Consider the following 56977-nt stretch of genomic DNA (forward strand, 5'->3'; position numbering starts at 1 on the left):
TAAGTTCTCACTGGGATTTAATCCCCTAAAGGGCCGTGGAAGACTACCACGTTGATAGGCTGGGTGTGGAAGTGCAGTAATGTATGGAGCTAACCAGTACTAATTGCCCGTGAGGCTTGACCATATAACCCCAAGGGAACTTGGGGTGTTGCGAAGACACTTTACAAGAAAGACTTGTTACCGATTTCCGAGCGTCAGTAAGCACTGACGACACCAGTTATGCCTGGCGGCCATAGCGAGTTGGCACCACCTGATCCCATCCCGAACTCAGAAGTGAAACGACTTAGCGCCGATGATAGTGTGGGAGTTCCCATGTGAAAGTAGGTCACTGCCAGGCTTTAATATAATAGAAAAGCCCGATTCGAATGAGTCGGGCTTTTTTATTGCCTGTCAGGTTGGCAGGGACCTTACCCATGAGCATAGAGAATATGACTTTTATTATCTTGTATTCAACTTTCGCTATGTAAACTAAGACGGAAAATATTTTTTGCTACAAAAAATTCCGCTGATTAACCTACCCGTGACTTATATCTAGTAAAATAGCCTGAATTATCATATTAAAATTCTTGCGGGCGATTAATGTTTTTAAAATTTATTTATTTTTTTATTGCCTGCTTTTTAGTTGCTTGTTCAGATGATAGCCAACAGATAACCCTTAAAAACACCCTACCTTTGCCTAAAGCCGTTCATGTTGACTATGCTGCTGATATCAAACCGATTATCGAAGAAAAATGCGTTGCCTGCCATGGCTGTTTTGATGCTCCATGTCAGTTAAAGATGGAATCAACAGCAGGATTGTTACGGGGGGCAACTAAATTAAACGCTTATGATGGTACTCGACAAGATCCGATAGCACCAACCAGGCTTTTTATTGATGCCCATAATAAGGAAGAATGGGAGCAAGCCGGGTTTCAATCAATTCTTAATGGTGATGATGCTCAAGCTAGTTTGTTATATCGAATGCTGGCTCTTGGTAAATCTCACCAATTCAAAGCGAATAATAAATTACCAGATGACCTAGATATTAGTATCCGACGTGAAAATCAATGTCCAACGCCAGATACGATTGCTGAATACGAAACTAAACATCCTTTAACAGGCATGCCATTTGCCGTGACGGGGCTTACCGATGATGAGTTTTCAACTATTAGTGGTTGACTTTACCAAGGTGCTAAAGTCACTGAAGAACAAGTTGATTTAACTCAGAGAGAACTAACTGCAATAGAAAAATGGGAATCCTATCTTAATCAAACATCAAATCAACGCCGGCTGGTTAGCAGATGGATATATGAACATTTATTTTTAGCTCATCTTTATTTTGCTGATGAAGGTAAAAATACACGCTTTTTCGAACTCGTCAGATCATATACACCTTCGGGAAAACCGATTTCTATTGTAAAAACGCGTTTACCTAACTCTGATCCTGAACATCCTATTTATTATCGCCTAAGATTAGTAAAAGGTATTACCGTTCATAAACGTCATATCACGCTACTGTTTGATGAGCAGTTACAAAATCATATAGAAAAGCTCTTTTTTACAGAGACATGGAATGTAAACACATTACCTGGATACGACTATGAAGCCCGAGCGAACCCCTTTGTCACATTTTCTGCGATACCAGCAAAAGCACGTTATCAATTCTTATTAGAAAATGCTGAATATTTCACTCGGACGTTTATCAGAGGGCCAGTGTGCCGTGGGCAAATTGCAACTGATGTGATTCGTGATCAGTTTTGGGTGATGTACCAAGATCCCGCCATGGATCTATTTATAACGGACTCTAAGTATAGAAAGCAGGTTGAGCCACTTTTAGGCTTACCTGGGCAAAATGATAACCTTATAGAAACAAAAGAGAACTGGGATAAATATAAAGATAAACGCAATAGCTATTTATCTTTAAGAGGCCAGCATTATCAACATGCGCCACTAAACTGGACTTCTACGAAAGCGATTTGGAATGGTGATGGCAATAATACAAATGCTTTTCTAACTGTGTTCAGACACTTTGATAATGCCAGCGTTGTAAGAGGTATGGTAGGGCAAGTCCCTCAAACGATTTGGTGGATGGATTTTCCATTGTTTGAGCGAACCTATTATGAGTTAGTTGTTAATTTTGATTTGTTTGGTAATGTCGCTCACCAACTTCAAACACGACTTTATTTTGATTTAATCCGTAATGGTGCAGAGCATAATTTTTTACGATTACTGCCCAGAGATAAGCGTAAGTCCGTGCTGGATGATTGGTATCAAGGTATGGGCGTGGTTAAAACCTATTTCACATATGCACCACTTGATCTTGATATTAAAACGGCTGAAAAATTTTCAACTGATGATACAAAAAGTGAATTGTTAAATCGCATCTTGCAGCAATTCAAGCAAGTAAACGCTGACGCAGATGATTCAATTAACCGCTGTCAGAATCAGTCTTGTTTCAGAAATCCACAATCAACGTGGGTGCAAACAGCAGATTCAGTATTGAGTCAGCTGACTAGGACTACTTTCGAGCAAAAATCCGGTCTTAACTATCTACCTGAACTGACATTCATACGGGTTAAAAATGGCATGAAAGAACGGTTTATTCGCTTATCAGAAATCGTTACCACAGCAATGTGGCTTTTCTTTTTGGAGAGTCATTAAGTTACAAGCCTGAAAAAGATAGCCTAACGGTTTATCCTGAGATCGCCGGAAGTTATCCTAATTTTATCTTTGATATTAATTCAGACGAACTGGAATTGTTTGAGAAAACTTTGTTGACGGCGAGCTCAGAAGAAAAATTTGATGAGGTGGTGCTGAAGTGGGGTGTTCGCAGAACGCATCCACAGTTCTGGCAAATTTTTCATGACTTCACTCAGTGGCAACGTGAGCAAAATCCGATTGATGCGGGAGTGTTTGATGCAAACCGTTATGAGAATCTATAAATTTGTTTCTAGCTGCGTTTTAAATGTGTTTTCGATAGGCTGACAAGTAAAATTCTTAAATGTGTTCTACGCGTTAATCTTGGCCGGCTTAAAATATTTTCATCATTTTGAGCCATCAATTTGTTTAATGTCTCTATTCCACCCAAAGTCATCGCTCTGATTTCCCAGCCTAAACGTCCCTGAATACCATTACCAAGCTCCACTCCTTCATTCATTATCCCCATCGTTTGTTGAAATAACTGACGAAGCAGAGGAGCTAATTTCCGGCTATTTGTGGAAGTAATGTCATCCTCAGTCAGTCCTGCTTGTGCAAGCATCTGTTGAGGGATATAAATCCGATCGTTTTCTTGTTTGTCCTGCAGAACATCCTGATAAAAGTTAATCAACTGTAAAGAGGTACAGATTGCATCAGATTGTATTAGCTGCTGTTGAGTCGGCTGACTATTTAAATGCAGTAATAAACGACCAACGGGATTAGCAGAACGCTGACAGTAATCTAAAACTTCTTCCATCGTTTGATAGCGATTTTTGACAACATCCTGCATAAAAGCGGATAACAAGTCATCAAATAAATGGATAGGTAAGCGGAACTGTGTGATTACATCATCAAGCGCAATAAAAATCGGATCATTGCCGCTGTATGTACCATGGCTGATCTCGGTGAGTGATGAGCGATAGGCTTGCAGGTTCGCTATCCGTTCAGCTTCAGTAAGCTGACCTTCGTCAGCATAATCATCGGCAGTACGTGCAAAAGCATAGATAACAGCAATGGGCTTTCTTAGTCGTTTGGGAAGCAAAACTGAGGCGACAGGGAAGTTCTCGTAGTGTGACTGTGCAAGTTTTAGACAGAAATCATATGCCGCAGCCAAGTGTTTATTTGATGCCATAAAGTGAGAGTTAAATCCAATTCAGGATTTCTTCTGGCTTATATATTGTGGCTTTGGCCTGCCAGGTTTCAGGTTGGTCAGTACTTTTTAAATAACCATAATGAGCGATGAGTGTATCCATATTCACTATATTCCCTGCCTCAATATCGCGTTGGGCATCGCCAATATATAAGCAGTTTTCAGGGCTAACATTAGAGGCGGTACAGGCGAATAACATCGGATCTGGATGAGGTTTGCTATTGGCTGTAGTATCTCCACTGACAATACAACTAGCCCGCTGACTCAGGTTTAAGGCTTGCATCAAAGGGTCGGTTAAAAATGCAGGTTTGTTAGTAATCACTCCCCATTTTGAACCTGACTTCTCGATTGTTTGCAGTACATTTTCTATACCGTCAAAGAGCCTGGATTCCCGGTTAATATGGAGACGATAAAGCTCAATAAAACGTGCCTGTATTGCCGGATATTCAGGAGCGTCTGGGCTTATGCCAAAAGCGAGATTGATTAACCCCGGACTACCATCACTGGCGACTGGACGAATGGTTTCAAGTGATAGCATGGGAGCATGATGTTCAGCTAGCACTTGATTAAGGGCATAGGCTAAATCAGGGGCGGTATCGACCAGTGTGCCGTCTAGGTCAAAAAACACAGCATCATATTTTGGCATATCAGATTTTTTTGCAATGGATGAGGTAATTGACCTTTACATCGTTGCCAAGACTAAATTGACGAGTCAGCGGATTGTAATTCATACCCGTGATGTCTTTAACCTTGAGACCGGCATGTCGGCACCATGCAGATAATTCAGCTGGGCGAATAAAGCGTTTGTAATCATGTGTGCCTTTCGGCAACATTTTCATAACGTATTCAGCACCCAGTACAGCTAGAAGATAGGCTTTAGGGTGACGATTTAATGTTGAAAAGAAAACATCACCACCGGGTTTAACCATATCTGCACAGGCTTGAATAATGGATGCGGGATCCGGCACATGTTCCAGCATTTCAAGACAAGTTACGGCATCATATTGTTCAGGATGTTGGCCAGCCATCTCTTCAGCTGTGATCTGTTGATAATTGATGGTCAGACCAGCTTCCAAGGCATGTAGTTTAGCAATATTCAACGGCATCTCACCCATGTCGATACCGGTCACATTGGCTCCACTTTTTGCCAGTGCTTCAGAAAGGATGCCGCCACCGCAACCTACATCAATCACATTGGCGTTATCTAAAGAGGTTCGATCTGCAATATAAGCTAAACGAATCGGATTCAGATCATGCAAGGGTTTCGATTGACCTTCCAGATCCCACCAACTCGATGCTAAAGCATCAAATTTTGCTACTTCATTTAAGTCGACGTTTGCTTGTGATTGGCTCATTGATCTTGTGATCCTATTTTGATTGCCCATTGTTGGGCGTCTTGAATGACCTTTGTTTCATTTAATGTCAGAAGTTGGCGTGAGTTCAATAGCTGTTTACCGGCTACCCAGACATCGCTGACTTTATCACGACTGCTGGCATATACCAGCTGAGACACCACATCATAAACTGGCTGAGTTTCGATATCCGATAATTTAACAGCAACAATATCAGCTTGTTTGCCTATTTCAAGTGAGCCAATTTCCTTGTCTATTCCTAATGATTTCGCTGCGTTGATGGTCGCCATTTCTAATGCAGTATGTGCCGGCACGGCTGCCGCATCACCTGCCACGGCTTTTGCCAGCAAAGCAGTTTGTCGCATCTCAGCAAACATATCGAGATCATTATTAGATGCTGCGCCATCAGTTCCAATTGTGACATTGATGTCATTTTTATGCAGCTCAGCTACCGGGCAAAATCCACTGGCCAGCTTTAAATTTGATTCAGGGCAATGAGCGATGTGAACACCCGCTTGGCTACACCAGTTTATTTCATCAGGTGTTAGCTGTGTCATATGAACAGCAAGCAGCCTTGGAGAAAGCAAACCAATTTGTTTCAAACGTTCAAGCGGCCTTACTCCATACTCTTTCAGACTCTGGGCAACTTCATCGGCGGTTTCATGAATATGCATGCTGATGGGCATATCCATTTCTTCGGCATTGGTAATGATCTGTTCCAGGGTTTTGTCTGCCACAGTGTAAGGCGCATGAGGTGAATAAATGGTGTTGATACGAGGATGGTGACGATAGTGATCGTGTAATTGATGGCCCTTATGTAAATATTCTTCTACCGAGCTGGCCCAATTTGTTGGAAACTCAATCACCACAATGCCCAGACTGGCACGAATGCCTGATTTATCAACTATTCTGGCTGTGGCCTCAGGGAAAAAATACATATCATTAAAATAAGTGGTACCACCACGTATCATCTCAGCGATGGCAAGTGCACTACCTGCTTCAACAAAAGCATCGCTGACAAAGGCATTTTCTGCTGGCCAGATATGCTCATTAAGCCAGGTCATCAACGGTAAATCGTCAGCTAAGCCTCTAAATAATGACATTGGCGTATGCGCATGGTTATTGATTAAACCGGGAATCAAACAATGCTCATTGAGATCATGGATAACATTTGCAGAATAAAGCTGTTTTGCCTGTTCTTGTGGCAGAAGCGCTACAATACGTGCATCCTTGACCATGATGGCGTGGTTTTCTAACACGGTTTGGTCTTTCGTTACCGGAACTAACCAGCGTGCATTAATTATCAGATCGACATTTTCCATAGAATTTGATTATACCGTTGAGCTGAATGAAAACCTATTCTAAACATTTATCATGACAAACCAATCACAACAAAGATTCACCAAGCATGACAGGAGCTTGTTTTGACCAGATTATTACAGACAATTGAACCCATTTTATGGCGTGATGAACAACTCCATTTACTTGATCAACGTGTATTACCACATACTGAAAACTGGTTGGCATTTTATGACTCAGATGCCGTGGCAGAAGCCATTAAATTAATGGTGGTGCGTGGTGCCCCTGCTATTGGTGTGACAGCGGCTTATGGTGTGGTGTTAGCAGCAAGAGAAGCCTGGTTCAGTGCGGGCGAAAATTGGCAAGAAGCATTGATACCGGCATTAAAAAGATTAGCTGCATCCAGACCGACGGCGGTAAATTTGTTTTGGGCGATTGAGCGAATGCAACAAACCTGCAATACCTTGTCGAAATATGAATCCCCCGAACCTGCCTTGTTAGAGCAGGCTAAGCGCATACATCAGGAAGATGTAAAAGCGAATAGAACCATGGGGCAATATGGTGCTGACTTGTTAGATAATGACAGTATCGTGTTAACACACTGTAATGCTGGTGCTCTTGCCACTGCCGGCTTTGGCACAGCATTAGGCGTTATACGTCAGGGATTTATTGATGGCAAAATTGAGCATGTGTATGTTGATGAGACACGACCATGGCTACAAGGCAGTCGATTAACAGCCTGGGAGCTTATGCAAGAAGGTATACCGATGACCTTACAAGCTGATGTGGCTGCAGGTGCCTTGATGGCCGGTGGGCGATTAGACTGGGTGATTGTTGGTGCTGACAGGATTGCCTCAAATGGTGATACTGCCAATAAAATCGGCACATATTCATTAGCCGTTTTAGCAAAATATCATGGGGTGAAAGTCATGGTGGTAGCACCAACGACAACGATCGATTGGTCCATTGAAAACGGTAGTCAGATTCCTATTGAACAACGTGCACATTCTGAAGTCTCAGAAATAGAAGGACATGCCATTGCACCAGCAAAAGTCCATGTTTCGAACCCGGCTTTTGACGTGACACCAGCAGCGTTAATTGATGCCATTGTGACGGAAGAGGGTGTGGTCAGTTCACCATCAAAAGAAAAAATGCAGCAATTGAAAAAGGAGGAAAAAAATGACACAAACAGCATTAGTGACCGGATGTAATCGTGGGATTGGATTAGAACTCTGCCGTCAGCTTACTGCAAAAGGCATGCATGTCATTGCAACCTGTCGGAAAGCATCATCTGAATTAAACGCCTTAAATGTAGAAATCATTGAGGATGTAGAAGTCAGTGATCCGAAAAGTTTAGCCAAACTGAGTGAGTCATTAGGAGACAGAAAAATCGATTGGCTCATCAATAATGCTGGTATTGCCGGTGGCATTGGACTTGGACAAATTGATGATGATGCAATTGACGACTTTGTCAGAATGTATCGCGTAAATAGTCTAGGACCGTTGCTGACGACACAAGCACTTCTCAAGCATATGGGGCAGGGCAGTAAAGTCGGCATTATTACCAGCCGTATGGGCTCGATTGAAGATAATGATTCTGGCGGTAGTTATGCTTATCGCATGTCTAAATCAGCCGTGAACGCTGCTGGGAAATCACTGTCGATTGATCTGAAACCCAAAGGCATTGCCGTGGCTATTTTACATCCAGGCTGGGTGCGTACAGATATGACCGGCCATGGCGGTTTAATTGATACTGATGAGTCAGCAGCAGGTCTTATTCAACGTATGGAAGAATTGACACTGGATACCACCGGTACATTCTGGCATACCAATGGTGAAAAATTACCTTGGTAAAATTACGACAATAGATGTATTCCTATCCTGAACTGAGTCAACAACAGCAAGCAAGTCTGCCGGTGTTACATGCACCGGCATTACCCTTGGAAGCACAATTTCCTGATAGTACACATCAGCTGTGGCAGTGTGATACAGCTGACGGCATGATGATCTTAAAGGTCTGCCACCAAAAGCGGGTACAAGGCTCCACGTTTTGGCTGGGAATAAACCATCTGTTTCAGCTCGACTTTCCAAACTCTTTAGGGCGCACGCAATCTATCAGTCAGTTTCTGCAACGCGGAGGTGGCTTTGTGGTTCCCGAGGTGATAGCTGAACAGGCTGGGTATTATGTCTTGGTTCGTTATCTTGAAGGCGTTGATCTGAGTGCAGATCAGATCTCTAACACTATTGTGACTCAGCTTGCCCATCACTGGGGCAAATTGCATCTACAAATATCTACAAAATGGGGCAGCATCGATAATCCTATCTTCAGTGCAAATGATTGGCCTGTACGTCTGGAACAGACCATTCAGTTATTATCTGACCACGCTGATATCACGATCCCTAATGAGATACTAAAACTGAGCTATGAACAATGTAGAACACTGTCAGCCGAGCAGTTTGTGCCGATTATGCCTGACTTTCGCTGGGATCAACTGCGTCAGTGTGACGATGGGACTTTAGCCGTCGTGGATCTGGATGCCTTTGTCAGAGCCCCACGTGAATTAGAGTGGGTCTTACTGGAATATTTACTCAGTCCACAACAAGCTATACTTTTTGCCGACGTTTATACTCAGTATCAGCCAATCCCTGACCTTTCCGCTTGTCGCTTAAGTTACCGTTTATTATTATTTTTGATGAATGTACTGGGTGAAACTAAGCTGCAGGACTGGCTGGATCAGCCCGTGTTGTTTGATTGATTAACGATAACGTTAGCTAAATAAATCGTGCAGCTCTTTGAGTGCCAGACCATTCAGGCTTTCCAGCTTTAATACGGCGGCATCATAGTGCGGTAAGTGATAATTGGCTGCTGAAGGTACCACAACAGTTCGAATGCCAGCGCCAATTGCGGCTCTCATGCCAGTGACGGAGTCTTCAAATGCAAGGGTGTAATCAGCGTTTGCGTTGATGCGCTGTAGAGCTAGTTGATAGATGGCGGGGTGGGGTTTGCCTTGTTCAACATCATCATCGGCGACATAATTATCAAAAAATGCAGTAATCTCCAAGCGTTCCAGCACTACAGGAACAAGACGGGCCGGGGCATTAGTTGCCAGACCAATTTTCAGGTCATGTCGTTTGAGTTGTTCTAGCAGATTATGTACACCGGGTAGTGCCTGACCTTGGGTCGCGGTTAATAAGGCGACTTCATCTATTACATCATTTTCAACTTTTTCCATGGCTTCCTGGTTGAGTGACAGGCCTGCATGTTTGAGCCAGAATTCAGTCGCTTCGCGCGTAGTCATGCCCATAGTTTTGGCTGACAGTGCATCGGTGATTTCAACGCCAATAGCTGAAAATACACGTTTCTCCGCTTGTTTCCAGAAGGGCTCTGAGTCAATCAGCAGCCCGTCCATGTCAAAAATAACAGCTTGCATTTAGTGAGTCTGAGCTAGTGGATGTTGACGGTATAACTTGATCCAGTTGGCGAAACCAACAGTGGCAAGCACGGTGTAGATGGAGAACAAGACGACCGTCGCGTAATAGCCCGTTTGGTAATACAACACGACGGAAGCGGCATCAATAATGATCCAATAAAACCAGTTCTGCAGCACTTTTCTGGCCATCAACCAGGTATTCATCACTGAAAATACAGTTATGCCAGCATCGAGATAGGGGCGTTGTGATGCTTGATTCTTGTCCAGATAATAAGCCACCAAAAAGCTAATGACGACACCTGCCACCACGAATAGTAAATTGGCATTCAATGACCAGCTATGAATGACTAATTCATCATTATTTTGTTTATGCTGTCGCCATAAAACGAAGCCATAAATCGCCATACCCATATAGTAAAAGTTGAGTAGGGCTTGCATAGGAAGTTGGCCTTCCCAAAATAAAGCGGTGTAGATGAGTGTACTGATAAACGCTATCGGCCAGCACCATTGTGATTCACGCGCAGCCAGAATGACATAAGCCATACCGAGTAATGCGGCGGTCACTTCCCATGCGGATAAGGCCAGCAGGCCGTTAATTGCGGCATCTATCATTAGATAACTCGATTAATCTTCTACGTGGTAACGATCGTTTCCGATCATTTTTAGCACAAACACACTGTGCGGTAACTGTTCAAAAACAGCTTCGATTTCGGCATCCATCGCATCCATTACATCACGATATTCACCAAAGATTTGTGTACTCAGATTATTCCGTGAGATGTTCAGCTTAGGGTTGTCTTCCAACTTTTTAATGAAAGCCAGAATAGGTTCTACAAATTGTTCAGTAAGAGGATAAAGACTGATATCAACTGAAACACGCATAAATAAAATTCCTTAAGAAGTTAAGAAGAGGGCCTAAAAAGCCCTCTAGTGTCATTAATAGTCGTAACTCAATGTTAAGCCAACAACGCGTGGATCACCGTATTGGGTGTAGGTTTCTTCAGCGTAAGATTTTGATGGATCAATACCAAACGAAAAGCCGCGAGTATAATAGTCTTTATCGAATAAGTTACGTCCCCATAGGGTGACCTTCCACTCATCTTTTTTGTATTCGACGCTGGCATTGTATAAGACAAAAGAGTGTGATTTAGCATTGTGGCTGTTTGAGTAATAAAACTCATCTTTACCTTCCATATTGGCTTTAAATGTCCAGCCTGGTGCAAAGTAATACTCACCGCCCAGATTAAATTGGTAGGCAGGCGCATGGGCAATTCTGCGACCACTTAGTTTAATGCCTTTTTCTAGTAACTTGGGGTTTTCATAGTCTTCAAGCTTTGCATCCAAAAGACCAAGGGAGGCAATGACACGATATTTTTCGTTGATAGACCAGTCTAATTCAGCCTCAAGACCAATATTTCTGACTCGGTCAGCATTAACAAAATAATCAATAAAATCTGTACCTCCTGATGTCTTAGGTACGGGAAATGAGCTTTTGATTTGAGCATTACTTCTGCGTGTATAGAAAGCCGTTACAGACGTTATTAAATCACCGTCTAGCCAGAATGACTTTAAGCCAGCTTCAAGATTCCATAATGACTCAGTATTAAAAGATCGCAAATCATCACTGATTTCGGGATTAACATTTATACCTCCCGCTTTGTAACCACGAGATAAGGTTGTAAAAGCCATATGATCATCGTTGATATGATATTCAAGCCCTAGCTTTCCTCCATACATCCAATCATCTGGATCGTCTGAAAGTCCTGCCGAATCCTTATAATCGGCTTCCCAATATTCTGCTCTGAGGCCACTTATCAATGTAAGTTTATCTGTTAATGCTGTATCTAACTGTCCATAGAGTGCTGTGTTGACAGTTTCATAGCTATTTTTAGTCACAGTGGTAGTGACAGCATCGCTGGTGATGTCATTGCCATAATAGGTACGATCCAAATTTTGACGCTGTTTTGATACATACAGACCTAATGTCCAGTCGGTAGTGTTAGCAAAGATACGTCCGTTTTCATTAGATAATGCTCTGAACTCCAATGCTGTGTTTTCACGTTTACGTTTGTATTGATCAAAGCCACTATAAGGACAGGTATATGGATCGTTAGAGTCATCAGCATCTATACAGGTAGGATCAACAGGAAACTGTGATTTATAAGACCAGTCGTCATCGTAGCTATATTCAAGGTTAGATTTTGAATAACTGAGGCTAGATTGGAGCTGTACTTTATCATTTGCTCGATAATCAGTCTTTAGAGAAAAGGCATTAGTATTTTGGGCATCTTTACCTGGTTGGTCTGACAAAGTGTGACGACTGTTATCAAGCGTGAACGCGTCATAACCATTATCAATATTCAGGTGTAAAACATTAAGGTCGATAGTAAGGTTATCCGTAGCAAGCCATTTCAGGTGACCTCTAGCAGTTACTTCATCGCGATTTTGAGTGTTATCTCTACCTAAAAAGTCATTATCCATAAAGCCATCTGACTTATAGCTGTGAACTGAAAAACGACCGAGTAAGGTATTATCAATTAATGGTCCGCCTACAGCGATGCCTTCTGCATGAGTGTTATATGTCGCTAAAGTCGACTCAAACTTCATAGCAAGTTCATTCGTCGGTTCAGTGCTTTTTAGGTTGATAGTGCCAGCCATACCATTTGCACCATAGCGTGTGCCCTGTGGTCCCCGTAATATCTCGACAGACTCAATATCAAACAAGGTAGCAGCACCGCCACTGCGACTAAAATCTATACCATCTATATATAAACCTACAGAAGGATTAAGTGGGGCTTGGAATTCGCTACGCTCACCAATACCACGAATTTGGAAATATTGGCCTCGCGAGGCGCCGCTGGAAACATTGACATTGGGGGCTAGATTGAGCACATCTTCAATATGCTGGGCACCACGAGACTCAATAGTGTCTTCATCAATCGTGGTTAAACTTATCGGGGTGTCATGGGCATCGTTAGGACGAAAGTCAGCACTCACGATCATGGATGGCAAGTCAGCAGGTGTAACTTCAGCCAATATCATTGGAGATGTCATAGCCGTTGTAATGGCTACAGCAAGTGTTTTTACTTTCATGGTTATCCTTTTTTGAATCAAAAAGGACAGGGGAATAAATCGAGAGACACCAATGCGGTGTGGATGAAGATCTATTTCAGCCTGTCCCTACGCCAGTATTAACTGGATCAGGTTCATCGGGTCCGCTCTTTAACTTGAGCATCTCAGGCTTTCGCCACCCCGAGGCATCATTCCTTATATCACTACAATCACATCCTGTGCTTATGTTGTCATTTTATTGTAATCAGGCTCTTTTTTCTAGCTAAAAGCGCAGATAAGGTATTTATTTTGCAGGTTTTATACTGCTTCGACATTGAGGACAAACGCGAAGACGACTATTGATACGTTGAGTCGCAATTAAGTCTTGTTGTGATTCATAACAATGGGGACAATAGAATATCGATTCCTGGCCTCGACGATAACAACCTGAAGAGTTATCAAATTCAGGTTTAGCAAGATATTCACCGGTTAGTGATGCTTGGGGTAAAAAAGTCACTAACTGTTCAATTTCAGCACTCAGTTCAGATAGTAGATGTTGATGAGTGGCTGGAAGAAGTGGCTCAATCTGATCTAATAGCTGTTTTATTTTTGTGTGGTGAGTACTGTTATTCATTCAAAATCTCTATAAATAAAATGACTTTGCCAAGTTTATATATTGATGGCTTTATCGACTGTTTTTTTATCAAGATGAGCAGCAAAGAACTCGATGAAGGCATACATATAATTTCGTAGATAACTGCCTTTTCGAATGCCCATATGCGTAACGCTGGATGGAAATAGATGCCTGGCATCCAGTGCCTGGAGAGGGGCATCTTTATCGGGGTCAAATGCCATGCTGGCAATGATGCCGATGCCCATCTCTAACTCAACATATGTTTTTATTACATCGGCATCCGTGGCGGTAAAAATCACATTCGGATGCAAACCCTTTTCAATAAAGGCCTGATCTTGTTTTGCCCGGCCAGTAAAACCCATGACATAAGTCAGAATTTCGTATTGGGCGATATCTTCCAAACGTAATTTTTTTACAGACATTAAGGGATGTTCAGGCGGAACAATCACACAACGGTTCCATTCGTAACAAGGCAAAATGGCCAATGATTCGAATTGGGCAAGTCCCTCTGTCGCTATGGCCAGATCAATTTTTCCGGTTGCTGCCATTTCACCGACTTCGGTAGGCGTTCCCTGCACCATATTCAGATGGATATTTGGGTAATGTTCAGAAAATCTTTTTATCGCGCTGGGTAAAGCATAGCGGGCTTGAGTATGTGTGGTGCCGATGGATAAAGTGCCGGATTGTTCGGTTTTATTGTCAGCAATCAGCTGGCGGATATTATCGACATCCTGCAACACCCTTTCTGCCATATCGATAATGGATTGACCGATAGGTGTAATGCCTGTCAGTCGTTTGCCATGGCGTTCAAAAATTTGTAAGCCAAGTTCATCTTCTAATTGCTGTACCTGACTACTGACTCCCGGTTGGGAAGCATGCAGTGCATTTGCAGCCGCCGATATACTTAAACCTCGTCTGGCAATCTCTCGGACATATTTTAATTGCTGTAGCTTCATCTATATACTTTTTAGTTATAAAGATAGTCAATAATATTCATTGATAGAATATTATGCTTTGGTAAACTTGTCAGCTCTTTTGTAATACACAAGGCGTAACATCAGATGGAATGGGGCTTTCTTTTAGCTGGATTGTTTGTCGGCATCATGGTCGGCATGACCGGTGTTGGAGGCGGGTCTTTAATGACACCCATACTCATTTTCATCTTTCATGTGCAACCAGCTATTGCCGTTGGCACAGATTTATTATTTGCTGCTATCACTAAAGCTGGCGGTATCTGGTCTTATTGGCACCATGGTGTGGTGAAGTGGCATGTGGTATGGCGTCTTGCTGCTGGTAGTATTCCGGCGACACTGATCACGCTATGGGTTATGAATGCAACGGGAATGCATGATGGCAATCACACCGAAGTGATTACCAAAGCGCTTGGGATAGCGCTAATTCTGACATCCAGTGCTTTACTGTTAAAAGCACCACTTGGCAAGTTACTGCGCTCACAGGAGAGTCATCCAGTTGTCAGTGCCATTTATGATATTCGTGAAAATGAAGTAAACAAAGCGTTGATTACTGTTGTGACTGGTGCTTTGTTAGGTGTGATGGTGACACTCTCATCGGTTGGTGCTGGTGCGCTTGGTGCGGTTATTCTGCTGTTTTTGTATCCACGTCTTAAAGGGGTGGAAATTGTGGCGACAGATATTGCTCATGCCGTACCACTCACTTTTGTGGCCGGTCTCGGGCATTCAGCTGTAGGAACCGTAGACTGGTCATTGTTAATGTATTTAGTTGCAGGATCATTACCCGGCATCTTTATTGGGACACATTTAGGCGTTCGTATTTCAGACCGGATGATGCGTCCATTACTAGCAATTATCCTCGTATTGGTGGGCATAAAATGTCTGATATAAAACAAGTTGATTTAACCCTGTTTGGCTGCCCTATGCACTACATCAAAGCAAGGGAAGCAGTGCAGAAACTGGCATTAGAGCAATCCATTGAGCTTTTAGTAAATACTGGCGATGCCGTGGATGAAGTATTCAATAGCTTAAGCAAGGATGGGCAGCAGTGTGAGATCACCTCAACAGAGGGATTAAGCACAATAATTCATGTGAGAAGAAAACAATGAGTGAAATAAAACCGGCTTTAGCCACCAAAATTGATGCTGTGATTGCAGTATTAAAAGACATCGAGCAGAACTATTTGCCAGCGACGCTGGCGACCAGCTTTGGTGCTGAAGATATGGTGCTGATGGATTTGATTTGTAAGCATGCGCCAGGCATCGATATTTTCACTCTGGATACCGGACGTTTGCCGAAAGAAACCTATGAGCTCATGCAAACCTTAAATAACCACTACTATAAAAAGGTAGAGGTTTTTTTCCCCAACACGGCAGATGTTGAACTGTTTGTTACTAACAACGGACCGAATGCGTTCTACGACAGTGTTGAGTTAAGAAAACAGTGTTGTGGCTTAAGAAAAGTAGTGCCACTGAACCGAGCTTTATCTGGCAAAAAAGCCTGGATAACGGGTATGCGTCGTTCGCAGTCTGTGACGCGTTCAGAGCTCCCTGTTTCAGAGTGGGATGGCGATCATGGCTTACAGAAGTTCAGTCCTTTGACCGATTGGTCAAATGGCAATGTCTGGGCTTATCTGCGAGCGAATGATGTGCCATATAACAAATTACATGATGAAGGCTATGCCAGCATTGGCTGTGCACCTTGTACACGAGCTATCACCATGGGCGAGGACATTCGTGCCGGACGCTGGTGGTGGGAAGATCCTGAAAATAAAGAATGCGGCTTGCATGTCAAATCTAACTAATGAGAAAGATAATGACTGAAAAACAATTAACACACTTAAAGCAGCTGGAGGCAGAAAGTATCCACATTATGCGTGAGGTGGCTGCAGAGTTTGAGAATCCGGTAATGCTGTATTCGATTGGTAAAGACTCTGCCGTTATGTTGCACTTAGCTATGAAAGCTTTTGCACCTGGTAAACCGCCATTTCCATTGATGCATATTGATACTACATGGAAGTTTCAGGAAATGATCAAATTCCGTGATGAACGTGCTAAGGAGCTAGGTCTAGAACTGCTTGTTCATACCAATCAAGAGGGTAAAGAAGCAGGTATCAACCCGTTTGATCATCCTCGCTACACTGACATCATGAAAACTGACGCATTGAAACAGGCGTTGAGCAAATACGGTTTTGATGCCGCTTTTGGTGGTGCCCGTCGTGACGAAGAAAAATCACGTGCGAAAGAACGTGTTTACTCTTTCCGCGATAAAAATCATCGCTGGGATCCGAAAGCACAGCGACCAGAACTCTGGAACATCTACAACAGTAAAGTGAATAAAGGTGAAAGCATCCGTGTTTTCCCTTTATCTAACTGGACGGAGCTGGATATCTGGCAATACATTTATTTGGAACAGATTCCGATTGTGCCGCTTTATTACGCAGCAGAACGTCCGGTTGTTGACTATAACGGCCTGACGATTATGGTTGATGACGATCGTATGCGTATTCCTGAAGGACAGGAGCCACGCATGGAAAAAGTGCGTTTCCGTACCCTGGGATGTTATCCATTAACAGGTGCTGTGAAGTCCTCGGCTGATACCTTGCCTGAAATCATTCAGGAAATGTTGCTGACCACCACCTCTGAACGTCAAGGCCGTGCTATTGACCATGATCAAGCCGGTTCTATGGAGAAGAAAAAACAAGAGGGTTACTTCTAGATGACTACTGAATCAAGTTCATATCAATCAGATAGCCTGATTGCCACAGACATCGAAGCGTATCTGAAACAGCATGAAAATAAAGAAATGCTGCGCTTTTTAACCTGCGGTAATGTTGATGATGGTAAAAGTACCCTGATTGGCCGTCTGCTACATGACTCTAAGATGATCTATGAAGATCAGCTGGAAGCTGTAACGCGTGACAGTGCCAAGTCTGGTACTACTGGCGAACAGGTTGATTTAGCCCTGTTAGTTGACGGTTTGCAGGCCGAGCGTGAGCAGGGCATTACCATTGATGTTGCTTACCGTTACTTTTCTACAACAAAACGTAAGTTCATCATTGCCGATACACCAGGGCATGAGCAGTACACTCGTAATATGGCAACAGGTGCATCCAGTTGTCAGTTAGCTGTTATCTTGATTGATGCCCGCTATGGCGTACAAACACAGACTCGCAGACATAGTTTCATTGCGTCCTTGTTAGGCATTAAACACGTTGTTGTTGCCATCAATAAAATGGACCTGATGGATTACAGTCAGCAAGTGTTTGATAAGATTCGCCATGATTACACTGAGTTCTCACGTGAGCTAGAGCTGGAAGATATTCACTTTGTGCCCATGTCTGCCCTGGTTGGGGATAACGTGGTTAACCGTAGTGAAAATATGGATTGGTATCAAGGCCAAACCCTGATGGAAATTCTGGAAACCGTCGATGTGGATAAAGATCCGAACTTCGATGATGTGCGTTTCCCTGTTCAGTTTGTGAATCGTCCTAATCTGAACTTCCGTGGTTATTGCGGCACTCTGGCATCGGGGATTTTGAAACCAGGTGATGACGTCACTGTGTTGCCATCAGGTAAAGAAAGTAAAGTGAAAGCACTTGTCACCTATGATGGTGATTTAGATCATGCCGTGCCAGGTGAAGCGATTACTGTCACCTTAGAAACTGAAATTGATGTCAGTCGCGGCGATATGATTGTTCATAGCAATCATCACCAGCCACATGTCTCAAGCCAGTTTAAGGCTATGGTGGTGTGGATGACCGAGCAGCCTCTGGTTTCAAATAAACAGTACAGTATTAAAGTAGGCGTTAGTGATGCTGGTGGTTCATTAACAGGGATTGATTATCAAATTGATGTCAACACGCTTGAGCATAATAAAGTCAGTGAACTTAAACTGAATGAAATTGGCCTGTGCGAGTTTTCATTAAATAAGCCAGTGGTGTTTGACTCATATAAGCGTAACCGGACTACCGGGGCTTTCATTATTATTGACCGTCTGACTAATGTAACAATCGGTGCTGGCATGATTACCGATGCTGTATCGGGTAGTCATGAAGTTGTCGCAGAGGGCGAGTTTTCTGCCTTTGAGATAGAACTGAACGCTCTCATTCGTAAGCATTTCCCTCACTGGGATGCTAAAGATTTGAGTCAACTTCTCAAATAAATTCACGGAAAAATAGTCAAAAAAAGCCAGTCAACATTTTGTTGACTGGCTTTTTTTATGCCTGTTGAACAAAGAGCTGTGTTAAAGATTTAATGTCATTAAATTATATAAATCGTTTTTGTCGATTATTTTTACAATAATAAACAATTATACAAATCAATTGCGGGTGAATAGAATCTGTTGTGTGCAATGAATTTGCCCAACATAATTTGCAATAGCAAGGATAAAACGATGACAAAAACAATTTTAACAACATCTGCCGGCGCCCCAGTCGCTGACGATAATAATAGTATCAGTGTCGGACCACGAGGACCTTTGACTTATGACAACCACTACACCTTCGAAAAATTGGCTCACTTCAACCGTGAAAGAATTCCTGAGCGTGTGGTCCATGCACGTGGTACCGGGGCTTACGGAACCTTTACCCTTACAAAAAGTTTAAAAGACGTCACTATTGCTGATTTCTTGCAAAACGAAGGTAAAAGAACAGACGTTTTCATTCGTTTCTCAACCGTAGGTGGTGGTCAGGATTCACATGATTTTGCCCGGGACCCACGTGGTTTTGCTGTGAAGTTTTATACTAAACAAGGTAACTACGATATGGTCGGCAATAATACGCCGGTCTTTTTCCTTCGTGATCCGAGTAAGTTTCCAGACTTTATTCATTCACAGAAAAAGAATCCACGGACGAATGTACCGGATCCACGAATGGCTTATGAGTTCTGGGCAAACTACCCTCAGGCCTTACATCAAGTGACTATCTTGATGTCTGATCGTGGTATCCCAGCCTCATATAGAAATATGAATGGTTACAGCTCACATACCTATAGCTTCTGGAATGAGAAAGGTGAACGGTTTTGGTTTAAGTGGCACTTTAAAACCAATCAGGGCATCAAAACACTGAGAGCAGAAGAAGCGGCAGTGGCTGATCCATTCGGAGCTCAGATGGATTTAGTGGAAGCTATCGATCGTGGCGACTTCCCAAGCTGGACGGCTAAAGTACAAATCATGACGGAACAGCAAGCACGTGATGCAGAATTCAATCCGTTTGATTTGACCAAAGTATGGCCACATGATGAGTTTCCACTGATCGAGGTGGGGCAGTTAGAGTTGAACCGTAATGTGGACAATTATTTCGCTGAAACGGAGCAGGCGGCATTTGCACCGAGTAACTTTGTGCCCGGTATCAGTTCATCACCGGATAAAATGTTACAGGGACGTTTGTTAGCATATCAGGATGCTCATCGTTATCGTGTTGGTGTGAACTATAACCAGTTACCTGTTAATGCGGCAAAATGTCCGGTTAATCATTATCAGCGTGATGGAGCGATGGCTGGTTTAAGTCCAGCTGGTGGTAATCATCATCAGACGAGCGAGGCTAACTATTTCCCGAATGACCGTGATAATGCGCCCAAGCCGGATACAAGTGTAGCGGAACCTGCTATGCCAATAGAGGCTGGTGCTTGGTTAGATCGGTTCGACACAGGTGAAGATGATCATTACACACAGGCGGGCAATTTGTTCCGTATTATGACTGACGATCAAAAGCAGCAATTAGCAGACAATATTGCTGGTGGCCTTGGACAATGTGATGCATCCGTACAACAGCGTATGTTGGCTCAGTTTGAAAAAGCGGATCCAGATTATGCTGCCAGGGTAGCGGCTGCACTTATGGCTTAAATAGTCTGAAATTAAAGGGGCGTTTACTACGCCCCTTTTTTTATTGATCGCTATTTTTTACGCTGCTTAGCTGTTCTTGCCAGATGGCTTGTTTTTTTTCTAATGGCATAGCCGCGTTAGCTGGGCTGGTTGATGGCAATCGAGATGTCTGTATCTTCTGCCATGATGTATCTAATATCTGCTGAACATATTTCATATAAATTTGCTCTGCTTTTGCACCATTGAAAAATACGGCCTGTATCTTCTGATGCTGCTGAAAAAAGGTATTAAAGTCGTTAGCTTCGATTGAGTCGGGTGCAATATTACTGTCCAGACTGCCTGGTCTTTCACAGGCTTTTAATACATCCCATACAGCTATGTAATGTTGGGTCAGTTGTTCACACCGTTGTTGATATGGCAATGTCGTTTCGATAGCAAACATACCCTGCATAATCGGCCAGAAGGCGTTGCGTGGATGTGCATAATATTGCTGTTGCCGAAGAGATTCTAATCCTGGCATCGATCCCAAAATGAGAATTTCAGCAGATGGTTTGGCTATTGGAGCAAAGCTGTAACAGCGGGATTGTTTCTCTGACATTACTGGTATAACTGGCCTTTGTAGCGTATCCATCCATGGGGGTGTTTATTCGCAGGGTCATGATGAGTCCAATGTATCACGCCGCCTTTGTTATTCCACTCGTACTCACCGGAAACCTGTACTTCATCGCCGACTTTCAAAGAATCTATACGAGGAGCCAGATCAATATTATGAGCAATAAGCACTGTGAGTTTATCCGGCAGAGTGATAATAAACCGTTGATGACGGCTTCCTTTAGTATCATCTGGAAGAATACGACTAACAACACCACTGACTTCTACCAGAACATCACTTTTCTGCTGTTGATAAAGTGATGAAATAGAAGTCTTGTCAACGCTGTTAGCAGATTGATTGTGCGGCTGATACTGACTTGCCCCCCAAATCAAAAAACCAAAAGCGATCACCAGCCATAAGCGTTGTTTTTGTCGACTTGCTTTAGACATGCAAGATTTCCTGAGCAAAAAAATATATTCAGTATAACCAGTTTTACTGTTTATACGAGATAGCACAAAGCTCAACACTATCGATTGAACCAGGATTTATTCAACTCAGCTTATTCCCTTAAATGATCCGCATAATAAAACTGATAGTTATTGTTAGTTGTAAAACGCTATTTTGCGGTCGAAATATGTTTCAGAGATGATGCGTCATTAGTCAATTAACTAATATAGATATTGGTATTTATAATTTCCAGTTATATATCGCCAACGTTATAATAGTGGGTCCGGTATTAAAAGTTTAGAGAGCTTAAATGTATCAATACGATAAGTATGATCAAACGATGGTTGAGCAGCGGGTTGAACAGTTCCGTGATCAAACACGTCGATTCTTGGCGGGTGAACTGACTGAAGAGCAGTTCCGTCCTTTACGACTGATGAATGGTTTATACATTCAGATACATGCACCTATGTTGCGTGTTGCCATTCCTTATGGACTGATGTCATCCAAACAAGTTCGTAAAATTGCGGAAGTCGCACGCCGTTACGATAAAGGGTTTGTGCACTTCACTACACGTCAGAATTTCCAAATGAACTGGCCAAAGCTTGAAGATGTGCCAGATATTCTTGCCGAACTGGCTACAGTACAGATGCACGCTATCCAAAGTAGTGGTAATTGCATTCGTAATACTACGTCTGATCAGTTTGCTGGTATCAATGCCAATGAAATTGAAGATCCCCGTCCATGGGCTGAAATCATTCGTCAATGGTCAACATTTCATCCAGAATTTGCTTATCTACCACGTAAATTCAAAATTGCAGTCATTGGTTCTGAAGAAGACCGTGCTGCGACTAAATTGCATGATATTGGTTTACACCTGGTGAAAAATCATGAAGGTGAAGTAGGCTTTGAAGTGCTTGTCGGTGGTGGTTTAGGGCGTACGCCTATTATTGGTCAACAAATCAGACCTTTCCTTGAGAAAAAGGATCTGCTGTCTTATCTTGAAGCGATTCTACGTGTTTATAACCGGCTGGGTCGTCGTGATAACAAATATAAAGCACGTATTAAAATCACTGTGCGTGAGCATGGCATTAATCATATTCGTGAATTAGTTGAAGCGGAATGGGTACAAATCCGTGACCAGCTTGAGTTGAATCAGAAAGAAATTGACCGTGTTAAGGCTTTTTTCACTGAGCCTGAATATGAAGCGGATGCGGCTGCAGATGAAAGTTACGAAAAAGCACTGACTGAAGATAAGGCATTTGCACGCTGGGCCAAACAAAATACATTTGCTCATAAACAAGCCGGTTATCGTGCCGTTTATGTTTCATTGAAAGCCCCGGGTATTGCACCTGGTGATGTGACATCTGAGCAACTTGAAGTGATTGCGGAGCTGGCAGAAGAATTCAGCTTAGGTGAAGTTCGTTCAACGCATACTCAGAATCTGGTTTTTGCTGATGTGAAACAAGCTGATTTATATGCTTTATGGTTAAGGCTTGAAGCAGACAATCTGGCGACACCAAACATTAATACATTAACTGATATTATTTGCTGCCCAGGTTTGGATTATTGTGGTCTGGCCAATGCTAAATCTATTCCGCTGTCAAAACAAATTGCGGAACGGTTTGGTGATCTGGATTATCTTTATGATCTGGGTGATATTAAGATTAAGTTCTCAGGTTGCATGAATGGTTGTGCGCATCAAAGTGTTGGCCATATCGGTATCTTGGGGGTCGATAAAAAAGGCGAAGAGTGGTATCAATTTACACTGGGTGGTAGTTCTGAAGCAGACGCATCATTGGGTGAACGTTTGGGTAAGGCTATTCCTAAAGAAGAGGTTGTTGATACTGTGGGTCATTTACTGGATGCTTATGTCGATTTACGTCATGATGATGAATCATTCTTGGCCACCGTTCGTCGTTTAGGTATTGATCCATTCAAGGAGCGTGTATATGCAGATAATTAAAGATCGTGAAATCGTCGAAGATAATTGGACACATCTGGATGATGATGCGGATCTGGTTGCTGGCAATATTACCGTCTCCTTAGCGCGCTGGCAGGAACGACATGAAACCTTGGTTAAGCATGAAGGCGAACTGGGTTTACGTTTAAGTGGTGATGATCCTCTGGAAGAAGTGGTTCCGGATTTGATTCATTTCTCGTTGATTGTATTGGTGTTTCCTGCGTTCACAGACGGCCGCTGTTATTCCTTCGCTCGCTTGTTACGCGAACGCTATAGTTTTAATGCTGAAATTCGTGCACAAGGTGATGTATTACATGATCAATTGTTTTATATGTCACAGTGCGGAATTAACAGTTTTGAACTGGCGAACCCAAATCGTATCGACAAGGCATTAACGGCTTTTGATGATTTTAGTGAAAGTTATCAAGCAACGGTACTTCGCCCCGAACCACTTTATCGTCGTCGTTAATAGATAAGTTATAATCGACGCCATGGCGATATATGCAATTGGTGATGTTCAAGGCTGTTATGACGAGTTAGCAAAAATGCTGGATCGGATTCAATTCGATCCAGCAGATGACCAGATATGGCTCGCCGGTGATCTGGTCAATCGAGGACCAAAATCCGCTGAAGTCTTAAGATTGGCAAAACAGCTAGGCAATAGCTGTGTAGCCGTTTTAGGAAATCATGACCTGCATTTACTGGCTAATGCTGCAGGGGTTGTTGACTATCAACACCATCTCGACACAATTGAGCAAATTCTGTCAGCACCTGACAGGGAAGAGCTTATCGGCTGGTTAAGACAACAGCCGTTGTTTTATCACGATCCCACTATTGATTTTAGTATGGTACATGCCGGTATTCCGGCTGAATGGTCTGTACAGGAATGCCTGACGCGCGCGGCGGAAGTTGAAGCTGTTCTAAAAAGTGATAACTGGCGTGATTTTTTTCAGCATATGTATGGCAATAAACCTAAACGCTGGACACCTGAGCTGAGGGGCTGGGATCGCTTACGATTCATCACAAATTGTTTTACCCGCTTGCGTTATTGTCATGAAGATGGTCGAATCGCTTTAAAATTTAAAGGGGCGCCGGAGGATAAACCGCTGCATCAACGTCCCTGGTTTGAAATGCCAAACCGGTTAACGGCTAATGACCGTATTGTGTTTGGACATTGGTCAACCCTGGGTGTTGGTCGTTATGGCAATGTATTTTCATTAGACAGTGGCGCAGTCTGGGGGGAAACACTAACGGCTGTCCGCATAGATCAAGAACCGTATGAATGGATAACGGTTGAAGCGGATGTCGCCAATTTACCTTTTCCTAAAAAGAAGTCTGATAAAAAACGTAAACGCTGGCTGTAGGTATTGGTTCGCCACGGCTTAGTGAAAATGAGTACAATATATCCATATTGATTAAATTCTGGATTAAAAATAATGCGTGATGTCATGACTTATTCCGCTGACGTGTTTGCGAAAGCCGAGGGAATGGGGAGTGTCACTCACCTTTTCAGCGTTGCTAAGGCGACCGCAGGAGTGATGGAAATGGTTAATGGTTTAAAACAAATTGAGGCTGGCAAATAAATGGCCACGGGATTACCCAGAACAAAAGCACGCCGAGCTGCTGTACAAGCACTCTATCAGGCTCAAGTAAATGGTGAAGCACCACAAAAAGATACACTTGAGTTTGTCACTGCCGAATACGCTGACAAGATTGATAAGAAATATTTTGTGACGTTAATCGATGGTACGCTCAAGTATCAGAGTGAAATTGACGCTGAACTGACGAAAGTGATTGATCGTGACTTAGATAAAATTGATCCTGTTGAAGTGTCAGTTTTACGTTTAGCTGTTTTTGAATTTATACATTTACCGGAAATACCTTACCGTGTCGTGCTCAATGAAGCTGTTGAGTTAGCCAAATCATTTGGTGGTGAACAAGGTCATAAATACGTCAACGGTGTATTAGATAAAATGGGCGCCCGCTTGCGCTCGCACGAGCATCAGGCAGCGAAAGCTGCACGTCAGAAGAAATAATTTAGGTCAGGGCATGTATCTGATGGATTCCTGCCCTGATGATGATAAGGTTTCTTTGTGGCTTTAACTGAGTTTTCTCTGATAAAACAGTTCTTTGCTGATGCAACGCAAAAACGTCAGGATGTCATTGTCGATATTGGCGATGATTGTGCTGTCTTGTCATGTCCTGAAGATAGCAATATTGCTATTTCCATCGATACCTTAGTTTCCGGTATTCATTTCTTTGCCGATGTTGACCCATACACGCTTGGTCATAAATCACTAGCTGTTGGCTTAAGTGATTTAGCTGCAATGGGAGCCACACCTGCCTGGTTTACCCTCGCGTTAACACTACCTGAGCTGAATGAAAACTGGTTATCCGCCTTTGCTGAGGGTATGGCTACCTTAGCTGCTGAGCATGATATTCAACTGGTGGGGGGCGATACCACAAAAGGTCCACTGAGTATCAGTATTCAGGTGCATGGTCTGGTGAGAAAGGGCGCTCAGCTACAACGCAGTCAAGCAAAGTCATCAGATAAGATCTACATTACCGGAACCCTTGGTGACGCTGGTGCTGCTTTACAGAAACGCTTAGCATCATGGCAGCCAGAGATATTATCTGAAGCAGACTGGTCATTTTTGACTAAGCGCTTGCAACAGCCCACGCCTCGGCTAGCGATTTCTCAGAAAGTCTTACCCTATGTGAATGCAGCAATTGATATTTCAGACGGGTTATTAGCTGACCTCGGTCATATTTTGACGGCGAGTGGTAAGGGAGCCAAAATTAATCTGGATGCCATTCCCTTATCTCCCAGTTTAAAAAAAATCGATAGGAAGCGGGCATTAGAGTTAGCGTTGAGTTCAGGGGATGATTATGAGCTCTGCTTTACGGTTCCTGCAGAACACGTTCCAGCGATTAAAGCATTAAACTTAGATATTCAGCAAATTGGTGAAATTACCGACGAACAACAGATTGTTCTGCTTAATGAAAATGGACAGCCATCGCTGCTAGATATCACCACCAAAGGGTATGATCATTTTGCCTAAAGTCACCTTTACACAATTATTAAAAAGACCGACTGCGTTTTTGGCTTATGGGTTTGGTTCTGGTCTGGCGCCAAAAGCACCGGGGACGTTTGGTACTTTAGCCGCTATTCCGGTTTTTTACCTGATGCAGCCATTAGGTTTGATTAGTTATCTTTTACTAACTGTGTTGTTTTTTATTGTTGGTATCTGGTTTTGTCAAAAAACGGTCGATTGGTTACAGCAGGATGATCCCTCCGCCATTGTCTGGGATGAGATCGTAGGTTATTTAATTACAATGATTGCCGCGCCGACCGGTTGGTTATGGATTGTATTGGGATTTGTGCTGTTCCGGATCTTCGATATTTGGAAACCCTGGCCAGTGAGTCTGGCTGACAAACAACTACATGGTGGTTTTGGCGTGATGTTAGATGATGTTATCGCCGGGTTATACGCTTTACTGATACTTCAGCTTATAGCGTATTTTTTCTAACCCGACGATAATCAATACTGCTGCTTTAGAGGATAGAAGCTGCGTCAATCTGGTGGTTTTGCGTACCATGATGAGCAATTTTTAAAGCACCTAGGGTTGAGGCGATTCTGCCTGTTTCTTCCCAGTCTTTACCATGCAAAATACCGTGTAATAGACCAGCACGGTATGCATCACCACAACCAGTCGGATCAACAACCTGAGCGGCTTTCTGACAGGCAATTTCAATGCGTTTACCTTCGGTATAGATATACGAACCTTCGGCACCACGGGTGATAATCAAGGCATCAACATGACGAGCGATTTCTTCTTCTGGCAGTCCAGTACGATCCATAAACAATTGTGCCTCGTAATCGTTGAGAGCGATGTAACTGGCTTGTTCAGCAAAGGCCATTAATTCGTCACCATTAAACATCGGCAAACCCTGACCTGGATCGAAGATAAACGGGATACCAGCGGCTTTTAATTGTTCAGCGTGTTGAATCATGCCGTCACGACCATCTGGGGCAATGATAGCCAGTTTGATATCTTTAGCTTCACTGATAGGTGTTTCATGAGCCAGGTTCATCGCACCGGGATGGAATGCGGTAATCTGATTATCATCCTGATCGGTGGTAATAAAGGCCTGAGCAGTGTAATGACCTTGTTTGACGTGAACATGGTCACGGCTAATATTTTTGGCATCCATCCACTCTGCATACGGCGTGAAGTCGGTACCCACCGTACCCATTGGCATAGGATTATCACCAAGTAATTTCAGGTTATAGGCAATATTACCTGCACAGCCACCAAATTCACGCCGTAATTCTGGTACCAGAAAGGCGACATTTAACATGTGAACCTTATCCGGCAGGATATGGTTTTTGAATTTATCAGGGAAAACCATAATATTGTCAAAAGCGAAGGAGCCACAAATGAGCACTGACATAACTTAACTTTCCTTTATTTCTAAATGTGTAGGGTGGGCCTGGATACTGATTTTTCCTTGCATAAAGGCTTGCAAGGTATGCCCAATAATTTTATAGCGCCAGCCGTGTAATAAAGCACAGTCGTGGCCTCGAACCAATGATTCAATATCTTTACGGGTGGCGACAGCAGAAGGGGTGATTGACTGTTCATCACAACTTTTTCTCAACAGAGCCATCAATGCATCAATCAAGGCTTCTTGCTGATTGCTTAGAGCAGAAGGTCGTTTTAACACTGGCCATTGTTCTTTTGGAATTTCTTTCGCCGCGCTAATGACATTAATTAATGTCTTGCCGTAACGATCAATATCCCGAGATTCTAAACCTCGGATTTTTTTCATTGCGTCGACAGATGTGGGAGCAAATCGGGCTAAATCCAGCATCACATCATCTTTCAATATCCAGCGGCGGGGTAAATCAACTTCAATAGCACGTTTTTCACGCCAGGCCCCAAGTTCTTGCAAAATGACTAACTGCTGACTTTTTAATCTGCCGGCACCTTTCACTCTTAGCCAGCTTTGTTGTGGATCTTCCTGATAGGTTTCTGTAGCGGTTAATGCGGCAAGGTCATCACTTAACCATTCCACACGACCTGTTCTGTTGAGTTCATCAACAAGTTGTAGATAGAGTTGGCGAAGATATCTGACATCATCAGCGGCATAGTCGACTTGTGCTTCTGACAGAGGTCGTTGACGCCAGTCTGTTCTTGCCTGACCTTTATCAAGTTCAACACCGAGACATTGTTTAACCAAATTGCCATAACCAATTTGATCACCGTAGCCAAGCACGGTTGCGGCTAATTGCGTGTCAAAGACTTTTGGCGGGAGTGCATTTTTCATCAAGAAAAATAATTCTAAATCTTGTCTGGCAGCATGAAACACAACTGTGATGTTTTCAGAGTAAAACAATGACAGTAATGGTGATAAGTCACTGATTGCCAATGGGTCAACACAGGCGATGACATCATTATTGGCTACCTGGATCAGACATAATTGAGGGAAGTAAGTCTTTTCGCGATGAAATTCGGTATCCACTGCCAGCCACTCGCTGTTTGCTAGCTGTTGGCAAAGTGTATTAAGACCGGCTTCTGTATTTACAAACTGAATAGTCATGCTGTGTCTTTAGAAAAGGAACACAGTATAGCCAGTTTCTTGATCAATGCATAACCTGAGCCCGACGTGATGAGACCATATCTAAAACAGCACTCACAATAATGTCAGGTTGATGGAGATGAATGTCGTGGCCACTGTGGAAAGCAAATAGATGCTGACTATGTGGTGTGAGTTTCCATAAGTCTTGTTGTAGATGAACCCAGATCTTTTCACGATTTTCAGCATCCTTTTGGCCTTGCCATTCACTCTGACCACGACTGATTACAACTAATGGTACATTTGGCAGATGCCTGAGATGTTTAACTTGTAAGGCACTTTGATAGAGTGAAGAGATTTCAGATCGAGCAGCATTAATGGCCCGTTCTTTCAGCATAGACTGTTCGGTGGTCATTGGATCGCCCGATGGTTTAGGAAAGATGATGATATTTCGTTTGCGATTGTAATTTTGCGGCAGCTTAATATTTAACATTTCGTACTGATTCTCATGCGACGCATCGACAAGCACGATACCCATTACTTCCTCTGGGTGATTAGCAGCGAAGACACGCATGTTATAACCACCAAATGAATGTCCAACTAAAATGAAAGGGCCTACTAATTTGGCTTTATGAACCAGGGCTTCTAGCTCATTGGCAATTCGGACGCTGGTACGAGGTTGTGGTCCGGCATCACTCCAGCCATAACCCGCTCTGTCATACACACAAGTGTGAGTGTTTTTGGCAATTTTATTTTGGATATCAAACCAGGCTGTGGAGTCATCACCAAGACCAGTATCAATGATAACGGTAGGCTGTCCTTGACCCTTGCATAGCATATGAAGTTTGTATCCACCCACATCATAACGAACACCGGGCGCCTTTGGATATTCTTCGGCAAAGGCAGAACTGAAAAACACACACAATATAATAGCAATGGATATGGAATTTATAGACATCACATGCTCCGGGATCACTGTTACTGGAGCATAAATTTCGCGATGTGAAGTTTACGTGTAAGAAACTGTTTGTTCTTGGATTTTTTGCTGAAGTTGGGTCAGATCAAACGGCCAGTATAGTCGTTGTTTATCTGGAAATTCGACAACAGGAATATGTACGCCAAATTCTTCAACAAGTTTATCGTCATCACCAATTTCGATAAGCTCGATACTGATTTTATAACTCTGTGACGATGCGTGTAAAAGTTCCTGGGCTTGTTCGCATAAGTGGCAACCTGCTGTTGTATAGAGCTTAATGAGCATTATTTTTCTAATAAGCGTGGAATCAAGTCAATAAAATTGCAGGGTTTGTGAGTGGCATTCAACTGGTCATGAAGTATTTCATCCCATCCAGTAATACAAGCACCTTTAGAACCTGGTAGACAGAAAATAAATTTACCATTCGCTAGGCCTGCGATAGCACGACTTTGAACCGTCGATGTTTTAATAACATCATAAGAGCGGGCACGAAATAATTCGCCGAAGCCTTCAATTTCTTTATCGAATAATACTTTGACGGCTTCTGGCGTGCCATCCCGACCGGTCAGGCCCGTGCCGCCAGTGGTAATGATGACATCAATATCATCTTTGATTAACCATTGTGAAATCACCGCTCTAATTCGATAAGTATCATCAGCCACAATGTCACGATGACTGACGCTATGACCATCTGCGATAGCTTTATCTTGCAGCACATCTCCTGAGGCGTCGTTGTCTTTAGTGCGTGTATCAGATATTGTCAAAATAGCAATGTTGACAGGAATAAATTCTGAGCCCATTTGGTACCTGTTTTAAAATGATATTTTCGGAACCAGTATAATGAGCATCCAGTCTACGGTCTAGAATCCATTAAAAATCCTAGGAGAAAATTAGATGAAGAAAATTGTCTTGGTGTCACTTATTGCAGCGGCCTTAAGCGGCTGTGCAGCCGATGATCCTAATCAAAAAACAAAAACAGGTGCAGCAATAGGTGCAGCGGCTGGTGCTTTGCTGGGATATGCGGTGGATGATGGCGCCGGGGGCGTGTTAGCTGGTGCAGCTGTAGGTGCACTTGCTGGTGGTGGTGTCGGTCACTATATGGACAAACAGAAACAGGAAATGGATGCGGCATTGGCTGATGAACGTGCTCGTAATGAATTAAAAATCCAACAATTGGAAAATGAAACACTGAAAATTGATATCGCCAGTGAAGTATCATTCGATTTTGACAGCGCTGGGTTAAAGCCAGCATTTATGCCGACATTGAATAAAGTGGCTGATATTTTACAAAGATACCCCAACACAATCATTCACGTGGTTGGCTATACAGACAGCGTAGGGTCAGAAAGTTACAATATGAAGCTATCTGAGCGCAGAGCACAGTCCGTTGTTGATTATTTATCATCCAGAGGTGTGTCTTCCAGTCGTTTATACGCTATTGGTAAAGGCGAGAGTGATCCGCGTGCTAGCAATGATACTGAAGCCGGACGACAATTAAATCGTCGTGTCGAACTGTTTGTTAAACCTGTTATTGAAGGACAAGAGTCTGAAGCCTACCAAACGCCGTAAAACTAAAACGGCCCACCACGCTCCGATCGATCCGGATATCATCTTCGGCCTGCATGCTGTGCAGGCCGCTTTGGAAGTGCCTGTTAGCCGAGTGAAAGAAATCTGGCTTGCGGCTGAGCGTCAAGATAGTCGAGTCGAGAATGTTCTGAATGCTGCTCAGGAGCAAGGTGTGGTTATTCACTTTTCTGAACGTGAAACCCTCGATAAGATTGCACCAGAAGTTCAGCATCAAGGCTGTGTGGCTAAGTGTCGACCGTTGGATAGTCTGGATGAAAAAGGCTTATTCGATCTGCTCGATTCACTTGATGAACCACCCTTGTTATTAATTCTGGACGGGGTGCAGGATCCACATAATCTCGGGGCCTGTTTACGAACGGCCGAGGCCTCTGGCGCGCATGCTGTTATCGCTCCCAAGGATCGTGCATCTGGTTTAACGGCAACAGCGATTAAAATATCCAGTGGTTCGGCAGAACGCTTACCTTTTGTTCAAGTGACCAATATTGCGCGATTGATGCGTGAACTTCAGCAAAGAGGTGTTTGGCTCATCGGTACCTCTGGTGATAGCGAAACCACACTGTATCAAACAAAACTGACCGGTCCGATGGCCATTGTGCTTGGCGCTGAAGGCAAAGGTATTCGCCACCTAACACGTGAGAACTGTGATGAAGTGGTTTTTATTCCTATGCAAGGACAAGCTGAAAGCCTGAATGTATCAGTCGCCGCTGGTGTCTGCTTATTTGAAGCATTTCGTCAACGCAGCTTGTGATAAGTACCTGAATTCAAGTAAAATGTTTGATTGCTTTAGATTCTGATTCGTCAGTTAAGCAAAACTCCTTGCTTTGTGGCTAAGACCATAAAGCTGTTTAAACCGTGAGGAGCTCAAATGAGACATTACGAAATCGTGTTTCTGGTCCACCCTGATCAGAGTGAACAAGTGCCTGGCATGATCGAGCGCTATACCCAAACACTGACAAGCGAAGGTGGTCAAGTCCATCGTTTAGAAGATTGGGGCCGTCGTCAACTTGCATACCCAATCAATAAAGTACACAAAGCACATTATGTTCTTATGAACGTTGAATGTGGTGTTGAACAGTTGAATGAAGTCACTACTGCATTCCGTTTCAACGATGCTGTTATTCGTCATCTGGTTGTTAACATGGAAGAAGCTGTTACCGAAGCTTCACCTATGATGCAAAAAGAAGACGAGAAAAAATCAGCTTAATACTGCTGCAGACTTTTAGGAGAATTCATAATGGCACGTTTTTTTAGACGTAGAAAATTTTGTCGCTTTACTGCCGAAGGCATTAAACAAATCGATTATAAAGATGTAAATTTGTTAAAAAATTACGTCACTGAAACAGGAAAAATCGTACCGAGCCGTATCACAGGTACTAAAGCACGCTACCAGCGTCAGCTTTCAACTTGTGTGAAGCGTGCGCGTTTCCTGGCATTGTTGCCATACTGCGACATGCACAAATAATTTGTCTTGATCTAAGCACTTAAACATATCAGTTATGCTGTTTAAAGTTATTGCCTCTTATGCCATGCAAGGCCGTTGGAAAGCGGCTGCAACAACAGCCCTGTTGTCAGTGTTAGCGATCATCTTTCCACCACTGAATTATTTATCAAGTGGAGTGATTTCGTTAACGACATTAAGAATGGGCCCACGTGAAGGCGTGAGCGTTATTCTGTCAACACTAGTTGTGTTTGCTTTACTTGCTGCGTTTTTAGTAGGGCAATTGTGGGTTGCAGGTTTGGTGTTACTAACCAGTTGGTTACCGGTTTATCTGGTGACGCTGGTACTTGGTTATACACGTTCATTTGCATTGTCTTTATTAACGGCGAGTGGTTTAGGTATTCTGGTTGTACTAATGCTGCATCTGTTTATCCCAGATACAACAGCCTGGTGGCAACAGATGTTAAAGCCATTCATCGATAATCTTAGTCAACAGCCTAGCTGGCAATTAAATGCAACGCAGACCGAGCAAGTGGCGATTAGACTCTCTGGTTTAATGACAGGGTTGGTTGCTGCTGGTGTGTGTCTGAATGCGATTTTAGGCATCATTATTGGTCGTGCCTGGCAGTCTGAACTCTATAATCCAGGTGCATTTGGTGCAGAGTTTAAGCAGTTAAAATTAGGCAAAGCACCAGCTGTATTGACAGCAATTTTAATGATTATGGCATTGACACCGGTTGGCGGCTATGTGCCATGGCTAATAGATTGTTTACCAGTGATGCTGGTAGTGTTTGGTGTTCAAGGTTTAGCTATCGTGCATGCTATTGTGGCGATAAAACAAAAAAGTAAAGCATGGTTAGTTACTATCTATGTTTTACTCGTCATTATGCTGCCGCAAATAGTAATGATACTAGCTAGCCTGGGTGTATTAGATCAGTGGTTTAATTTACGTGATCGCTCTAAAAAGAGTGGTACGGGTATTTGAATAAGCAATCGATTTGATTGCGAATGAGGGTAGAACGATGCAAGTTATATTGCTAGAAAAAGTTCAAAAGCTTGGTAATCTGGGCGATGAAGTAAGTGTTAAGTCTGGTTTTGGACGTAACTTCTTAGTACCTAAAGGTAAAGCATTACCTGCAACTAAGCTTAACAGAGAAAAGTTTGAAGCACGTCGTGCTGATCTGGAAGCTGCAGCCGCGAAAGTATTAGCTGAAGCTGAAGCGCGTAAAGCGAAACTGGTTGCTGCCGGTTCTCTTGATATTATGGCTAACGCTGGTGTTGAGGGTAAATTATTCGGTTCAATTACAGCTGCAGATATTGCTGATGCATTAAATGCTGCTGGTGCTGATATTGATCGCAATGAAGTTCGCTTGCCAACAGGTCCATTACGTCACACAGGCGAATACAACATTGATATTCAATTGCATGCAGATGTTGTTGAAGTAGTTAAAGTCAATGTAAGCTCAGAAGCTGAACTGCAAGCAAAAGCTGAAGCAGAAGAAGCTAAAAAAGCAAGAGAAGCAGCTTTGGAAGAAGCTGAAGCCATTGCTAAAGCACAAGAAGAAGCGTAATAAGAATATGGAGGCTGGGCTCACTGTCTGGCCTCCATTTTTTTATTTTCATCATCTCATGTATGAGAATTGTTTCTTAGTTAAATAGAGGCTATAAACACTGTGGAAGACTTAAATTATTTTGATTCATTTAAGGATTCTGCCACTGAAGCACTGAAAGTGCCGCCTCATTCAATCGAAGCTGAGCAGTCAGTGCTTGGCGGATTAATGCTCGACAATGCTGCCTGGGAACAAGTGGCAGATCTTCTGGTTGAGCAAGATTTCTATCGTCATGACCATCAGTTAATCTACCGTGCAATTGCTCAACTAATGGAGCGGTCAGAACCGGTTGATGTGATTACACTCGCTGAGTGGCATGATAAGCGTGGTGAGCTGGATCAGGTGGGGGAACTCGCTTATCTGGGCATGCTTGCACGTAATACACCGAGCGCCGCCAATATTGCAGCCTATGCTGAAATTGTGCGCGAACGGGCTATCCTTCGCCAATTAATCAAAGTCGGTAATAGTATTGCCAATATGGCCTTTAAGCCTGAAGGCATGAGCAAAGAGGATATGCTCGATATTGCTGAGCGTCATGTTTTTGAAATAGCCGAAAAAGGCGCAAAACGTGGCGGTGGCTTTATTCAGGTAAAAGATGTCTTAAGTAAAGTTATTGATAAAATCGACAGCTTATTTGAGCAAGATAGTGCTATTACAGGTCTCCCGACCGGATTCATAGACTTTGATGAACAAACCTCTGGTCTGCAGCCGGCCGATCTGGTTATCGTGGCAGGACGTCCTTCTATGGGTAAAACCACCTTTGCTATGAATATTGCCGAAAATGGTGCCATACATAGCAAACAACCGGTGGCCGTTTTTAGTATGGAGATGCCTGCCGACGCTTTGGCCATGCGTATGTTGTCTTCTCTTGGCAGAATTGACCAGCATCGCTTACGTACCGGTAAGTTAAATGACGATGATTGGCCTCGCTTAACATCAGCGATAGCTTTACTTAATGAAGCGCCGTTATTTATAGATGACACACCGGCATTGAGCCCGACGGAGCTTCGTGCCCGTGCCAGACGACTCAAACGTGAGCATGGCTTAAGCTTGATCGTGATTGATTATCTGCAATTAATGCAGGGTAATGCCGGAAAAGCGACTGAAAACAGAGCAACAGAGATTTCTGAAATATCCAGATCTTTGAAAGCCTTAGGTAAAGAGCTTGAAGTGCCAGTCATCGCTTTATCACAGTTGAACCGAAGTCTGGAACAACGTCCGAATAAACGTCCGGTAATGTCTGATTTACGTGAGTCGGGAGCGATTGAGCAGGACGCCGATCTTATTGTATTTATTTACCGTGATGAAGTTTACAATTCTGACTCCCCTGATAAAGGTAAAGCCGAAATTATTATTGGTAAACAGCGTAATGGCCCAATTGGCACCGTGGCGTTGACATTCCAGGGCAAGTACACGCGCTTTGAGAATTTTGCCCCAAGTTATTACGAAGATCAGGATAATTATCCGAGCTACGGCGAGGAGTAACATTGACTTTCCCCACTGCGACTATTTCTGTTACGGCCTTACAGTACAACTTTAAACGCGTAAAACAAACGGCTTCCAATAGTAAGGTGATGTCGGTTATCAAAGCTGATGCCTATGGTCATGGCATGGCAACTGTAGCGGAAGCTTTAAAGCACAGTGATGCATTTGCTGTTGCTCGACTGTCAGAGGCCGTATCACTTCGACAACATGGGGTGACACATCCCATCGTTATTCTGGAAGGCATTAATTCAGCTGATGATTTCCAGCTTGCGGCAGAGTTACGTCTATCGCCAGTGATACATTTAAGTTCTCAAGTCGATTTATTGAGTTCAATAACACTTGATCAGTCTTTAAGTTTTAACTGGATTATGGTTGATAGTGGCATGCACCGTCTCGGTATTCGACCCGATGATGTTGAAACTGCCATTAGTCGATTAAAAGCGTCAGGCAATATGCTGGATGAGTTCGGGCTGATGAGTCATTTTGCTAACTCCGATCTTGTTGGTGATAGCCGTAATCAACATCAACTTGAGCATATGCTGAACCTGAAACATAAAACCGGTTTGCCAGTATGTTTGTCTAATTCTGCTGCAGTATTAGCGTATCCCGAATCACACCTGGACTGGGTTCGTCCTGGATTAATGCTTTATGGCATTTCCCCATTTGGCGGTAAAGCGGGTACAGACCATGATTTACAACCTGCTATGCAGTTAACGACACAATTAATTTCGACTTACGACCTCAACATAGGTGAACAGGTTGGCTATGGTGGTGACTGGACAGCTACGCAACAGTCACGCATTGGTGTGGCGAGTATTGGCTATGGCGATGGATATAGCCGACATTTATCTAACTGTTCTGAAGTGGTCATTCAAGGACAACGCTGCCCAGTTATTGGCCGTATTTCCATGGATACAATTTGTATTAATCTGACTGATTGTTCTCAGGCAATGGTCGGTGATGAAGTGTTGTTATGGGGGCGTTCAGAATTGATGGTGGAAGAGGTGGCTGAATATGCTAGCACCATTCCTTACGAACTGGTCACTGTTTTGAGTAAACGTGTTAACAGGGATGTGATTGATGGCTAAAGTCAAAAAGGTCTATGTTTGTAAAGAGTGTGGCGCGCAAACACCGCAATGGGCAGGGCGTTGCTCTGATTGCGGTGCATGGAACAGTCTTGAGGAAGAGATTTACTCCAGTGCTTCATCAACTGCACAAGCCACAATCAGTAAGCATACCGGGTACGCTGGCGAACAAAAAAGTGAAGTTCAGGCATTGGGACAAGTCACTTCTGAGCAAGCTGTACGCTGGACCACAGGGTTGCCAGAACTTGACCGTGTTCTCGGCGGCGGTTTAGTCACAGGCTCGGTGGTATTAATTGGTGGTGATCCTGGTATTGGTAAATCAACACTGTTATTACAAGCGATGGCGACAATGGCTGATAGCAGTGGTATCAGCCCTCTGTATGTCAGTGGTGAAGAATCCCTACAGCAAATCAGGTTGCGTGCTGAACGCTTACAGTTGGAGCAGGCACCAGTAGATCTATTAGCTGAAACCCATGCCGAGCAGATGATCCAGGTCGCTAAAAATCGCAAACCACAAGTGATGGTGATTGATTCTATACAAACGGTATTCACTGAGTTATTACAATCGGCACCCGGAACCGTGGCCCAAGTACGTGAAAGTGCTGCACAGTTAGTACGTTTTGCTAAATCGAGTGGCACGACAATGATTCTTGTCGGTCATGTCACTAAACAAGGCGCATTAGCCGGACCACGGGTGCTTGAACACATGGTCGACACTGTACTGTATTTTGAAGGGGATACCTCAACACGCTTCAGGATTTTGCGTGCCGTCAAAAACCGCTTTGGCGCAGTCAATGAGCTGGGCGTATTTGGCATGACGGAATTGGGACTGAAAGAAGTCAGTAATCCATCGGCTATTTTCTTATCGCGTGGTGAGGAGTCAGTGCCGGGTAGTATTGTGACCGTTATACGTGAAGGTAGTCGGCCCATGCTGGTTGAGGTACAAGCCTTGGTGGATAGTAGTCCTCTGGGAAATCCAAGACGTGTCACGGTCGGACTTGAGCAAAATCGCTTAGCCATGCTGCTGGCTATATTGCATCGGCATGGCGGCATTACCTGTCATGATCAGGATGTATTTATCAATGTTGTTGGTGGTGTAAAGCTCAGTGAAACCGGAGCAGATTTAGCTGTATTAGCTGCGATTATTTCCAGCCTGCGTAATAAACCATTACCCAGAGACTGGGTGTTATTTGGTGAGGTTGGTCTGACCGGTGAAATTCGTCCAGTGCAAGCAGGTGAAGAACGAATTAAAGATGCCAATAAACATGGTTTCACTCATGCGATTGTGCCAGCGGCGAATGCACCACGTAAAGACTTGAAGGGAATGAAAGTGCATGCGGTGAAACATCTATCAGAAGTGATTACTGTACTGCGGGACATCACCGCTTAGTGCTGATCTATTAATGCTGATAGTTCACGGTGGAGAATGGCTTCATCACCTAGATTAAGTTCAATTAGCCGTTTTAAATGCGTGATGCTGTCCAAACTGATATTTTCGCAATCAAAACCAATCTGTTCATCATCGATATGGGCAATAACAGTTTCCATCTCAATAATTACTTGTGCATTATCCAGTAATAAATCGAGACGGCATTTATCTCCGATCTCTGATTGCCACTGTCCAGGTTTGTGAACAAGCAATCCTTTTAATGAAATATCAATGATTTGGCAGTTGAGAAACAAATCACCATTTTCAGTGTTTATATGTGCAACAGCATCAAATGGTATTCGGCTGAAACGACGTCTATCCTGAGCGGTTGAATCTGACATAACTACCCCCTTATGGCTAAACTGATACTATCACTGTTTTTGTTAGAGGAATACACCATGCTGTGGGTTAAGGCATTTCATATCATTTTTGTCGTGACGTGGTTTTCGGCGATGTTCTATCTGCCAAGATTATTTGTATATCACGCGATGACAGAGGATGAAGCAGGAAAAGAGCGTTTTAAGATTATGGAGCGCAAACTTTACCGCGGCATTATGACGCCCAGTGCCTTACTGACGCTTATTTTTGGGGTGTGGTTATTAAGTTATTATTCTCTGGAACAGATTGCATCAATGGGCTGGCTACATGCAAAACTTACGCTGGTGTTATTGCTGTTTGCTTATCATGGTATGTGCGGATCTATGGTAAGAAAATTTGCTGCAGATAAAAATGAGCGATGTCATACGTATTATCGTTGGTTTAATGAGTTGCCAGTACTGGCGCTTATTGCGATTGTTATTTTGGTTGTGGTTAAACCCTTCTGATACAAAAAAGGGCTCGTAACGAGCCCTTTTTTTTCACTAATAGAAAGTATTAATCCGTGTATTCAAAAACTTTCACTACACGCTGAACACCGGCAGAATTTCTGACAATATTGACGGCTTGTTCCGCTTCAGCATGACTTACCATCCCCATTAGATAAACAACCCCACGTTCTGTTACCACTTTGACATGGAAAGGATCGGTATTTTCATCTGTTGTCATTTTCGCTTTGATTTTTGATGTAATCCAGGCATCACTGCTACGTGAAGGCAAAGCGCTTGGGGCGGCAATCGCTAACTCGTTATAGATACGTCTGACTTTAGGAATCGCTTTTACTTCTGCAGTCACTTTTTGTTTTAGTGACTCGCTTGGAGTTTCTCCGGTCAGTAAAACAACACCGTTATAGCTGGTGACATTGATATGACTCTGGTTATAAATTTCTTTATTGTTGTAGATGGCGTAAGACGCTTTAAATTCGATACCTTGATCATCAATCACACTACCTGTCGTACGACGATCGTAGGCAACAGATGCGCCTGTAGCTGCTCCTGTTGCCACAACAGGCACACATGCTTGGAGAAACAATGTGGCGGCAGGGATAACTAAGCCTAACCAAGCTGCTTTTTTGATGTTGAGCATAATGATTTTCCTTGTAATAACGCTATGTACTAATATTTTTTAGCTAACTAAGCTGGAAAGCGTTTTTTATCCATTCAATCTGTATGGATGAGTCAGCAGGTGTTACCGCCACAACATCAAATCGATAGTGCTCATAGGGAGGTGATGTTGTTTGGATGTAGTGCTGCGCTGTATGAATAATTTTAGTCTGTTTTTGACTATTTACGCTTTCCAGTGCTGAACCAAATCGTGCATTTTTCCGAAACCGTACCTCGACAAATACCAAGGTATCTTTTTCTTTCATAATTAAATCGATTTCACCTCCACGGCAATGATAGTTCTGTTGTATCAGACGCATACCATGCTTTTGTAGATAGCTGGAAACCTGTTTTTCTATCTGCTGGCCTTTTTCCCTGGCAAACATAATTATTTAATGAGCTTTAGCTCTCCTTGTTCAAATTGTGCCCAAAGCATTTTACGAATGACATGTCCTTGTGAGTCGATCGATAAGGTGCCGGTAGCGCCTTCCATTGAGCTGGTTGGATCTCGGCTTAGTGTATTAAGTTGTGGAATCAACTTATAAGCATCTGCACCTAGAGCATAGAGTCGGATTGCACTGGCAAAGTTCTCCGAAGACTGGTTTTTCAGTGCTTGATATACCGGATCTTCAGCGGCGAGTTGTTCGAACACCCATGGAATATCACAAATAATCAGATCATTCAGATCAATATTTTGCTGAGGATCTGGCTGGCCACTATAGACATGAGAGGTCGCCAATAAGGGCAATTGACCGGAACGATGATATTTCAGCTGTGGTACGAGCTGACGCGCTTTAAGTGGACGCGCCACTAAAAATAAGAAATCTACGCCTCCACGACGACGTGGTTCGAAGTCGAGCGAGCGCCCTAATGTTCCCTGCAACGATTTATAACGTTGCTCACTTTGATCTAATCCCATTAATGGAATGAGCGTATCGCGGAAGTCATTTTCAGTTTCATTATAATTTGAGACTAATAATGTGGTGCCACCATCTTTTCGCCATTGATTTGTGAAAGCGGAAGCGATGCGTTGACCCCAGTCATTATAAGGCGCAAGCACAATGCTGCGTTTGTAACCCAATTGTTTGGCGTAATCAGCGACAGCGACAGCTTCGTCTTCCGGTGCTAAGCCAAATTGATAAAGATTTTTGTAATTCTGATCATCATCAGTACGGTTCAGAGCCAGTACCGGCACACTTAAGTCAGAATGTGTTGCCAATATTTCAACAGATGATTTTTGTAGTGGACCTATCACCACACCGGCGCCATTGGCAACCGCAGCATCATATTGTGATATCACATTACTCTGACCACTTACCGCATCAGTTTGTATATCGTAAAAGTGTAGCTGAGCCGATGAACCACTCACATATTGCGCAGCAATAATGGCATCTTTAATCGCTTTAGCTGCTTCCACAAATGGCCCTGAGTTTGGCAGTAAGACGGCAATATTTTCGATGTCTTTTGGTATATGAGTGCCGGCTGCCAAAGTTTTTTGATAGAGCGCTGGATCAGCAGGATGATTTGGGTAGCTTCGCTTCCAGTCTTCAAGTGCGACAGCGAGCACTTCCGGGTTATCTTGATAAGCTTTAATATTATAGGCAAGTGCAAACCAACCACTGTCTTCAGCGGGTGGATAGCCTGGATTAAATAGATCTAAGGCTTGTGGCGTCATTTGCATTAATGCCTGCCACAGAGCTTCACGGTTGTTTTTCAATGACTCAGGATCTGTCAGAATTTTTTCTAGTTTCAGGTGAGTATTAGCTTTTTCCAGCCAATTACCAGTCAAGGTATAAGCATCAGCCTTGAGCTTTAGAACATTTTTCAGATTCTGAGCGGATAAGTCTTTTTCCTGAATAGCGCTAAGTGCTTTTAAGGCATTCTCACCATCACTGTTAAAAAGCGCGATATTGGCACCCAGGATCGCTGCGTCATAGCGTCGACTTTTATCCAGTAAACTGAGTTTGATTTGAGCAAGTTGTTGTTGGCTTTGTTCAACTTGGCCTGACTGCCAATACATTTGAGCTGCCTTCAACTGATATGCCGCTTTTTCAGCACCCTCATTTGTCAGTGCCAGTTGGGCATATTCATCCGCTGCCTGCTGGTATTGTCCGGATAACTCTGAGGCTACCGTTTCAATTTGAGCTGGCTTTGTCATACTGATTGGCGATTGAACAGGCTGACAAGCCGTCAAGCTCAAGAGGATAATGGCGGATAACCAGAAGCTGTGTTTCAGGAACATAAGGTCATTCTATCTATTAGTCATAGGAGGCATCATCTTACCTGTTCGCGTATATTACGACCACACTGTATTCAAGATTTAAGGAAAGACTGTGAACGAAAGTCAGGCAGGTCAATTATTCATTGTCGCCACACCCATTGGTAATTTAGCTGATTTTTCAGCCAGAGCGGTTGAGGTTTTAAAAAGCGTTGATGTGATTGCTGCTGAAGATACCCGGCACAGTAAGTATTTATTACAACATTACGCTATCCAGACATCGACGATTTCTCTGCATGAGCATAATGAACAACAACGCAGCGATGCGCTTTGCCAACGCTTACTTGCAGGAGAGTCTGTGGCATTAATCAGCGACGCCGGCACGCCACTAATCAGTGATCCGGGATACCGGCTGGTAACAACAGTCAGGGAAGCAGGGATTCGCGTTACACCGGTTCCAGGAAGTTGTGCCTTAATTACCGCCTTATCTGCTTCCGGTCTCGCTTCTGATAGATTTAGTTTTGAAGGTTTTTTACCTGCCAAATCATCAGCTCGCAAACAAGTGATGGAATCCCTGAAGTCAGATGCCAGAACATTGATTTTTTATGAAAGTCCGCGTCGATTGTTGGCGGCACTGGAAGATGCGGTTTTGATTTTCGGTGAACAGCGACAAGCCTGCCTGGCACGTGAGTTAACCAAACTCCATGAAACCATTGAAACCCGACCATTAATCGAACTTATTGAGTGGGTCAAAGCCGATGATAACCAACAGCGTGGCGAGTGCGTTTTATTGATAGGTGGTAGTCAACATGAAGCAACGGCAGATGAACAGGAAGTAAACCGGCTACTACAAATCTTGCTGACTGAGCTTCCCGTGAAAAAAGCGGCGGCGATGGTAGCTAATATTACTGGTGGCAGTAAAAATGAAGCCTATCAGTTGGCGTTGAAATTACAGCAGAAAACCTAGCGTTTAGGTAGAATAGCGCACTGAGACGACCTGGCAATCGCACTGATAGTAATATCGGTGAGGAAAGTCCGGGCTCCATAGGGTAAGGTGCCAGGTAACACCTGGGGGGCGTGAGCCCACGGCCAGTGCAACAGAGAGTATACCGCCGAAGCGATTCGGTAAGGGTGAAAGGGTGCGGTAAGAGCGCACCGCGCTTCTGGTAACAGAAGTGGCATGGTAAACCCCACCTGGAGCAAGACCAAATAGAGGAACGTCTGCTTGCAGACATGTGCGACCCGTACTGTTCCTGGGTAGGTTGCTTGAGGCTGATGGTGACATCAGTCCCAGATGAATGATTGTCCACGACAGAACCCGGCTTATAGGTCGTCTCAACCTTATATGTAATATCTAAAATAACTGTTGCAGACAGAGCTAAAATTTCTGTCTGAGCAGTTATTTTTTTGTCTTTTAGATGAGTATTCTAGAATTTACTTTAACTTCACATGCCAGTTTTTTGATAAGAAAGACCTCCTTCAGAAACACCTTCAATCTTTTTCTCCCACTTTTGTGAAAAGTCTCTAAGTCATTGTCATAAAAAGAGGATTTTGTTTATTCACAGGCTTGACTTCGGACATTTGCACTCCTATAGTGTCGACAAGTGGGGGGAAGTGGATCTTTGTGGATCGTGTTTTTTGAGGATGACAAGTGTTTCGAGGTGTTGCAACTTTCAATCTGGATGCAAAAGGACGGATGGCTGTTCCAGCCAAGTTCCGCAAGCATCTTGACGTCTGTTGTGAAGGCCGCTTAGTCATTACCATCGATCATTCTGACCATTGTTTACAGCTATACCCATTACCAGAATGGGAAGTTGTTGAAGAAAAACTTTCCGCATTACCCAGTTTGAATCCTCAAGTACGTCGATTAAAAAGAATGCTTCTCGGTTATGCCACTGAATGTGAAATGGATGGCAATGGCCGTATTTTATTACCCGCTAAATTACGTGAGTTTGCAGGCCTTGATAAAAACATGGTGATGATTGGTCAAGGTAACAAGTTTGAATTATGGAATGAGCAAACTTGGAATGAGCTCATGGATGAATGTTTAGAAGAAGATTTTGGCGAGATTTTACCGGCTGAATTAGAAAGCCTGTCAATATAAAGGCGGAATTATGACTGAGAACTACTCGGAACATCTGCCAGTCTTGTTAAGCGAGACCATTCAGGGCTTGTCAGTTAAGGCAGATGGTAAATATCTTGATGCGACATTTGGTCGTGGAGGTCACAGCCGTGCGATTCTGGCATTGCTGTCTGATGATGGCCGTCTACTTGGACTGGATCGTGATCCTCAAGCTATTCAAACAGGTCAGGCGTTGGCCGCTGAAGATCCTCGTTTTTCTATTGAGCAGGGTAATTTTTCTGAGCTCAGCACCGTCGTTCACTCTCGTCTCTGGCAGGGAAATATTGATGGTATTTTGATGGATATCGGCGTTTCGTCACCTCAGTTAGATGATGCAGAACGTGGTTTCAGCTTTATGAAAGATGGGCCTCTGGATATGCGGATGAATCCGGATGCTGGTATGAGTGCAGCTGAATGGCTGGCAACAGCCGAGATGGATGAGATTGCAGATGTTATCAAAACACTGGGCGAAGAGCGTTATGGCAAACGTATAGCCAGAGCCATTGTGGAAACACGCGATGAGACTCCTATTACTACTACTAAACAACTGGCCGATTTAGTCGATAAGGCGAGTCCTTCTCGCGATAAATTCAAACATCCGGCAACCAGAACATTTCAGGCTATCCGGATTTTTATTAATAACGAGCTGGAAGAACTTACAACGGCATTAGAGCAGGCTTTGGATGTGTTGGCTGTAGGTGGTCGTCTAGCTGTTATCAGTTTTCATTCTCTTGAAGACCGTATTGTGAAGCGCTTCTTCCGTGACGAAGCGCGGGGTGATGACTTGCCATCTCATTTCCCGATTACTGTGGATCAATTAAATCCACGTTTGAAAGTTATTGGCAAAGCGATTAAAGCATCAGAAGAAGAAACCCGCTCAAATCCTCGTGCTCGTAGTGCTGTACTTCGTATTGCGGAGAAGCTGGCATGAATATAAAAGCACTGCTGGAAACCATTAAAATCGATACGCCATTATTTGTGATGGTTTTTGTCGTTTTGGTTTCGGCTGTGTCTGTGATTTATACCAAGCATTTGAGCCGGAACGAATTTGTGCAACTTCAACAGTTAGAAAAACAACGTGATGCTTTGAACGAAGAGTGGGGACGTCTGTTACTGGAAGAAAGTACCTGGGCGAGTCCAAGCCGTATTGAACAGGAAGCGAAGAGCCGTTTAGGTATGGTTATACCAAAATCAGACATGACAGTGGTGATAAAACCATGAAGTATCGCGGCCAGAAAGTCCATCCAGTCGGTGCATGGCGTCTAAACTTGGTTCGCATCATGTTTGTTTTGATGGTCGCTGGTTTGTGCTGGCGTCTGGCAGATATTCAAGTTGTTAATCCTGAGTTTTTGCGTCATCAGGGTGATGCACGTCATCTTCGTCAGGTGCCAGTTGTAGCTCATCGTGGCATGATTTTGGATCGTCATGGTGAGCCTTTAGCAATCAGTACACCTGTGCATTCCGTCTGGTTAAATCCTCAGGATGTACTTGCTAATGATCCCCGTTTACCAAAACTGGCTAAATTACTCGATTTATCCACACAAACAATCAGACAGAAGATTGAACAGAATCAATCTCGTGAATTCGTTTACTTAAAACGTCGTATCACACCTGAGCTATCAGCTAAGGTTAAAGAGTTGGGTATTCAGGGCGTTGCGCTCCAACGCGAATACAAACGTTATTATCCGGCTGGTGAAGTTGCTTCTCATATCGTCGGCTTTACCAATATTGATGATATCGGTCAGGAAGGTCTTGAGCTGACGTATGATGCGGTGTTAACGGGCCGACCAGGCCTGAAACGTATGGTGCGTGATAGCCGTGGTAACTATGTAGAAGGTGGTGAACTGATTCGTCCTGCAAAATCAGGTGAAAATGTTCAGTTAAGCATCGATCTGAGATTACAGTATTTAACTTATCAGGCACTGAAAAAAGCGGTTAGCGAACATCATGCTAAATCGGGTACGGCAGTTATTCTAGATACTCATACCGGTGAAGTCTTAGCCATGGCTAACCAGCCATCCTATAACCCTAACAATAGAGCGGGTCTGAAACCGAGTGATTTAAGAAACCGTGCCGTGACAGATTTATTTGAACCTGGCTCGACAGTGAAACCCTTTACGGTCACCAGTGGCATAAAATCCGGTCAGTTTGATACATCAACGATTATTAATACACATCCCGGTTACTATCGAGTCAGTGGTCATCCCATCAGGGATTTTCGTGATTATGGCGAAATTGATTTAGCCACCCTTATCCAAAAGTCCAGTAATGTGGGTGCCAGTAAAATAGCCTTGGCACTTGATCCTGCTGCGTTATGGCATGATTTTGCCAGCTTTGGTTTAGGTGAAGCGACGGGTGCGTATTTCCCTGGCGAAGCAATGGGTACCATGCCCGACCCACAATCCTGGCGTACCCTGGATATTGCCACAATGGGTTATGGCTATGGCTTATCAACCAGTGCCATGCAACTTGCCAGAGCTTATACCGTATTAGCTGATGGCGGCATTCTTAAGCCGGTAACGTTTATCAAAACAGATAAAGTGCCACGAGGCCGTCGAGAATTTTCAGCAGATATCATGCATGAAGTCGTGCATATGATGGTGAAAGTCACTGAACCTGGTGGCACGGCTACACGTGCGGCGGTAGCTAATTATCATGTTGCGGGTAAAACCGGTACAGCCAAAAAAGCGATTAGCGGTGGTTACGCCGATAAACGTTATCAATCTGTCTTTGCTGGCATTATCCCTGCCTCTGCGCCTCGACTGGCGATGGTGGTGATGGTTGATGAGCCACAAGGCGAATATTACGGTGGCGCAGTTGCTGCGCCTGTGTTTGCAGAAGTGATGACAGGGGCAATGCGTTTGCTAAATATTCCCCCTGACGATTTACCGATGACCCAGATGCAGGTGGCTCACAAATGATGACTTCAATCGTAAAACCTCAATCGTTGATGGCATTACTCAGTGATGTTGTTGTGGACAAGTCGGTTCTACAAGAATGTTCGCTGACCGACATCAGTATGGACAGTCGAAGAGTCGCCGCTGGTGGTTTATTTTTAGCCTTGGCTAAAAATACGCTGGATAGAGAAAAGCATCTTCGACAAGCTCTGGAAAAAGATATTTTTGCAGTACTGATTGATGAGCAGCAGCCCTTAACAGAAACTGAGCAGGACATGCTCAATGAAGCGGTTGTGATTGCTTACTCAGTCGATAATCTGGCGGCGAAAGCAGGGTTTATCGCCGCCCGTTTTTATGACCATCCCTCAGCAGATATGACAGTGATTGCTGTAACAGGCACCAATGGTAAAACGTCGGTGAGTCAGTTTATTGCTCAGGCACTTGAATCGATAAATAAACCTTGTGGGGTTATCGGTACAATGGGGGCGGGTCGTCTATGTGATCTGGAAATGACAGGGATGACGACACCCGATCCGGTCACCATGCAAAAACTGCTGGCAAGATTTCAACGTGAAGGTTGCGATTATGTAGCGTTGGAAGCCTCATCACATGCACTGGCACAAGGCCGTTTAAACAGTGTCGAGATTAATGTTGCTGTATTAACTAACCTCAGCCGCGATCATCTTGATTACCATAAAACGATGGCCAATTACGCCGCAGCAAAAAAACGGTTATTTGATATGGATATTGTGCAATATGCTGTGATTAATGCTGATGATGCTTTTGGTACGGATGTCATTTCCAAACTCAGAAAAGATGTAGCCTTATTAACCTACGGTGACGCCGAAAGTAATATTCGTGCTGAACACATTTCATATAAACGTGATGGTGTAGCGTTTGATGCCCAGATTAATGATAAGTCAGTTTCAGTCAACTTACCTGTTTTAGGCGAGTTTAATGTCGATAATATTCTGGCAGCAATCGGTGTGTTAACCGCATTAGGGCTGGATTCAGAGCCATGTCGTGATGCCATTAATCAGTGCCAGGCAGTAAGTGGCCGTATGCAAATCTATACTCAAGCCGAGCAGCCGACGGTTGTGGTTGATTATGCTCATACCCCCGATGCATTACATCAGGCATTAAGAACTTTGCAGGTACATCTACCGGATGCGGGTCAGCTTTGGTGTGTGTTTGGCTGCGGTGGTGACCGGGATAGAGGTAAGCGCCCACTTATGGGCAAAGTCGCTGAACGTGAGGCGGATCAGGTCATAGTTACTGATGATAACCCACGTACTGAAGATCACTTACTGATTATTGAAGACATTCTTGCTGGCTGCGATGAGCCACAAAAAATCCATGTTGAACATGATCGTAAGTTAGCGATCACCTATGCGATAAATCATGCTGAAGCAAACGATATTGTCTTGATTGCTGGTAAAGGCCATGAGTCCTATCAGGAAATCAATCATGTGCGTTATCCATTTAACGATGCAGCTGTTGTTGCGGCTGTGTTTGATGCTTATGCCAATGGTATAAAAAACGTGGTGGGAGGACATTAATGGGTCTGCAACTACCACTTAAACAAATTGCTGAAATCATTTCAGCCGATATGCCTGCCGTTGATGTTACCGTCACCGGTGCGGTGATTGATTCACGCAAGGTGATGCCAGGTGATTTGTTTATTGCCTTTAAAGGTGAGCATGTTGATGGTCATGCTTATTTAGCCAAAGCCAGAGAAAATGGTGCGGTTGCAGCATTAGTCAGCGAATATCAGGATGATGAATTACCGCAGATTAAGGTCGATGATGTCCGGCTGGCATTTGGGCAAATAGCTCATGCCTGGTTATCTGAATGCCAAGCAAAAGTTGTTGCTATTACGGGTAGTAATGGCAAAACCAGTTTGAAAGAAATGGTCAAAGCTATTTTGTCAGAAGTGGGTACTGTATCGGCTACACAAGGTAATTTGAATAATGATCTGGGCGTACCGTTAACGGTATGTCGTATAGATAAAAACGATGATTACGCTGTGATCGAGATGGGCACAAATAATCCTGGTGAAATTGCTTATCTGATGAGCATTGTGTCACCGGATGTATCCATTATTAATAATATTGCTTCAGCTCATCTTGAAGGTCTGGGCAGTGAAGAAGGTATTGCTAAAGAAAAAGGCAGTATCTATCAGGGCTTGAAAGAAAACGGTGTGGCGGTGGTGAATTCCGACATGCCGTATGAGTCCATCTGGCAGCCCTTAATTGCCAACAGAAAAACCATCCGTTTTGCATTGCAGAGTGAAGCAGATATCCATGCGGACTATATTCAGCCAGAACCGGCTTCAAGTCATTTTCTCGTACATATTGATGGTGTAAATCATCATGTGACATTGCCTTTACCCGGTTTGCATAACGTCAGCAATGCGCTAGCTGCCATTGCCGTTTGTGTTGCATTGGATATTCCAGTTGATGCCATGGTCAGAGGACTCAACAAAATACAGGCAGTCCCTCATCGACTACAAATGCGTAAAGGCCTGTCTGGCAGCCGTTTGATCGATGATACCTACAATGCTAACCCTGGCTCATATCTACGGGCATTAGAAACATTAGCCGGGTTTGAAGAACCGCGTTGGCTGGTACTCGGTGATTTTGGTGAGTTGGGCGAGGATGGCGATGCCATTCATCAAACCATGGGATTACAAGCCAGATCTGCCGGTGTGACCTCCTTATTCACCGTTGGAGAAAAAAGCCAGCTCGCTGCAGCAGAGTTTGGTGAGAATGCTATTCATTTTGAGGATGTACAAACATTGCAACAACTTTTGCAAAACACATTAACTGCAGATGTGACCTGTTTAATTAAAGGGTCTCGCTTTATGCAATTGGATAAACTGGCCGATGCAATAGCGGAGGCACAGTAATGCTGCTGTTATTAAGTGAATACCTAAGCCAGTTTTATAGTGGTTTTAATGTTTTCCAGTACCTGACATTAAGAGCCATTCTGGGGGTGATGACAGCCCTTGGCATTGCTTTGATTATTGGGCCAACCATGATCCGTCATTTGAGTTTCAGGCAGATTGGTCAGGTTGTCAGACAAGATGGTCCTGAATCTCACTTCAGTAAGAAAGGTACGCCTACAATGGGCGGGGCACTAATACTGGTCGCTATTGCAGTGAGCACATTACTGTGGGCGAATCTAAGCAATCGTTATATATGGGTTGTTCTGACTATCACACTGGCCTTCGGTTTGATTGGTTTTGTTGACGACTACATTAAATTAGTCCGTCAGGATCCTCGTGGTTTGCTCAGCCGATATAAATATTTTTGGCAATCCGTGTTTGGCGGTGGTGCAGCTGTATTTTTATACATGACGACAACAGTGCCAGCTGAAACGCAATTGATTGTGCCGTTTGTAAAAGAAATTGTTATTCCTTTAGGCGGCTGGTACATGCTGCTGACCTATTTAGTTATTGTCGGCAGCAGTAATGCAGTTAACTTAACTGATGGTTTAGATGGACTGGCTATCATGCCGACGGTGATGGTAGCAGCTGCTTTAGGTTTATTTAGTTATGTCGGTGGTCATTTCGAGTTTGCTACCTATCTGCAAATTCCTTATATCCCAAGTGCTGGTGAACTTGTTGTCTTTTGTGCAGCAATGGTGGGTGCCGGACTGGGATTCCTCTGGTTTAACACTTATCCAGCACAAGTCTTTATGGGCGATGTTGGTGCTTTGGCTCTTGGCGCAGCGTTAGGCACCGTTGCTGTACTGGTCAGACAAGAATTAGTTTTACTCATCATGGGCGGTGTGTTTGTTATCGAAACATTGTCAGTGATGATTCAAGTGGGCTCATACAAACTGCGCGGCAAACGCGTATTTCTTATGGCACCGATTCATCATCACTATGAACTGAAAGGCTGGCCGGAACCACGCATTATTGTACGGTTCTGGATTGTCACTGTGTTCCTGGTGTTGATTGGCTTAGCGACGTTGAAAATACGATGACATACGGCATGAATAGTCTTTCACACAAAAATTGCCTGATTATCGGTCTGGGGCAGACGGGTATGTCATGTGCGCGGTTTTTAGCGAATAGAGCGCTGGGTATTGCCATTATGGATACCCGTGAGAATCCGCCTTCGGTGCAGGATGTAAAGAATGAATATCCACAGGTATTAATTAAAACGGGTGGACTGGATCAGGACTGGTTATTAAAAGCCGATCTGATTGTGTTGAGCCCTGGAATTGATCCACGTTTACCTGAAATTGAAATTGCGCGTCAGGCGGGGATTGAGATTGTCGGCGATATTGAACTATTTGCCCGTTATGCTGATGCACCAGTGGTTGCTATTACAGGATCTAATGGTAAAAGCACGGTAACCACATTACTTGCATTGATGGCTCAGGTCGCCGGGAAAGTAGTACGAGCCGGTGGTAATTTAGGCACACCTGCCTTGGATTTGCTGGAAGAGTCTGCACCTGATTTTTATATTCTGGAGTTATCCAGTTTTCAATTAGAAACGGTTCGTTCTTTGAATGCTTTTGCTGCAGTAGTACTTAATGTCAGTCCTGATCATATGGACCGATATGATTCACTCGAAGCATATCAGCAGGCTAAACAAACCATTTTTAATGGCGATGGTGTCATGGTCATTAATCAAGATGACCCTATTGTTAATGGCATGCGTCAAGCTGACCGGAATACAATCGGATTCAGTCTGCAACAGTCCCATGGTGTTGATTTCGGTCTGATGCAAGCTGACGGCCAAACCTGGCTGGCGGAAGGTGAATATCCACTACTTCCTGTTGAGCAAATGAAAATCGTCGGCTCACACAATATTGCGAATGCTTTGGCTGCATTAGCACTTGGCTCAGCCATGGCTTTACCGATGTCATCTATGTTGTCTGCCTTGCGTGAATATAAAGGACTGCCACACCGTTGTCGTTTAGTCAGACAGCTGAATGGCATTCGTTGGTTTAATGATTCTAAAGCAACCAATGTTGGTGCATGTGTGGCGGCAATTAATGGTCTTGCTGAGTCAGGCAATATTATTTTGATTGCCGGAGGGGTTGGAAAAGAACAGGACTTTTCAGAACTTACGCCAGTGTTAAAACAGTCGGTTAAAGCCGTTGTTTTGATTGGAGTTGATGCCGATAAAATTGCAAAAGTAATTCCGTCTGGGGTTGAACAAATTCAGGCAAATGATATGGCTGATGCGGTAAATATCGCACAATCTATCGCCAGTGAAGGTGACAATGTTTTGCTTTCACCTGCTTGTGCCAGTTTTGATATGTTCAGCAATTATGCCGATCGTGGTAATTCATTTGAGCAAGCCGTCAGGGAGATTGCAGCATGAGTGATTCATCACTGCAATTTGATAAAAGCTTGTTATTTGCGACAGGAGCATTACTGTTCATCGGCTTGGTGATGGTGTGTTCTGCGTCTATCACGGTGGCTGATAGCCGACTTGAACAACCGCTTTACTTTTTTATTCGTCAGTTTGCATTTGCGATGATAGGGCTGGCTGTGGCCTGGGCATTTATTTCTGTCCGTTTGGCCGTATGGCAGCGTATTGCACCACAATTGTTGATGGCCGGTGTAGCGATGCTGATCATGGTATTAATTCCTGGCATTGGTAGAGAAGTGAATGGTAGCTCTCGTTGGTTACCGCTGGGGCCGGTCAATTTGCAGGTGGCAGAATTAATAAAGCTGTTTGCCATTATCTATATCGCTGATTATTTACAGCGTCATCACGGTCAGTTACACGTTTCATTCTTAAAGGTCTTAGCACCGCTTACCCTTTTGGGTGTCGCGGCGTTGTTACTGTTACTACAGCCTGATATGGGATCGATGGTAGTGATTATGTCTACCGTATTGGCTATGTTGTTTTTGGGCGGCGCAAGGCTGGATGTCTTTGCCACATTGATCGGTGTGATGGGGTTACTGTTCGCGATGCTGGTCTGGATTGCCCCTTATCGTCTGGAACGTTTACAAAGTTTTATGGATCCATGGGCTGACCCTTTTGGCAGTGGTTTCCAATTGACCCAGGCATTAATTGCTTTTGGTCGTGGTGACTGGTTTGGTGTCGGACTCGGAAGCAGTATGCAGAAATTATTTTATTTACCAGAAGCACATACCGATTTTCTCTACTCGATTATTGCTGAAGAGTTAGGACTGGCAGGCGCATTAACCGTGATTGCTTTGTTCTTTGTGTTTATCTGGAGAGCCCTGGCTATTGGCCGTGCAGCAGAGCAGGCAGGCCAGATTTTTGGTGCACAGATCGCCTATGGAATTGGTATCTGGTTAGGTTTACAGGCTTGCGTCAATATTGGCGTCAATATGGGGGCCTTACCTACAAAAGGTCTGACACTGCCTTTGATGAGCTATGGCGGTAGTAGTTTAGTGATTGTCTGTGCTGCTATTGCACTGTTATTCCGTGTCGATATGGAAACACGGATACCTGAGAAAGCTTCAGCGAGGATCAGACGATGAAAAGAGTCATGATCATGGCCGGTGGTACAGGTGGACATGTTTTCCCAGCACTCGCGGTAGCTGATGAATTACGTCAGAGAGATGTCGAGGTGTCTTGGATTGGTACCGCTCATGGCATTGAAGCGAAGTTAGTGCCTGCAGCTGGATATCTATTATCAGAAATTAAAGTGAAAGGTTTACGTGGAAATGGTGCGCTGGGTTGGTTAATGGCGCCATTCAAAGTAGTCAAAGCTGTTCTGGAAGCCGGTTCACTTATCCGTCAGTTAAAACCTGATGTGGTGATGGGCTTGGGTGGTTTTGCTTCAGGCCCTGGCGGTTTGGCTGCGTGGTTAATGAGAAAACCGTTAATCATCCATGAACAAAATGCGATCCCTGGCCTGACGAATCGTTTATTAGCCAAGTTAGCAGACAAGGTGCTGACAGGCTTTCCTAATAGTTTTGATAAAAAAATCGATGCTGAGTGGGTAGGTAATCCGGTCAGAAAAACGATTGAAGATTTACCCATGCCACATCTTCGTCAGACAGAAAAAACAGCTCGGTTAAAGCTGTTGGTTCTAGGTGGAAGTCTGGGCGCTCGCTCGCTAAACACCTATGTACCGCAAGCCTTAGCCAAGATCACAGATGAACATCGTCCGGAAGTGATTCATCAGTGTGGTAGCAAACATAGTGATGATTGCCGTCAGTCTTATAAAGATGCCGGTGTAGAAGCTAACGTTAAAGAGTTTATTGAAGATATGGCAGAAGCTTACGCATGGGCTGACTTAGTGATTTGTCGCGCTGGTGCGCTAACTGTGGCCGAAGTAGCGGCGGCGGGTATTGCCTCTATCCTGGTGCCATATCCTTACGCCGTAGATGATCACCAAACGCATAACGCGGCTGTTTTGGTTGATGCCAATGCGGCCATTTTAATGACAGATCAAAGCTTAGATGCTGATGTGATTGCCAATACTATCCGTCGATTGGATGGTGATAGAGATGGGTTATTAAACATGGCAAATGCGGCAAGACAAGTCGCAAAAATTGGTACTGCGGCTTATATCGCAGACGTATGTATGGAGGCTGCTAATGGATAGACTAACCTCAGCCATGCAAAGTCGCGTCAAGCATATTCACTTCATCGGTATCGGTGGGGTAGGTATGGGCGGTATCGCCGAAGTATTGTTAAACCTTGGTTATCAGGTCAGTGGCAGTGATTTAGCTGAAAATAGTCTGATCAAACATCTTCGCAGTTTAGGTGCGACCATTATGATTGGTCATAACGCATCATATCTTGAAGGTGCTGATGTGGTGGTGGTAACCACTGCTGTCAGTGAAGATAATGTTGAATTAATCGCTGCAAGAGAGCAGTTGATCCCTGTAGTACCGCGAGCTGAAATGCTTGCTGAGCTGATGCGCTTTAGTTATGGCATTGCTGTAGCAGGTACACATGGCAAAACCACAACAACAAGTTTGATTGCGGCCTTATTAAGCGAAGGTGAACTGGATCCAACATTTGTTATCGGCGGAAGGCTGAATAGTGCCGGCAGTAATGCCCGTTTAGGCACTGGCCGATATCTGGTCGCTGAGGCTGATGAGAGTGATGCATCATTCCTCTATTTGCAGCCGATGATTGCTGTTGTAACTAATATTGATGAAGACCATATGGCGACATATGACGGTGATTTCAGCAAGCTAAAAGCGACATTTATTGAATTTCTTCATCATCTTCCATTCTATGGACTGGCCGTTTTGTGTCTGGATGATCCTGTCATTCAATCACTACTGGCTGATGTCACCAGACCGTTTATCACTTATGGGCAGCATGACGAAGCTGATTATCAGTTAGTTGAACTCACTCAGCATCAGGGACAAAGCTTTTTCACCGTTATTGAGAAACGCTCAGGGCAGAGTTTCCCGGTAACGCTTAATATGCCCGGCTTACATAATGCGCTGAATGCGACTGCAGCTATGGCTGTAGCACGAAATCTTGATGTCAGTGTCAATGATTGCCAAAAAGCATTATTGAAGTTTGATGGTGTTGGTCGTCGCTTCAATTTATTAGGTCATGTCAAAGCCGGACAAGGTCAGGCTATGCTGATTGATGACTATGGTCATCATCCAACGGAGATTGCCGCTACTTTGGCGGCCACACGCGGCGGTTGGCCAAATAATCGTTTGGTTTTGGTGTTCCAACCACACCGATATACGCGGACACGTGATCTGTTTGAAGATTTCGCCCATGTGTTGTCTGGTGTTGATGTGTTGGTGGTATTGGAAGTGTATCCGGCGGGCGAAGCAAAAATTGCTGGTGCTGATTCTCGTAGTTTATGTCGAGCAATCCGTTTACGTGGTCAGGTTGAGCCGGTGTTCGCAGAAGACAAAGAGGAGTTATACGCCTTATTACCAGGTTTATTGGAAGACGGTGATGTGCTGTTGACCTTAGGCGCCGGTGATATTGGTCGTATGGCGCAAGCTTTGCCTGAGATATTGAATGATGGGGGTGCTGAATGATGGCGCTACCACAAACGCTGAAAGGTGAATTGAAATTAAACGAGCCATTATCCCGATATAACTCGTGGCGGGTTGGTGGTCCGGCGAAACAACTATATCGCCCTACAGATAAATATGACCTGGCACAATTTTTACAACAATTGCCTGAAGATGAGCCCGTTTTATGGGTGGGATTAGGCAGTAACTTACTGATTCGGGACGGTGGCTTTACCGGTACTGTGATTGTGACGGCAGGGACATTACAAACGATCGATATTCAGGACAATGAAATCACTGCTGAAGTGGGCCTCTATTGCAGCAAACTGGCTAAACAAGCGGCTAAAGCAGGCTTGAAGGGTGCAGCCTTTTGGGCCGGAATTCCCGGTACCTTGGGTGGGGCTTTAGCGATGAACGCTGGTGCGCATGGTACGGAAACATGGGACTCGGTAGTCGAAGTGACTACGATTGATAAACAGGGTGCACTTCATCAGTATCAGGCCGAAGATTTCAATGTACGTTATCGCCATGTCAGCTTGCCTGAAAACCAATGGTTTGTTGCAGCAAAAATGCAGTTCGAACGCGGTGACAGCGATACCGAGCTTGAACTGATTCGTGAGTTATTGAAAAAAAGAAATAACAGTCAGCCCACAAACCAACCCTGTGCTGGTTCGGTATTCCGTAATCCACCAGGCGATTTTTCTGGTCGCTTAATTGAAATCAGTGGTCTGAAAGGACTCA

60 protein-coding genes, 2 rRNA genes, 1 other RNA gene, 1 pseudogene and 1 riboswitch (1 of these 65 cut by a window edge) are annotated in these 56977 nt (G+C 43.8%); of the genes and pseudogenes, 43 read left to right on the forward strand and 21 right to left on the reverse strand.

Annotation, left to right across the window (positions count from 1 at the left end):
- The 3 genes and pseudogenes from BM232_RS07935 to BM232_RS14955 form a co-directional block, all read left to right on the forward strand.
- Positions 1-124: ribosomal RNA gene (locus BM232_RS07935) — 23S ribosomal RNA — on the forward strand; the annotation flags it as partial.
- Between the two features lie 98 nt (positions 125-222).
- Positions 223-337: ribosomal RNA gene (rrf, locus tag BM232_RS07940) — 5S ribosomal RNA — on the forward strand.
- A 440-nt stretch (positions 338-777) separates the two neighbouring features.
- Positions 778-2921 (forward strand): annotated as a pseudogene (locus BM232_RS14955) (fatty acid cis/trans isomerase).
- Positions 2922-2929: 8 nt separating this feature from the next.
- Here the strand turns inward: BM232_RS14955 and hpnC are convergent.
- The 4 genes from hpnC to BM232_RS07965 are packed head-to-tail and all read right to left on the reverse strand — an operon-like array spanning position 2930 to position 6500.
- Positions 2930-3808 (reverse strand): squalene synthase HpnC, encoded by an 879-nt coding sequence (gene hpnC, locus BM232_RS07950; RefSeq protein ID WP_091713255.1) that lies wholly within the window; start codon positions 3806-3808, stop codon positions 2930-2932.
- Between the two features lie 10 nt (positions 3809-3818).
- Positions 3819-4472 carry an HAD family hydrolase gene (locus BM232_RS07955; RefSeq protein ID WP_091713257.1) on the reverse strand — a complete coding sequence of 218 codons (654 nt, stop codon included), beginning with the start codon at positions 4470-4472 and terminating at the stop codon, positions 3819-3821.
- A gap of 1 nt (position 4473) precedes the next feature.
- Positions 4474-5181, reverse strand: coding sequence for a bifunctional 2-polyprenyl-6-hydroxyphenol methylase/3-demethylubiquinol 3-O-methyltransferase UbiG (gene ubiG, locus BM232_RS07960; protein WP_091713259.1), 708 nt, complete (start codon positions 5179-5181; stop codon positions 4474-4476).
- Positions 5178-6500 carry a TRZ/ATZ family hydrolase gene (locus BM232_RS07965; protein ID WP_091713262.1) on the reverse strand — a complete coding sequence of 441 codons (1323 nt, stop codon included), beginning with the start codon at positions 6498-6500 and terminating at the stop codon, positions 5178-5180. Before BM232_RS07965 ends, ubiG begins: the two co-directional genes overlap by 4 nt.
- A gap of 102 nt (positions 6501-6602) precedes the next feature.
- Here BM232_RS07965 and mtnA point away from each other — a divergent pair, with 102 nt between their 5' ends.
- The 3 genes from mtnA to BM232_RS07980 are packed head-to-tail and all read left to right on the forward strand — an operon-like array spanning position 6603 to position 9233.
- Positions 6603-7688, forward strand: a complete 1086-nt coding sequence (gene mtnA / locus BM232_RS07970; RefSeq protein WP_091713264.1) for an S-methyl-5-thioribose-1-phosphate isomerase — start codon at positions 6603-6605, stop codon at positions 7686-7688.
- Complete coding sequence (locus tag BM232_RS07975) at positions 7657-8331, forward strand: SDR family oxidoreductase (RefSeq protein ID WP_091713267.1); 675 nt, start codon at positions 7657-7659, stop codon at positions 8329-8331. Before mtnA ends, BM232_RS07975 begins: the two co-directional genes overlap by 32 nt.
- Before the next feature lie 14 nt (positions 8332-8345).
- A complete protein-coding gene (locus BM232_RS07980; RefSeq protein WP_091713270.1) occupies positions 8346-9233 on the forward strand; it encodes a hypothetical protein in 888 nt (295 codons plus the stop codon).
- A gap of 12 nt (positions 9234-9245) precedes the next feature.
- Here the strand turns inward: BM232_RS07980 and BM232_RS07985 are convergent, their stop codons facing one another.
- The 6 genes from BM232_RS07985 to cysB all read right to left on the reverse strand — a co-directional run bounded on the left by BM232_RS07985 (position 9246) and on the right by cysB (position 14549).
- Positions 9246-9908 carry an HAD family hydrolase gene (locus BM232_RS07985; protein WP_091713272.1) on the reverse strand — a complete coding sequence of 221 codons (663 nt, stop codon included), beginning with the start codon at positions 9906-9908 and terminating at the stop codon, positions 9246-9248.
- Complete coding sequence (gene pnuC, locus BM232_RS07990; protein WP_091713275.1) at positions 9909-10520, reverse strand: nicotinamide riboside transporter PnuC; 612 nt, start codon at positions 10518-10520, stop codon at positions 9909-9911.
- A gap of 12 nt (positions 10521-10532) precedes the next feature.
- The gene (locus tag BM232_RS07995; RefSeq protein ID WP_091713279.1) at positions 10533-10790 is read right to left on the reverse strand and encodes a YkoF family thiamine/hydroxymethylpyrimidine-binding protein; all 258 of its coding nucleotides are present in this window, start codon (positions 10788-10790) and stop codon (positions 10533-10535) included.
- A gap of 54 nt (positions 10791-10844) precedes the next feature.
- The gene (locus tag BM232_RS08000) at positions 10845-13001 is read right to left on the reverse strand and encodes a TonB-dependent receptor (RefSeq protein WP_091713283.1); all 2157 of its coding nucleotides are present in this window, start codon (positions 12999-13001) and stop codon (positions 10845-10847) included.
- A 66-nt stretch (positions 13002-13067) separates the two neighbouring features.
- Positions 13068-13173, reverse strand: a riboswitch (TPP riboswitch).
- A gap of 90 nt (positions 13174-13263) precedes the next feature.
- Entirely contained in the window at positions 13264-13593 is a 330-nt protein-coding gene (locus tag BM232_RS08005) for a hypothetical protein (protein ID WP_091713286.1), read from the reverse strand.
- A 35-nt stretch (positions 13594-13628) separates the two neighbouring features.
- Positions 13629-14549 (reverse strand): HTH-type transcriptional regulator CysB, encoded by a 921-nt coding sequence (gene cysB / locus BM232_RS08010; protein WP_091713288.1) that lies wholly within the window; start codon positions 14547-14549, stop codon positions 13629-13631.
- A 105-nt stretch (positions 14550-14654) separates the two neighbouring features.
- Between cysB and BM232_RS08015 the strand changes: the two genes are divergently transcribed.
- From BM232_RS08015 to BM232_RS08040, 6 genes are all read left to right on the forward strand, one after another.
- Positions 14655-15455 carry a sulfite exporter TauE/SafE family protein gene (locus tag BM232_RS08015; RefSeq protein ID WP_091713291.1) on the forward strand — a complete coding sequence of 267 codons (801 nt, stop codon included), beginning with the start codon at positions 14655-14657 and terminating at the stop codon, positions 15453-15455.
- On the forward strand, positions 15443-15673 hold the full coding sequence (locus BM232_RS08020) for a sulfurtransferase TusA family protein (protein ID WP_091713293.1): 231 nt from the start codon (positions 15443-15445) through the stop codon (positions 15671-15673). Before BM232_RS08015 ends, BM232_RS08020 begins: the two co-directional genes overlap by 13 nt.
- Positions 15670-16368, forward strand: coding sequence for a phosphoadenylyl-sulfate reductase (locus BM232_RS08025; RefSeq protein WP_091713295.1), 699 nt, complete (start codon positions 15670-15672; stop codon positions 16366-16368). The genes BM232_RS08020 and BM232_RS08025 overlap by 4 nt, the downstream gene beginning before the upstream one ends.
- A gap of 11 nt (positions 16369-16379) precedes the next feature.
- Complete coding sequence (gene cysD, locus BM232_RS08030; RefSeq protein WP_091713297.1) at positions 16380-17282, forward strand: sulfate adenylyltransferase subunit CysD; 903 nt, start codon at positions 16380-16382, stop codon at positions 17280-17282.
- The gene (gene cysN, locus BM232_RS08035) at positions 17283-18728 is read left to right on the forward strand and encodes a sulfate adenylyltransferase subunit CysN (RefSeq protein WP_091713299.1); all 1446 of its coding nucleotides are present in this window, start codon (positions 17283-17285) and stop codon (positions 18726-18728) included.
- A gap of 231 nt (positions 18729-18959) precedes the next feature.
- Positions 18960-20408, forward strand: a complete 1449-nt coding sequence (locus BM232_RS08040; protein WP_091713301.1) for a catalase — start codon at positions 18960-18962, stop codon at positions 20406-20408.
- 40 nt (positions 20409-20448) lie between these two features.
- Here the strand turns inward: BM232_RS08040 and BM232_RS08045 are convergent, their stop codons facing one another.
- On the reverse strand, positions 20449-20985 hold the full coding sequence (locus tag BM232_RS08045; protein WP_091713304.1) for a DNA-deoxyinosine glycosylase: 537 nt from the start codon (positions 20983-20985) through the stop codon (positions 20449-20451).
- Entirely contained in the window at positions 20985-21428 is a 444-nt protein-coding gene (locus tag BM232_RS08050) for a DUF3465 domain-containing protein (RefSeq protein ID WP_091713306.1), read from the reverse strand. Before BM232_RS08050 ends, BM232_RS08045 begins: the two co-directional genes overlap by 1 nt.
- Positions 21429-21736: 308 nt before the next feature.
- On the opposite strand from BM232_RS08050, the gene BM232_RS08055 reads away from it, so the two are divergent.
- The 7 genes from BM232_RS08055 to BM232_RS08080 all read left to right on the forward strand — a co-directional run bounded on the left by BM232_RS08055 (position 21737) and on the right by BM232_RS08080 (position 26917).
- The gene (locus BM232_RS08055; RefSeq protein ID WP_091713308.1) at positions 21737-23389 is read left to right on the forward strand and encodes a nitrite/sulfite reductase; all 1653 of its coding nucleotides are present in this window, start codon (positions 21737-21739) and stop codon (positions 23387-23389) included.
- Entirely contained in the window at positions 23376-23855 is a 480-nt protein-coding gene (locus BM232_RS08060; protein WP_091713310.1) for a DUF934 domain-containing protein, read from the forward strand. The genes BM232_RS08055 and BM232_RS08060 overlap by 14 nt, the downstream gene beginning before the upstream one ends.
- A 22-nt stretch (positions 23856-23877) precedes the next feature.
- Positions 23878-24750, forward strand: a complete 873-nt coding sequence (locus BM232_RS08065) for a symmetrical bis(5'-nucleosyl)-tetraphosphatase (protein ID WP_091713312.1) — start codon at positions 23878-23880, stop codon at positions 24748-24750.
- Positions 24751-24822: 72 nt separating this feature from the next.
- Entirely contained in the window at positions 24823-24969 is a 147-nt protein-coding gene (locus BM232_RS14900; RefSeq protein WP_177207291.1) for a hypothetical protein, read from the forward strand.
- Complete coding sequence (gene nusB / locus BM232_RS08070; RefSeq protein WP_091713315.1) at positions 24970-25422, forward strand: transcription antitermination factor NusB; 453 nt, start codon at positions 24970-24972, stop codon at positions 25420-25422.
- 57 nt (positions 25423-25479) lie between these two features.
- Positions 25480-26448, forward strand: coding sequence for a thiamine-phosphate kinase (gene thiL / locus BM232_RS08075; protein WP_091713317.1), 969 nt, complete (start codon positions 25480-25482; stop codon positions 26446-26448).
- Positions 26432-26917: a phosphatidylglycerophosphatase A family protein gene (locus tag BM232_RS08080; RefSeq protein ID WP_091713319.1), complete on the forward strand. Its 486-nt coding sequence runs from the start codon at positions 26432-26434 to the stop codon at positions 26915-26917. Before thiL ends, BM232_RS08080 begins: the two co-directional genes overlap by 17 nt.
- Positions 26918-26942: 25 nt before the next feature.
- Here BM232_RS08080 and BM232_RS08085 read toward each other — a convergent pair whose 3' ends face one another.
- From BM232_RS08085 to moaB, 5 genes are read right to left on the reverse strand one after another with little or no spacing between them, the layout of a single operon-like run.
- On the reverse strand, positions 26943-27842 hold the full coding sequence (locus BM232_RS08085) for a carbohydrate kinase family protein (RefSeq protein WP_091713321.1): 900 nt from the start codon (positions 27840-27842) through the stop codon (positions 26943-26945).
- 3 nt (positions 27843-27845) lie between these two features.
- Complete coding sequence (gene rnd / locus BM232_RS08090) at positions 27846-28991, reverse strand: ribonuclease D (RefSeq protein WP_091713324.1); 1146 nt, start codon at positions 28989-28991, stop codon at positions 27846-27848.
- 43 nt (positions 28992-29034) lie between these two features.
- A complete protein-coding gene (locus BM232_RS08095; protein WP_245752852.1) occupies positions 29035-29925 on the reverse strand; it encodes an alpha/beta fold hydrolase in 891 nt (296 codons plus the stop codon).
- A 51-nt stretch (positions 29926-29976) separates the two neighbouring features.
- Positions 29977-30228 carry a glutaredoxin family protein gene (locus BM232_RS08100; protein ID WP_091713327.1) on the reverse strand — a complete coding sequence of 84 codons (252 nt, stop codon included), beginning with the start codon at positions 30226-30228 and terminating at the stop codon, positions 29977-29979.
- Entirely contained in the window at positions 30228-30743 is a 516-nt protein-coding gene (gene moaB / locus BM232_RS08105) for a molybdenum cofactor biosynthesis protein B (protein WP_091713330.1), read from the reverse strand. Before moaB ends, BM232_RS08100 begins: the two co-directional genes overlap by 1 nt.
- A gap of 94 nt (positions 30744-30837) precedes the next feature.
- Here moaB and BM232_RS08110 point away from each other — a divergent pair, with 94 nt between their 5' ends.
- The 9 genes from BM232_RS08110 (at position 30838) to radA (ending at position 38538) form a co-directional block, all read left to right on the forward strand.
- The gene (locus tag BM232_RS08110) at positions 30838-31512 is read left to right on the forward strand and encodes a YiaD family glycine zipper/OmpA-like lipoprotein (protein ID WP_091713333.1); all 675 of its coding nucleotides are present in this window, start codon (positions 30838-30840) and stop codon (positions 31510-31512) included.
- A complete protein-coding gene (gene rlmB / locus BM232_RS08115; protein WP_091713615.1) occupies positions 31475-32278 on the forward strand; it encodes a 23S rRNA (guanosine(2251)-2'-O)-methyltransferase RlmB in 804 nt (267 codons plus the stop codon). The genes BM232_RS08110 and rlmB overlap by 38 nt, the downstream gene beginning before the upstream one ends.
- A gap of 117 nt (positions 32279-32395) precedes the next feature.
- Positions 32396-32734: a 30S ribosomal protein S6 gene (gene rpsF, locus BM232_RS08120; protein ID WP_007146027.1), complete on the forward strand. Its 339-nt coding sequence runs from the start codon at positions 32396-32398 to the stop codon at positions 32732-32734.
- Positions 32735-32764: 30 nt separating this feature from the next.
- Positions 32765-32992: a 30S ribosomal protein S18 gene (gene rpsR, locus BM232_RS08125; protein ID WP_091713336.1), complete on the forward strand. Its 228-nt coding sequence runs from the start codon at positions 32765-32767 to the stop codon at positions 32990-32992.
- Between the two features lie 34 nt (positions 32993-33026).
- Positions 33027-33953 (forward strand): YybS family protein, encoded by a 927-nt coding sequence (locus BM232_RS08130; protein ID WP_091713338.1) that lies wholly within the window; start codon positions 33027-33029, stop codon positions 33951-33953.
- Between the two features lie 37 nt (positions 33954-33990).
- On the forward strand, positions 33991-34539 hold the full coding sequence (rplI, locus tag BM232_RS08135) for a 50S ribosomal protein L9 (RefSeq protein ID WP_091713340.1): 549 nt from the start codon (positions 33991-33993) through the stop codon (positions 34537-34539).
- Between the two features lie 102 nt (positions 34540-34641).
- Positions 34642-36063, forward strand: a complete 1422-nt coding sequence (gene dnaB / locus BM232_RS08140; protein WP_091713342.1) for a replicative DNA helicase — start codon at positions 34642-34644, stop codon at positions 36061-36063.
- A gap of 2 nt (positions 36064-36065) precedes the next feature.
- The gene (gene alr / locus BM232_RS08145) at positions 36066-37151 is read left to right on the forward strand and encodes an alanine racemase (RefSeq protein WP_091713344.1); all 1086 of its coding nucleotides are present in this window, start codon (positions 36066-36068) and stop codon (positions 37149-37151) included.
- Positions 37144-38538, forward strand: coding sequence for a DNA repair protein RadA (radA, locus tag BM232_RS08150; protein WP_091713347.1), 1395 nt, complete (start codon positions 37144-37146; stop codon positions 38536-38538). The genes alr and radA overlap by 8 nt, the downstream gene beginning before the upstream one ends.
- Here the strand turns inward: radA and BM232_RS08155 are convergent.
- Positions 38535-38918 carry a PilZ domain-containing protein gene (locus tag BM232_RS08155; protein WP_091713349.1) on the reverse strand — a complete coding sequence of 128 codons (384 nt, stop codon included), beginning with the start codon at positions 38916-38918 and terminating at the stop codon, positions 38535-38537. The two genes, radA and BM232_RS08155, sit on opposite strands and share 4 nt — an antisense overlap.
- Before the next feature lie 57 nt (positions 38919-38975).
- Between BM232_RS08155 and hemJ the strand changes: the two genes are divergently transcribed.
- Positions 38976-39401, forward strand: a complete 426-nt coding sequence (gene hemJ, locus BM232_RS08160) for a protoporphyrinogen oxidase HemJ (RefSeq protein ID WP_091713352.1) — start codon at positions 38976-38978, stop codon at positions 39399-39401.
- A gap of 49 nt (positions 39402-39450) precedes the next feature.
- Here the strand turns inward: hemJ and BM232_RS08165 are convergent, their stop codons facing one another.
- Genes BM232_RS08165 through BM232_RS08175 form a run of 3 tightly spaced genes read right to left on the reverse strand, consistent with a single transcriptional unit; the run spans position 39451 to position 42297 of the window.
- Positions 39451-40038, reverse strand: a complete 588-nt coding sequence (locus BM232_RS08165) for a BON domain-containing protein (protein ID WP_177207292.1) — start codon at positions 40036-40038, stop codon at positions 39451-39453.
- Between the two features lie 43 nt (positions 40039-40081).
- Entirely contained in the window at positions 40082-40441 is a 360-nt protein-coding gene (locus BM232_RS08170) for a YraN family protein (protein ID WP_091713354.1), read from the reverse strand.
- 2 nt (positions 40442-40443) lie between these two features.
- The gene (locus BM232_RS08175) at positions 40444-42297 is read right to left on the reverse strand and encodes a penicillin-binding protein activator (RefSeq protein WP_091713357.1); all 1854 of its coding nucleotides are present in this window, start codon (positions 42295-42297) and stop codon (positions 40444-40446) included.
- A gap of 91 nt (positions 42298-42388) precedes the next feature.
- On the opposite strand from BM232_RS08175, the gene rsmI reads away from it, so the two are divergent.
- The 14 genes from rsmI to murB form a co-directional block, all read left to right on the forward strand.
- Complete coding sequence (gene rsmI / locus BM232_RS08180) at positions 42389-43240, forward strand: 16S rRNA (cytidine(1402)-2'-O)-methyltransferase (protein ID WP_091713358.1); 852 nt, start codon at positions 42389-42391, stop codon at positions 43238-43240.
- 21 nt (positions 43241-43261) lie between these two features.
- Positions 43262-43615, forward strand: an RNA gene (gene rnpB / locus BM232_RS08185) — RNase P RNA component class A.
- Positions 43616-43924: 309 nt separating this feature from the next.
- On the forward strand, positions 43925-44377 hold the full coding sequence (gene mraZ, locus BM232_RS08190) for a division/cell wall cluster transcriptional repressor MraZ (RefSeq protein WP_091713361.1): 453 nt from the start codon (positions 43925-43927) through the stop codon (positions 44375-44377).
- A 10-nt stretch (positions 44378-44387) separates the two neighbouring features.
- A complete protein-coding gene (rsmH, locus tag BM232_RS08195) occupies positions 44388-45326 on the forward strand; it encodes a 16S rRNA (cytosine(1402)-N(4))-methyltransferase RsmH (RefSeq protein ID WP_091713364.1) in 939 nt (312 codons plus the stop codon).
- The gene (gene ftsL / locus BM232_RS08200; RefSeq protein ID WP_091713367.1) at positions 45323-45616 is read left to right on the forward strand and encodes a cell division protein FtsL; all 294 of its coding nucleotides are present in this window, start codon (positions 45323-45325) and stop codon (positions 45614-45616) included. The genes rsmH and ftsL overlap by 4 nt, the downstream gene beginning before the upstream one ends.
- Positions 45613-47316, forward strand: a complete 1704-nt coding sequence (locus BM232_RS08205) for a peptidoglycan D,D-transpeptidase FtsI family protein (protein WP_091713369.1) — start codon at positions 45613-45615, stop codon at positions 47314-47316. The genes ftsL and BM232_RS08205 overlap by 4 nt, the downstream gene beginning before the upstream one ends.
- Positions 47313-48851 (forward strand): UDP-N-acetylmuramoyl-L-alanyl-D-glutamate--2,6-diaminopimelate ligase, encoded by a 1539-nt coding sequence (locus BM232_RS08210; RefSeq protein WP_091713371.1) that lies wholly within the window; start codon positions 47313-47315, stop codon positions 48849-48851. The genes BM232_RS08205 and BM232_RS08210 overlap by 4 nt, the downstream gene beginning before the upstream one ends.
- Entirely contained in the window at positions 48851-50200 is a 1350-nt protein-coding gene (locus tag BM232_RS08215; protein WP_091713373.1) for a UDP-N-acetylmuramoyl-tripeptide--D-alanyl-D-alanine ligase, read from the forward strand. Before BM232_RS08210 ends, BM232_RS08215 begins: the two co-directional genes overlap by 1 nt.
- Complete coding sequence (gene mraY, locus BM232_RS08220; protein WP_091713376.1) at positions 50200-51282, forward strand: phospho-N-acetylmuramoyl-pentapeptide-transferase; 1083 nt, start codon at positions 50200-50202, stop codon at positions 51280-51282. Before BM232_RS08215 ends, mraY begins: the two co-directional genes overlap by 1 nt.
- Before the next feature lie 8 nt (positions 51283-51290).
- Positions 51291-52634, forward strand: coding sequence for a UDP-N-acetylmuramoyl-L-alanine--D-glutamate ligase (gene murD, locus BM232_RS08225; RefSeq protein ID WP_245752853.1), 1344 nt, complete (start codon positions 51291-51293; stop codon positions 52632-52634).
- Positions 52631-53770, forward strand: a complete 1140-nt coding sequence (gene ftsW / locus BM232_RS08230) for a putative lipid II flippase FtsW (RefSeq protein ID WP_091713382.1) — start codon at positions 52631-52633, stop codon at positions 53768-53770. The genes murD and ftsW overlap by 4 nt, the downstream gene beginning before the upstream one ends.
- Positions 53767-54843, forward strand: a complete 1077-nt coding sequence (gene murG, locus BM232_RS08235) for an undecaprenyldiphospho-muramoylpentapeptide beta-N-acetylglucosaminyltransferase (RefSeq protein ID WP_091713383.1) — start codon at positions 53767-53769, stop codon at positions 54841-54843. Before ftsW ends, murG begins: the two co-directional genes overlap by 4 nt.
- A complete protein-coding gene (murC, locus tag BM232_RS08240) occupies positions 54836-56260 on the forward strand; it encodes a UDP-N-acetylmuramate--L-alanine ligase (protein WP_091713386.1) in 1425 nt (474 codons plus the stop codon). Before murG ends, murC begins: the two co-directional genes overlap by 8 nt.
- On the forward strand, positions 56257-56977 hold the 5' portion of the coding sequence (murB, locus tag BM232_RS08245; RefSeq protein ID WP_091713388.1) for a UDP-N-acetylmuramate dehydrogenase. Its footprint extends 170 nt past the window's final position; only the first 721 of its 891 coding nucleotides appear in the window; the start codon lies at positions 56257-56259; its stop codon lies off the right edge, out of view. The genes murC and murB overlap by 4 nt, the downstream gene beginning before the upstream one ends.

This window comes from Methylophaga sulfidovorans (genome assembly GCF_900114205.1).
Lineage (GTDB): Bacteria > Pseudomonadota > Gammaproteobacteria > Nitrosococcales > Methylophagaceae > Methylophaga > Methylophaga sulfidovorans.

Excerpts from the sequence above, each read along its gene's own strand:
- BM232_RS08170 (WP_091713354.1), bottom strand. The coding sequence starts at position 40,441 with ATGTTTGCCAGGGAAAAAGGCCAGCAGATAGAAAAACAGGTTTCCAGC.
- BM232_RS08215 (WP_091713373.1), top strand. The coding sequence starts at position 48,851 with ATGGGTCTGCAACTACCACTTAAACAAATTGCTGAAATCATTTCAGCC.
- BM232_RS08045 (WP_091713304.1), bottom strand. The coding sequence starts at position 20,985 with ATGTCAGAGAAACAATCCCGCTGTTACAGCTTTGCTCCAATAGCCAAA.
- ftsW (WP_091713382.1), top strand. The coding sequence starts at position 52,631 with ATGAGTGATTCATCACTGCAATTTGATAAAAGCTTGTTATTTGCGACA.
- BM232_RS08175 (WP_091713357.1), bottom strand. The coding sequence starts at position 42,297 with ATGTTCCTGAAACACAGCTTCTGGTTATCCGCCATTATCCTCTTGAGC.
- murD (WP_245752853.1), top strand. The coding sequence starts at position 51,291 with ATGAATAGTCTTTCACACAAAAATTGCCTGATTATCGGTCTGGGGCAG.
- BM232_RS08060 (WP_091713310.1), top strand. The coding sequence starts at position 23,376 with ATGCAGATAATTAAAGATCGTGAAATCGTCGAAGATAATTGGACACAT.
- BM232_RS07980 (WP_091713270.1), top strand. The coding sequence starts at position 8,346 with ATGTATTCCTATCCTGAACTGAGTCAACAACAGCAAGCAAGTCTGCCG.
- BM232_RS08210 (WP_091713371.1), top strand. The coding sequence starts at position 47,313 with ATGATGACTTCAATCGTAAAACCTCAATCGTTGATGGCATTACTCAGT.
- cysD (WP_091713297.1), top strand. The coding sequence starts at position 16,380 with ATGACTGAAAAACAATTAACACACTTAAAGCAGCTGGAGGCAGAAAGT.
- BM232_RS08055 (WP_091713308.1), top strand. The coding sequence starts at position 21,737 with ATGTATCAATACGATAAGTATGATCAAACGATGGTTGAGCAGCGGGTT.
- BM232_RS08040 (WP_091713301.1), top strand. The coding sequence starts at position 18,960 with ATGACAAAAACAATTTTAACAACATCTGCCGGCGCCCCAGTCGCTGAC.
- BM232_RS08065 (WP_091713312.1), top strand. The coding sequence starts at position 23,878 with ATGGCGATATATGCAATTGGTGATGTTCAAGGCTGTTATGACGAGTTA.
- BM232_RS08000 (WP_091713283.1), bottom strand. The coding sequence starts at position 13,001 with ATGAAAGTAAAAACACTTGCTGTAGCCATTACAACGGCTATGACATCT.
- BM232_RS07965 (WP_091713262.1), bottom strand. The coding sequence starts at position 6,500 with ATGGAAAATGTCGATCTGATAATTAATGCACGCTGGTTAGTTCCGGTA.
- BM232_RS08080 (WP_091713319.1), top strand. The coding sequence starts at position 26,432 with ATGATCATTTTGCCTAAAGTCACCTTTACACAATTATTAAAAAGACCG.
- BM232_RS14900 (WP_177207291.1), top strand. The coding sequence starts at position 24,823 with ATGCGTGATGTCATGACTTATTCCGCTGACGTGTTTGCGAAAGCCGAG.
- BM232_RS08025 (WP_091713295.1), top strand. The coding sequence starts at position 15,670 with ATGAGTGAAATAAAACCGGCTTTAGCCACCAAAATTGATGCTGTGATT.
- BM232_RS07995 (WP_091713279.1), bottom strand. The coding sequence starts at position 10,790 with ATGCGTGTTTCAGTTGATATCAGTCTTTATCCTCTTACTGAACAATTT.
- BM232_RS08165 (WP_177207292.1), bottom strand. The coding sequence starts at position 40,038 with ATGCTCAACATCAAAAAAGCAGCTTGGTTAGGCTTAGTTATCCCTGCC.
- mraY (WP_091713376.1), top strand. The coding sequence starts at position 50,200 with ATGCTGCTGTTATTAAGTGAATACCTAAGCCAGTTTTATAGTGGTTTT.
- cysB (WP_091713288.1), bottom strand. The coding sequence starts at position 14,549 with ATGAAGCTACAGCAATTAAAATATGTCCGAGAGATTGCCAGACGAGGT.
- rpsR (WP_091713336.1), top strand. The coding sequence starts at position 32,765 with ATGGCACGTTTTTTTAGACGTAGAAAATTTTGTCGCTTTACTGCCGAA.
- rsmH (WP_091713364.1), top strand. The coding sequence starts at position 44,388 with ATGACTGAGAACTACTCGGAACATCTGCCAGTCTTGTTAAGCGAGACC.
- rpsF (WP_007146027.1), top strand. The coding sequence starts at position 32,396 with ATGAGACATTACGAAATCGTGTTTCTGGTCCACCCTGATCAGAGTGAA.
- BM232_RS07955 (WP_091713257.1), bottom strand. The coding sequence starts at position 4,472 with ATGCCAAAATATGATGCTGTGTTTTTTGACCTAGACGGCACACTGGTC.
- BM232_RS08020 (WP_091713293.1), top strand. The coding sequence starts at position 15,443 with ATGTCTGATATAAAACAAGTTGATTTAACCCTGTTTGGCTGCCCTATG.
- ubiG (WP_091713259.1), bottom strand. The coding sequence starts at position 5,181 with ATGAGCCAATCACAAGCAAACGTCGACTTAAATGAAGTAGCAAAATTT.
- BM232_RS08015 (WP_091713291.1), top strand. The coding sequence starts at position 14,655 with ATGGAATGGGGCTTTCTTTTAGCTGGATTGTTTGTCGGCATCATGGTC.
- pnuC (WP_091713275.1), bottom strand. The coding sequence starts at position 10,520 with ATGATAGATGCCGCAATTAACGGCCTGCTGGCCTTATCCGCATGGGAA.
- hemJ (WP_091713352.1), top strand. The coding sequence starts at position 38,976 with ATGCTGTGGGTTAAGGCATTTCATATCATTTTTGTCGTGACGTGGTTT.
- nusB (WP_091713315.1), top strand. The coding sequence starts at position 24,970 with ATGGCCACGGGATTACCCAGAACAAAAGCACGCCGAGCTGCTGTACAA.
- moaB (WP_091713330.1), bottom strand. The coding sequence starts at position 30,743 with ATGGGCTCAGAATTTATTCCTGTCAACATTGCTATTTTGACAATATCT.
- BM232_RS08095 (WP_245752852.1), bottom strand. The coding sequence starts at position 29,925 with ATGTCTATAAATTCCATATCCATTGCTATTATATTGTGTGTGTTTTTC.
- BM232_RS08085 (WP_091713321.1), bottom strand. The coding sequence starts at position 27,842 with ATGTCAGTGCTCATTTGTGGCTCCTTCGCTTTTGACAATATTATGGTT.
- BM232_RS08205 (WP_091713369.1), top strand. The coding sequence starts at position 45,613 with ATGAAGTATCGCGGCCAGAAAGTCCATCCAGTCGGTGCATGGCGTCTA.
- radA (WP_091713347.1), top strand. The coding sequence starts at position 37,144 with ATGGCTAAAGTCAAAAAGGTCTATGTTTGTAAAGAGTGTGGCGCGCAA.
- murC (WP_091713386.1), top strand. The coding sequence starts at position 54,836 with ATGGATAGACTAACCTCAGCCATGCAAAGTCGCGTCAAGCATATTCAC.
- cysN (WP_091713299.1), top strand. The coding sequence starts at position 17,283 with ATGACTACTGAATCAAGTTCATATCAATCAGATAGCCTGATTGCCACA.
- BM232_RS08130 (WP_091713338.1), top strand. The coding sequence starts at position 33,027 with ATGCTGTTTAAAGTTATTGCCTCTTATGCCATGCAAGGCCGTTGGAAA.
- rnd (WP_091713324.1), bottom strand. The coding sequence starts at position 28,991 with ATGACTATTCAGTTTGTAAATACAGAAGCCGGTCTTAATACACTTTGC.
- BM232_RS08110 (WP_091713333.1), top strand. The coding sequence starts at position 30,838 with ATGAAGAAAATTGTCTTGGTGTCACTTATTGCAGCGGCCTTAAGCGGC.
- hpnC (WP_091713255.1), bottom strand. The coding sequence starts at position 3,808 with ATGGCATCAAATAAACACTTGGCTGCGGCATATGATTTCTGTCTAAAA.
- rplI (WP_091713340.1), top strand. The coding sequence starts at position 33,991 with ATGCAAGTTATATTGCTAGAAAAAGTTCAAAAGCTTGGTAATCTGGGC.
- BM232_RS08050 (WP_091713306.1), bottom strand. The coding sequence starts at position 21,428 with ATGTCTAAAGCAAGTCGACAAAAACAACGCTTATGGCTGGTGATCGCT.
- BM232_RS07975 (WP_091713267.1), top strand. The coding sequence starts at position 7,657 with ATGACACAAACAGCATTAGTGACCGGATGTAATCGTGGGATTGGATTA.
- BM232_RS08005 (WP_091713286.1), bottom strand. The coding sequence starts at position 13,593 with ATGAATAACAGTACTCACCACACAAAAATAAAACAGCTATTAGATCAG.
- BM232_RS08155 (WP_091713349.1), bottom strand. The coding sequence starts at position 38,918 with ATGTCAGATTCAACCGCTCAGGATAGACGTCGTTTCAGCCGAATACCA.
- BM232_RS07985 (WP_091713272.1), bottom strand. The coding sequence starts at position 9,908 with ATGCAAGCTGTTATTTTTGACATGGACGGGCTGCTGATTGACTCAGAG.
- ftsL (WP_091713367.1), top strand. The coding sequence starts at position 45,323 with ATGAATATAAAAGCACTGCTGGAAACCATTAAAATCGATACGCCATTA.
- murG (WP_091713383.1), top strand. The coding sequence starts at position 53,767 with ATGAAAAGAGTCATGATCATGGCCGGTGGTACAGGTGGACATGTTTTC.
- BM232_RS08100 (WP_091713327.1), bottom strand. The coding sequence starts at position 30,228 with ATGCTCATTAAGCTCTATACAACAGCAGGTTGCCACTTATGCGAACAA.